General features: G+C 71.9%; 51 protein-coding genes (1 of these 51 only partly in view). 15 read left to right on the top strand and 36 right to left on the bottom strand.

Annotated features, from left to right (window positions below; genetic code table 11):
* The 10 genes from gyrA to ACLBXP_RS09925 form a co-directional block, all read right to left on the bottom strand.
* On the bottom strand, positions 1–1,003 hold the start of the coding sequence (gyrA, locus tag ACLBXP_RS09970; RefSeq protein ID WP_447667485.1) for a DNA gyrase subunit A. 1,715 nt of this gene lie to the left of the window's left edge; the window shows 1,003 of its 2,718 coding nt (coding positions 1–1,003); it begins with the start codon at positions 1,001–1,003; its stop codon lies beyond the left edge, outside the window.
* A gap of 259 nt (positions 1,004–1,262) precedes the next feature.
* Entirely contained in the window at positions 1,263–1,574 is a 312-nt protein-coding gene (locus ACLBXP_RS09965; protein WP_447667484.1) for a hypothetical protein, read from the bottom strand.
* Entirely contained in the window at positions 1,571–3,841 is a 2,271-nt protein-coding gene (gene recD2 / locus ACLBXP_RS09960; protein WP_447667483.1) for an SF1B family DNA helicase RecD2, read from the bottom strand. Before recD2 ends, ACLBXP_RS09965 begins: the two co-directional genes overlap by 4 nt.
* A 38-nt stretch (positions 3,842–3,879) precedes the next feature.
* Complete coding sequence (locus ACLBXP_RS09955) at positions 3,880–4,569, bottom strand: trna delta -isopentenylpyrophosphate transferase (RefSeq protein WP_447667482.1); 690 nt, start codon at positions 4,567–4,569, stop codon at positions 3,880–3,882.
* Positions 4,570–4,737: 168 nt separating this feature from the next.
* A complete protein-coding gene (locus ACLBXP_RS09950; protein WP_447667481.1) occupies positions 4,738–4,974 on the bottom strand; it encodes a hypothetical protein in 237 nt (78 codons plus the stop codon).
* A gap of 1 nt (position 4,975) precedes the next feature.
* Positions 4,976–5,101, bottom strand: coding sequence for a hypothetical protein (locus ACLBXP_RS09945; RefSeq protein WP_447667480.1), 126 nt, complete (start codon positions 5,099–5,101; stop codon positions 4,976–4,978).
* A 115-nt stretch (positions 5,102–5,216) separates the two neighbouring features.
* Positions 5,217–5,495, bottom strand: a complete 279-nt coding sequence (locus ACLBXP_RS09940) for a hypothetical protein (RefSeq protein WP_447667479.1) — start codon at positions 5,493–5,495, stop codon at positions 5,217–5,219.
* Positions 5,496–5,844: 349 nt separating this feature from the next.
* On the bottom strand, positions 5,845–7,404 hold the full coding sequence (locus tag ACLBXP_RS09935) for a winged helix-turn-helix domain-containing tetratricopeptide repeat protein (protein ID WP_447667478.1): 1,560 nt from the start codon (positions 7,402–7,404) through the stop codon (positions 5,845–5,847).
* A gap of 206 nt (positions 7,405–7,610) precedes the next feature.
* Entirely contained in the window at positions 7,611–8,144 is a 534-nt protein-coding gene (gene ssb / locus ACLBXP_RS09930) for a single-stranded DNA-binding protein (RefSeq protein ID WP_447667477.1), read from the bottom strand.
* Between the two features lie 202 nt (positions 8,145–8,346).
* Entirely contained in the window at positions 8,347–9,363 is a 1,017-nt protein-coding gene (locus ACLBXP_RS09925) for an NADP-dependent oxidoreductase (protein WP_447667476.1), read from the bottom strand.
* Between the two features lie 127 nt (positions 9,364–9,490).
* On the opposite strand from ACLBXP_RS09925, the gene ACLBXP_RS09920 reads away from it, so the two are divergent.
* A complete protein-coding gene (locus ACLBXP_RS09920) occupies positions 9,491–9,922 on the top strand; it encodes a DUF4174 domain-containing protein (RefSeq protein ID WP_447667475.1) in 432 nt (143 codons plus the stop codon).
* Positions 9,923–9,974: 52 nt separating this feature from the next.
* Here the strand turns inward: ACLBXP_RS09920 and ACLBXP_RS09915 are convergent, their stop codons facing one another.
* A complete protein-coding gene (locus tag ACLBXP_RS09915; RefSeq protein ID WP_447667474.1) occupies positions 9,975–10,481 on the bottom strand; it encodes a hypothetical protein in 507 nt (168 codons plus the stop codon).
* 214 nt (positions 10,482–10,695) lie between these two features.
* On the opposite strand from ACLBXP_RS09915, the gene ACLBXP_RS09910 reads away from it, so the two are divergent.
* On the top strand, positions 10,696–11,454 hold the full coding sequence (locus ACLBXP_RS09910) for a phosphodiester glycosidase family protein (RefSeq protein WP_447667473.1): 759 nt from the start codon (positions 10,696–10,698) through the stop codon (positions 11,452–11,454).
* A gap of 6 nt (positions 11,455–11,460) precedes the next feature.
* Here the strand turns inward: ACLBXP_RS09910 and ACLBXP_RS09905 are convergent, their stop codons facing one another.
* The 3 genes from ACLBXP_RS09905 to ACLBXP_RS09895 form a co-directional block, all read right to left on the bottom strand.
* A complete protein-coding gene (locus ACLBXP_RS09905; protein ID WP_447667472.1) occupies positions 11,461–12,579 on the bottom strand; it encodes an NADH:flavin oxidoreductase/NADH oxidase in 1,119 nt (372 codons plus the stop codon).
* A gap of 66 nt (positions 12,580–12,645) precedes the next feature.
* On the bottom strand, positions 12,646–14,592 hold the full coding sequence (locus ACLBXP_RS09900; protein ID WP_447667471.1) for a propionyl-CoA synthetase: 1,947 nt from the start codon (positions 14,590–14,592) through the stop codon (positions 12,646–12,648).
* 182 nt (positions 14,593–14,774) lie between these two features.
* Positions 14,775–14,957 (bottom strand): YdcH family protein, encoded by a 183-nt coding sequence (locus tag ACLBXP_RS09895; RefSeq protein ID WP_447667470.1) that lies wholly within the window; start codon positions 14,955–14,957, stop codon positions 14,775–14,777.
* Positions 14,958–15,115: 158 nt separating this feature from the next.
* Between ACLBXP_RS09895 and ACLBXP_RS09890 the strand changes: the two genes are divergently transcribed.
* The 4 genes from ACLBXP_RS09890 (at position 15,116) to ACLBXP_RS09875 (ending at position 18,193) form a co-directional block, all read left to right on the top strand.
* Positions 15,116–15,334, top strand: coding sequence for a YdcH family protein (locus ACLBXP_RS09890; protein WP_447667469.1), 219 nt, complete (start codon positions 15,116–15,118; stop codon positions 15,332–15,334).
* A 119-nt stretch (positions 15,335–15,453) separates the two neighbouring features.
* On the top strand, positions 15,454–15,957 hold the full coding sequence (purE, locus tag ACLBXP_RS09885) for a 5-(carboxyamino)imidazole ribonucleotide mutase (protein WP_447667468.1): 504 nt from the start codon (positions 15,454–15,456) through the stop codon (positions 15,955–15,957).
* Complete coding sequence (locus ACLBXP_RS09880) at positions 15,954–17,048, top strand: 5-(carboxyamino)imidazole ribonucleotide synthase (RefSeq protein ID WP_447667467.1); 1,095 nt, start codon at positions 15,954–15,956, stop codon at positions 17,046–17,048. The genes purE and ACLBXP_RS09880 overlap by 4 nt, the downstream gene beginning before the upstream one ends.
* A gap of 272 nt (positions 17,049–17,320) precedes the next feature.
* A complete protein-coding gene (locus tag ACLBXP_RS09875; protein ID WP_447667466.1) occupies positions 17,321–18,193 on the top strand; it encodes a tetratricopeptide repeat protein in 873 nt (290 codons plus the stop codon).
* A gap of 49 nt (positions 18,194–18,242) precedes the next feature.
* Here ACLBXP_RS09875 and glpX read toward each other — a convergent pair whose 3' ends face one another.
* The 3 genes from glpX to ACLBXP_RS09860 all read right to left on the bottom strand — a co-directional run bounded on the left by glpX (position 18,243) and on the right by ACLBXP_RS09860 (position 21,550).
* Positions 18,243–19,241: a class II fructose-bisphosphatase gene (gene glpX / locus ACLBXP_RS09870; RefSeq protein WP_447667465.1), complete on the bottom strand. Its 999-nt coding sequence runs from the start codon at positions 19,239–19,241 to the stop codon at positions 18,243–18,245.
* A gap of 136 nt (positions 19,242–19,377) precedes the next feature.
* Positions 19,378–20,700 (bottom strand): homoserine dehydrogenase, encoded by a 1,323-nt coding sequence (locus ACLBXP_RS09865; RefSeq protein ID WP_447667464.1) that lies wholly within the window; start codon positions 20,698–20,700, stop codon positions 19,378–19,380.
* Between the two features lie 151 nt (positions 20,701–20,851).
* Positions 20,852–21,550 carry a ceramidase domain-containing protein gene (locus ACLBXP_RS09860; protein ID WP_447667463.1) on the bottom strand — a complete coding sequence of 233 codons (699 nt, stop codon included), beginning with the start codon at positions 21,548–21,550 and terminating at the stop codon, positions 20,852–20,854.
* Between the two features lie 79 nt (positions 21,551–21,629).
* On the opposite strand from ACLBXP_RS09860, the gene xth reads away from it, so the two are divergent.
* Positions 21,630–22,424, top strand: a complete 795-nt coding sequence (gene xth / locus ACLBXP_RS09855) for an exodeoxyribonuclease III (protein WP_447667727.1) — start codon at positions 21,630–21,632, stop codon at positions 22,422–22,424.
* 36 nt (positions 22,425–22,460) lie between these two features.
* Here xth and ACLBXP_RS09850 read toward each other — a convergent pair whose 3' ends face one another.
* The 6 genes from ACLBXP_RS09850 to ACLBXP_RS09825 form a co-directional block, all read right to left on the bottom strand.
* Positions 22,461–23,363 (bottom strand): tetratricopeptide repeat protein, encoded by a 903-nt coding sequence (locus tag ACLBXP_RS09850; RefSeq protein WP_447667462.1) that lies wholly within the window; start codon positions 23,361–23,363, stop codon positions 22,461–22,463.
* Complete coding sequence (gene ilvD / locus ACLBXP_RS09845; RefSeq protein WP_447667461.1) at positions 23,350–25,080, bottom strand: dihydroxy-acid dehydratase; 1,731 nt, start codon at positions 25,078–25,080, stop codon at positions 23,350–23,352. Before ilvD ends, ACLBXP_RS09850 begins: the two co-directional genes overlap by 14 nt.
* Before the next feature lie 279 nt (positions 25,081–25,359).
* Positions 25,360–26,217 carry an ethanolamine ammonia-lyase subunit EutC gene (gene eutC / locus ACLBXP_RS09840; protein ID WP_447667460.1) on the bottom strand — a complete coding sequence of 286 codons (858 nt, stop codon included), beginning with the start codon at positions 26,215–26,217 and terminating at the stop codon, positions 25,360–25,362.
* Positions 26,214–27,596 carry an ethanolamine ammonia-lyase subunit EutB gene (locus tag ACLBXP_RS09835; RefSeq protein WP_447667459.1) on the bottom strand — a complete coding sequence of 461 codons (1,383 nt, stop codon included), beginning with the start codon at positions 27,594–27,596 and terminating at the stop codon, positions 26,214–26,216. The genes eutC and ACLBXP_RS09835 overlap by 4 nt, the downstream gene beginning before the upstream one ends.
* Positions 27,597–27,690: 94 nt before the next feature.
* Positions 27,691–28,551, bottom strand: a complete 861-nt coding sequence (locus tag ACLBXP_RS09830; RefSeq protein ID WP_447667458.1) for a transglutaminase-like domain-containing protein — start codon at positions 28,549–28,551, stop codon at positions 27,691–27,693.
* A 211-nt stretch (positions 28,552–28,762) separates the two neighbouring features.
* Positions 28,763–29,623: an outer membrane protein gene (locus tag ACLBXP_RS09825; RefSeq protein ID WP_447667457.1), complete on the bottom strand. Its 861-nt coding sequence runs from the start codon at positions 29,621–29,623 to the stop codon at positions 28,763–28,765.
* Between the two features lie 398 nt (positions 29,624–30,021).
* Here ACLBXP_RS09825 and ACLBXP_RS09820 point away from each other — a divergent pair, with 398 nt between their 5' ends.
* The 3 genes from ACLBXP_RS09820 to ACLBXP_RS09810 all read left to right on the top strand — a co-directional run bounded on the left by ACLBXP_RS09820 (position 30,022) and on the right by ACLBXP_RS09810 (position 33,235).
* Positions 30,022–30,300 carry a hypothetical protein gene (locus ACLBXP_RS09820; RefSeq protein ID WP_447667456.1) on the top strand — a complete coding sequence of 93 codons (279 nt, stop codon included), beginning with the start codon at positions 30,022–30,024 and terminating at the stop codon, positions 30,298–30,300.
* A gap of 202 nt (positions 30,301–30,502) precedes the next feature.
* Entirely contained in the window at positions 30,503–32,056 is a 1,554-nt protein-coding gene (locus ACLBXP_RS09815; protein ID WP_447667455.1) for a DEAD/DEAH box helicase, read from the top strand.
* 117 nt (positions 32,057–32,173) lie between these two features.
* A complete protein-coding gene (locus tag ACLBXP_RS09810; protein ID WP_447667454.1) occupies positions 32,174–33,235 on the top strand; it encodes a diguanylate cyclase in 1,062 nt (353 codons plus the stop codon).
* Positions 33,236–33,289: 54 nt separating this feature from the next.
* Here ACLBXP_RS09810 and sufA read toward each other — a convergent pair whose 3' ends face one another.
* On the bottom strand, positions 33,290–33,667 hold the full coding sequence (gene sufA, locus ACLBXP_RS09805) for a Fe-S cluster assembly scaffold SufA (protein ID WP_447667453.1): 378 nt from the start codon (positions 33,665–33,667) through the stop codon (positions 33,290–33,292).
* A gap of 147 nt (positions 33,668–33,814) precedes the next feature.
* On the opposite strand from sufA, the gene ACLBXP_RS09800 reads away from it, so the two are divergent.
* Complete coding sequence (locus tag ACLBXP_RS09800; RefSeq protein ID WP_447667452.1) at positions 33,815–34,411, top strand: Uma2 family endonuclease; 597 nt, start codon at positions 33,815–33,817, stop codon at positions 34,409–34,411.
* Between the two features lie 7 nt (positions 34,412–34,418).
* On the opposite strand, the gene ACLBXP_RS09795 is transcribed toward ACLBXP_RS09800, so the two are convergent.
* The 7 genes from ACLBXP_RS09795 to ACLBXP_RS09765 all read right to left on the bottom strand — a co-directional run bounded on the left by ACLBXP_RS09795 (position 34,419) and on the right by ACLBXP_RS09765 (position 41,554).
* Positions 34,419–34,799, bottom strand: a complete 381-nt coding sequence (locus tag ACLBXP_RS09795) for an SUF system Fe-S cluster assembly protein (RefSeq protein WP_447667451.1) — start codon at positions 34,797–34,799, stop codon at positions 34,419–34,421.
* Positions 34,800–34,810: 11 nt separating this feature from the next.
* On the bottom strand, positions 34,811–36,067 hold the full coding sequence (locus ACLBXP_RS09790) for a cysteine desulfurase (RefSeq protein ID WP_447667450.1): 1,257 nt from the start codon (positions 36,065–36,067) through the stop codon (positions 34,811–34,813).
* Positions 36,064–36,516, bottom strand: coding sequence for an endonuclease domain-containing protein (locus ACLBXP_RS09785; protein WP_447667449.1), 453 nt, complete (start codon positions 36,514–36,516; stop codon positions 36,064–36,066). Before ACLBXP_RS09785 ends, ACLBXP_RS09790 begins: the two co-directional genes overlap by 4 nt.
* Positions 36,517–36,682: 166 nt before the next feature.
* Positions 36,683–38,005: a SufB/SufD family protein gene (locus tag ACLBXP_RS09780; protein WP_447667448.1), complete on the bottom strand. Its 1,323-nt coding sequence runs from the start codon at positions 38,003–38,005 to the stop codon at positions 36,683–36,685.
* Between the two features lies 1 nt (position 38,006).
* On the bottom strand, positions 38,007–38,759 hold the full coding sequence (gene sufC, locus ACLBXP_RS09775; RefSeq protein ID WP_447667447.1) for a Fe-S cluster assembly ATPase SufC: 753 nt from the start codon (positions 38,757–38,759) through the stop codon (positions 38,007–38,009).
* Between the two features lie 83 nt (positions 38,760–38,842).
* Positions 38,843–40,312, bottom strand: coding sequence for a Fe-S cluster assembly protein SufB (sufB, locus tag ACLBXP_RS09770; protein WP_447667446.1), 1,470 nt, complete (start codon positions 40,310–40,312; stop codon positions 38,843–38,845).
* Between the two features lie 72 nt (positions 40,313–40,384).
* The gene (locus ACLBXP_RS09765; RefSeq protein ID WP_447667445.1) at positions 40,385–41,554 is read right to left on the bottom strand and encodes a cysteine desulfurase family protein; all 1,170 of its coding nucleotides are present in this window, start codon (positions 41,552–41,554) and stop codon (positions 40,385–40,387) included.
* A 275-nt stretch (positions 41,555–41,829) separates the two neighbouring features.
* Here ACLBXP_RS09765 and ACLBXP_RS09760 point away from each other — a divergent pair, with 275 nt between their 5' ends.
* Positions 41,830–42,486, top strand: coding sequence for an alpha/beta hydrolase (locus ACLBXP_RS09760; RefSeq protein ID WP_447667444.1), 657 nt, complete (start codon positions 41,830–41,832; stop codon positions 42,484–42,486).
* Between the two features lie 94 nt (positions 42,487–42,580).
* On the opposite strand, the gene ACLBXP_RS09755 is transcribed toward ACLBXP_RS09760, so the two are convergent.
* Together ACLBXP_RS09755 and ACLBXP_RS09750 are read right to left on the bottom strand one after the other, a co-directional pair.
* Complete coding sequence (locus ACLBXP_RS09755) at positions 42,581–46,648, bottom strand: Pls/PosA family non-ribosomal peptide synthetase (protein ID WP_447667443.1); 4,068 nt, start codon at positions 46,646–46,648, stop codon at positions 42,581–42,583.
* Between the two features lie 181 nt (positions 46,649–46,829).
* Positions 46,830–47,417, bottom strand: coding sequence for a histidine phosphatase family protein (locus tag ACLBXP_RS09750; protein ID WP_447667442.1), 588 nt, complete (start codon positions 47,415–47,417; stop codon positions 46,830–46,832).
* A gap of 156 nt (positions 47,418–47,573) precedes the next feature.
* On the opposite strand from ACLBXP_RS09750, the gene ACLBXP_RS09745 reads away from it, so the two are divergent.
* Complete coding sequence (locus ACLBXP_RS09745) at positions 47,574–48,572, top strand: polyphosphate kinase 2 family protein (protein WP_447667441.1); 999 nt, start codon at positions 47,574–47,576, stop codon at positions 48,570–48,572.
* 10 nt (positions 48,573–48,582) lie between these two features.
* Here the strand turns inward: ACLBXP_RS09745 and fabI are convergent, their stop codons facing one another.
* From fabI to ACLBXP_RS09730, 3 genes are all read right to left on the bottom strand, one after another.
* Positions 48,583–49,443 (bottom strand): enoyl-ACP reductase FabI, encoded by an 861-nt coding sequence (gene fabI / locus ACLBXP_RS09740; RefSeq protein ID WP_447667440.1) that lies wholly within the window; start codon positions 49,441–49,443, stop codon positions 48,583–48,585.
* Between the two features lie 123 nt (positions 49,444–49,566).
* Positions 49,567–50,520, bottom strand: coding sequence for a DnaJ C-terminal domain-containing protein (locus ACLBXP_RS09735; RefSeq protein WP_447667439.1), 954 nt, complete (start codon positions 50,518–50,520; stop codon positions 49,567–49,569).
* A gap of 757 nt (positions 50,521–51,277) precedes the next feature.
* Positions 51,278–51,661: a winged helix-turn-helix transcriptional regulator gene (locus tag ACLBXP_RS09730; protein WP_447667438.1), complete on the bottom strand. Its 384-nt coding sequence runs from the start codon at positions 51,659–51,661 to the stop codon at positions 51,278–51,280.
* Positions 51,662–51,862: 201 nt separating this feature from the next.
* Here ACLBXP_RS09730 and ACLBXP_RS09725 point away from each other — a divergent pair, with 201 nt between their 5' ends.
* Complete coding sequence (locus tag ACLBXP_RS09725) at positions 51,863–53,374, top strand: aldehyde dehydrogenase family protein (protein WP_447667437.1); 1,512 nt, start codon at positions 51,863–51,865, stop codon at positions 53,372–53,374.
* Between the two features lie 72 nt (positions 53,375–53,446).
* A complete protein-coding gene (gene acuI / locus ACLBXP_RS09720) occupies positions 53,447–54,424 on the top strand; it encodes an acrylyl-CoA reductase (NADPH) (RefSeq protein WP_447667436.1) in 978 nt (325 codons plus the stop codon).
* The last annotated feature ends 176 nt before the right edge of the window (positions 54,425–54,600 follow it).

The following is a 54,600-nucleotide window of genomic DNA, read 5'->3' as shown; positions in this document are numbered from 1 at the left end:
GCAGCGGCGTGTAGCGGTAGAGCTGGTTCAGCACCACGTCCGCCATGGCGTCGCGCTTCAGCTCGACCACGATGCGCATGCCGTCGCGGTCGGATTCGTCGCGCAGGTCGGAGATGCCCTCGACGCGCTTGTCCTTCACGAGCTCGGCGATCTTCTCGACGAGCGTCGCCTTGTTCACCTGATACGGGATCTCGGTGAAGATCAGCGCCTCGCGTTCCTTGCGCAGCTCCTCCACGTGGGACTTCGCCCGCATGATGATGGAACCGCGGCCCGTGGCGTAGGCCTGCCGGGTGCCGGCCCGCCCGATGATGAGGCCGCCGGTGGGGAAGTCGGGGCCCGGCACGATCTCGTTCAACGCCTCGATGGTGAGGCCGGGATCGTCGAGGAGGGCGATGCAGGCGTCGATCAGCTCGCCGAGATTGTGCGGCGGGATGTTCGTCGCCATGCCGACCGCGATGCCGCCGGCGCCGTTGACGAGGAGGTTCGGGAAGCGGGCCGGCAGGACGGTCGGCTCCTCGCGCGACTCGTCGTAGTTCGGCTGGAAGTCGACGGTGTTCTTGTCGATGTCGGACAGCAGCGCCGTGGCGGGCTTGGCGAGGCGCGATTCGGTGTAGCGCATGGCGGCCGGCGGATCGCCGTCCACCGAGCCGAAATTGCCCTGCCCGTCGATGAGCATCAGGCGCATCGAGAAGTCCTGGGCCATGCGCACCAGGGCGTCGTAGATCGATTGGTCGCCGTGCGGGTGGTAGAGGCCGATCACGTCGCCGACGATGCGGGCCGACTTGACGTACTTGCGCTCCGGCAGGTGGCCGGACTCGAAGGCCGAGTAGAGGATGCGCCGGTGCACGGGCTTGAGGCCGTCGCGCGCGTCCGGCAGCGCGCGGCTCACGATCACGCTCATCGCGTAGTCGAGGTAGGAGCGGCGCATCTCGTCGGTGATGGAGACGGGCTTGATGTCCGTGGCGGGCGGGGGCGGCGCGCCGGAATCGGTGTTGTCTGCCAAGGTCTTCTTCCGTCTCGGCGGGGGGAGCCCACCTGGTCTGGGGCGAAGCCGTCCGGGAAGCCGCCTGGGAGCGGCGCCGGAGGTTCGGGAATACGAATGAAATCAGATGGTTAAATAATCATCAGCACGGGCCCGCGCAAGGCGCCGCGCGGCATCATCCGCACCGGTCTACGGGCGGACCGGTGCCCCCGTTCCGGCCTCTTCCCCTCGCCCCGGGGGCCGGCCGCCGCGCCCCGGCCCGACCGGCGTCGGCCTCCCCTCAGGCCGCGAGCTTCTCCGGGGTCGCGGCGCGGCGCAGCGCCCGCTTCCGGGGGGCCGCAGCGGCCGGTCGGCCGATGCCGAGGAACGTCTCGACCTCCGCGAGGCTCGCGAAGGGCATGAATTCCGGGCGCAGGGGCGCCGGCAGGCCCGCGAAGCCAAGGCCCGGGAACGTGTCGGGGTGGGGGTAGAGCTGGAACGGCGCGCCCTCCCCCTCCGGCGGGAACAGGATGGCGACCTTGACGCCGTCGCGCCGCACGAGGCGGGTCGTGGTGTAGCCGAAGGATTCGATGGTGAAGGAGCGATCGTTCATCGCGTCGGGTCCTCGTCGGTGCGGGTTTCGGTGCGGGTTTCGGTGGTGATGAGGCGCAGGTCGTGCGCGGCGGCGCCGATCCAGTCCTTGAGCTTGGTGTGGCGGGCCCGCGCGCGGGTGCCGCGGAGCGCCGCCGCGAGGGCGCGGCGCTCGCCGATCAGCACCACCAGGCGGCGGCCGCGGGTGACGCCCGTGTAGAGCAGGTTGCGGGCGAGCATCGTCCAGGCCTGGAGCGTCACCGGGAGCACCACGGCCGGGTACTCGGAGCCCTGGCTCTTGTGGATCGTGGTGGCGAAGGCGGGGTTGAGGGTGTCGAGCTCGGCGAACGGGTAGGCGACCGCCCGCCCCTCGAAGTCGACCGTGAGGATCCCGGCCTCGGCGTCGATGCCGACCACCCGGCCGAGGTCGCCGTTGAAGACCTCCCGGTCGTAGTCGTTCCGGGTCTCCATCACGCGGTCGCCGACCGCGAAGCGCCAGCCGAAGCGCTCGACCGCGGCGGGCGGGTTCGGGTTCAGCACGCGCTGAAGCTCTTGGTTGAGGTTGCGGCTGCCGAGGCTGCCCCGCACCATCGGCGTCAGCACCTGCACCTCGTTCGCCGGGTCGAGGCCGAAGCGGGCGGGGATGCGCCGCGTCACCACCTCGACGAGGGTCTCCAGCGCCGCCTCGGCGTGGTCCACCTCGATCAGGAAGAAGTCGCTCTCAGCGCCCCGCGGGGGCGCCTCGGGCATCCGGCCCCCGTTGATGCGGTGGGCATTGACCACGATCCGGCTCTCGGCGGCCTGGCGGAAGACCTCGGTGAGGCGGGCCACCGGAAGGCGCCCGGAGGCGATCAGGTCGGCCAGCACCTGGCCGGGGCCGACCGAGGGAAGCTGGTCGACGTCGCCGACGAGGAGGAGCGCCGCCGGCTCGGGCACCGCCTTGAGGAGCGCGTTCATCAGGGGCACGTCGACCATGGAGGTCTCGTCGATGACGAGCAGGTCGCACGCGAGCGGGTTGTCGAGCCCGCGCGAAAAGCCGCCGTTGCGCGGGTCGACCTCCAACAGCCGGTGGATCGTCTTCGCCTCGATGCCGGTCTGGTCCGACATCCGCTTGGCGGCCCGGCCGGTCGGGGCGGCGAGGAGCACCCGCGCGCCCTTGGCGACGAGGATGCGCAGGATGGAATCGAGGGTCGAGGTCTTGCCGACGCCGGGGCCGCCGGTGACGATCGACAGCTTCTGCGAGAGCACGAGGCGCACCGCCTCCCGCTGCGAGGGGGAGAGGGTCTTGCCCGTCTGCGCCTCGACCCAGGGCCCCGCCCGGTCGAGGTCGATCGCCCCCCAGGGCGGAGCCCCGGCGGCGCGGGCCACGAGGCGCTCGGCGATGGACCGCTCGGCCCCGTGCAGGCCCTTGAGGAACAGGCAGGGACGGCCGTCGAGCTCGTCCGCCACCACCTCCTCGGCCGCCCGCACTGCGAAGGCGGCGGCGGCCTCGACGAGCGCCGGCTCCACCTCGAGAAGGCGGCTCGCCAGCCGGATGAGGTCGTCGACCGGCAGACCGCAATGGCCCTCGTCCATGGCGGTCTGCAGCGCGTAGGCGATGCCGGCGGCGAGCCGCTTCGGGGCCTCGGGGGCGAGCCCGAGCCGCATCGCGATGGCGTCGGCCGTGCGGAAGCCGATGCCGCGGATGTCGCGGGCCAGGCGATAGGGGTCCTCCCGCATCACCGCGATGGCCTCGTGCCCGTAGGTCTTGAAGATCCGCACCGCCCGGGCCGTGCCGACGCCGTTCGCGTGCAGGAACACCATGATCTCGCGCACCGCCCGCTGCTCGGCCCAGCCGCGCAGGATCTGCTCGGCGCGCTTGCGCCCGACGCCCGTGACCTCCCTGAGGCGGTGCGGCTCGGCCTCGATGACCGCGAAGGTGTCCTCGCCGAAGGCCGCCACGATCGCCTTCGCCATCGCGGGGCCGATGCCGCGCATCTGGCCCGAGGCGAGGTAGCGCTCGATGCCCTCGATGCCGGTGGGCGGCGTCGCCCGGAGGGTGTCGGCCCGGAACTGCAGGCCGTGCGAGCGGTCGGAGACCCAGCGCCCCTGCGCGGCGATCCACTCGCCCGCCCCGATCGCCGGGGCGTGCCCGACCAGGGTGACGAGGTCGCGCCGGCCGCGCACCTGCACCTTGAGGACGCAGAAGCCGGTATCCGGGCTGTGGAACGTGACGCGCTCGACGGTGCCCGTGAGCGCTTCCGCCGGCGTGCCGTTCTGCAGGTCTTCGGGACGCACCATCCGGTTCATGGGACGCGACGCTCACGCGGTCCTGTCAAGCGGGCGGGTCAGGCGGCCGAGCGCCGGCCGGAGCCGCGCTCCTTGCGGCCCGGCCAGCCGAGCGCGACGAGGCGGGCCTTGGCGTAGTCCCGCACCTCGTCCCGGGTGCCCGCCGGAAAGCGCGCGAGGATGCCCTGCGTCTCCCCGTCGAGCATCAGGTCGGTGACGGCGTTGATGGTCTCGGCCTCGTCGATGCGGCGCTTGAGGTCGCCCTCGGCCTCCGTCACCTCGTCGAAGGGCTCGGCCGCCTCGAAGGCGTCGTCCACGGCGCGGATCGGCAGCGCGTGGCCCTGGCGGAACTCGTCGGCCTCCTCCTCCGAGTAGACGAGCCCGTGCAGCTCGATCAGCTTGAGGATGACCCTGTCCTTACCCCGCTTCTCGGCCATGGCGTAGACGTAGGCCGCCTGCTTGCCGGACACCCGGTAGTTGACGTTGATCAGCGCCTCGCCGAGCGACCATTCCACCCGCTCCGTCCCGGCCTTGCCGTCCGGCAGGCGTCCGGTGACGAGGATGACCGCCTCGTCCCGCTCGGCCCGGATGATGGTCGGCGGGTCGAACGCGATGCCGGCCTGCGCGGCGATGCGCTCCAGCGTCTTGTGATAGATCACGGCCGTGCCCTGGACGCGCCAGACGTTGCCCCCGAAGGGCTCGCCGTAGCGCACCAGGATGTCGGCGATCTGCTTGTCGGCCGTCCGCATGGATCTGGCTCCCGACGCACCGCCGCAGCGGAAGAACCCGCCCCACGGCCACGTTTGTTCGCGATTTGTTCCTGTGGATATGTAGCCGTTTCGGGCTTGCGTGCCAAGGCTTGCCGGTCATCTGCGGCGCGAACGCGTTCGCGCCGTTTCGTCGCTGACCGGGCGCAGTCAGGCGGCCGTCGCACGATCGATCGACCCGTGGCGGTATCCGCGGATCCAGGTCGGGGAGAGCAGGTCGCCCTCCTCCGTGACGACCCAGGCCTCATCGTCGGGCCCGTAGTCGGCGGCGCGGCGGATGGCATCCGCCAGGGTCGCGAAGCGGGCTCGGGCGGCGAGCCTCGGCCCCGTCGCGGTGACGTGCCAGACCTGCAGCGCGGCGGGCCTCAGGAGGGCTTCGGTCTCCATCTCAGGCCTCCTCGGATGCGAGAGCTTCGGGTGTTGGGGTTCCGGATATGGGGGCCCGCTGCGCGAGCAGGCGGTCGAGGGCGCGCAGGACCGCGCACTTCGCCCGGCGTTCGTTCGAGCGCTTCACGGCAGCCTCCTTCGGCGGGTTCGGGGATTGTCCCCGGCGGCCCGGGAGGGGCCGCCGCATCGGGCGGGGCGGATGCGGGGGCCTCGTCCCGCATCCGGCCGAGCTTTCGGTCGCCTCAGTGCCCGGGCGCCGAGACGCGGGCACCCCAGACGTTGAGGGTGCGGTCGGCGGGCTGCGCGACGGGCCCGGACACGACCTCGGAGGAGGACCGGGATGCCGGGGCCCGGCCGAGGACCGCGTAGCGCGCGGGGGCCTGGATCGTCGCGGCGGCAGGCTCGCCGAACGTCCGCACCTGGAAGTCGTGGCCCCAGGCCGTGACGGTCCGGGTCTCGCCGGCGGTGGCGGCGGTGGCGAAGAGCGCGAGGGCGACGGTGGCGGTGATGCGAAGGGTCATGTCGGGTCTCCATTGGGATCGTGGGTTGCTTCGGGTGATGGCGAGTATCCCGATCTGCCGAACGACGTGTATCGATGTCGTTTCTGCTGCCGGTATGCTTGCCGGATGTGGAAGAGAGACTTGAGAGCTTGGGTTGTTTTGCTCGGTCTCTGTCGTCCTCATCTGTATTGACCCTACCCTCCTCCCCGCCCGGAATCCTGAAGGCGCGCCGAACCGTTCTGAAATGACGCTGAGGTTTTCTGAGAGGGCGGCTGATCGGCGCCGGCGGCCCGCGCGAGGACGCGCGACCCGGGGGGCGCGGGCCGCGTCGAACTCGGTCGTTGGCTCGGGGGCCGCCGAAGGCTGCGGATCAGGCCGCTCGGTCCGGAAGGCCCGCCGCCCGCAGATGGGACGCGAGCCGCTCGGTCATGGCCCGGTCCTGGCCGTAGGCCTGCGCGACCCGGGGCAGCCCGATGTGGAAGGCGGGGCTCTGCCGCAGCAGCTCGGCGGTGCGCAACTGTGCCTCGTCGCGGCGACCGAGGGCGATGGCCGCCGCCGCGCCCATGGCGTGGGCCATCGTGTAGCCCGGGTTGCGGTGGCTCGCCTCGGTGGTGAGCCTGACCGCCTCCTCGAAGCGGTCGAGGGCGTAGAGCGGGCCGGCGGCGATGCCCTGGAAGAAGGCCGGTGCGAGGGGGCTGAGGCCGATCGCGCGCTCGATGCTCGCGAGCGCGGCGTCGTAGGCGCCGACCGCCGTCCGGGCGAGGCTGAGGAAGGCGAGGCTCGTCGCGTCGCCGGGGCTCAGCGCAATGCACCGCTCGGCGGCGATCAGCGCCTCGCCGTGCCGTCCGGCGAGGAGCAGGGCGTAGCTGAGGGCGCGATGGCCGACCGGGATCGCGGGGTCGCGCTCGATGCCCGTCCGGATTCCCGCGATGGCCTCGGGCAGGCGATCCGGCCCGACCGTGCCGGAGATCGCCATGCCGGCATCCGTCGCGAGGCAGAAGCCGAGCGCGATCCGGGCGACCGGATAATCCGGGTCGCGCTCGACGGCGTTCTCCAGCTCGGTCCGGGCGGCGACGACGCCCGCGGGCGTGAGCTGCAGCATCTGCGCGACCGCCTGGAAGGTGAGCGCGTAGACGTCGAGGCTCGCCGGCGCCTGGCGCAGGCTCGCGGCCTGGGCGCTGCTCTGGAGGCCCGAGAACAGGGTTCCGGCGATGCGGGCGACGAGCTCGTCCTGCACCGCGAACACCTCCGCGGCCGCGAAGGCGTAGCGCTCCGCCCAGACTTCGCCGTCGCTCGGTCCCTCGACGAGACGGGCGGTGACGACCATGCGCTCGCCGGCCCGCCGGATGCTGCCCTCCAGCACGTAGCGGACACCGAGGAGCCGGGCGATGTCGGAGGCGGTGCCGCCGGCGGCCCGCGCCGCGAAGGCGCTCTGGCGGGCGATCACCGTCAGGCTGCGGTTGCGGGCGAGCTCGGTGATGACGTCCTCGGCGAAGCCCGCGCCGAGGGCGCCGTAGCCGCCGGGCCCCTCCGCGAACTCGTCGAAGGGCAGGACCGCGATGCTCGGCCAGAAGCGCGCGGGCGCACCGGCCGGCTCCGGGGACTCCGCCGGCGCGGCGGGGGCGGACTCGGGCAGGATCAGCCGGTAGCCGCGGCGCGGCACCGTCCGGATCAGGTCGCGGGCCTCCGCCCCGAGGACCCGCCGGATCTCCGAGATGCACTGGGTCAGCGAATCCTCGGTGACGATCACCCCGGGCCAGCAATCGGAGAGCAGCGCGTCCTTGTCGACGAGGTCGCCCGCCTCCTCGGCGAGCCGGCGCAGCACCGCGAAAGCCCGGGGGCGCAGGTCACGCCGCGTCCCGTCGCGCCCGGTGACCTGTTCGCGGCGAAGGTCGACCACGACGTCGGCGAGCGCGATGCTGTCGATCATGGCGATCCGCGTCGTCCGGCGCCCATCCCGGCCCTCCCCTCGCGGCGGAGGCGGGCTCCGCACGGGTGAGCGGAGGATACCCCACGCGGGCCGGGAGGCAATTCGCGGCTGCCCGCCGTGACCCGCCACGCGATGAAAGCCCCGGGACGTCTCTGCGACGTCCCGGGGCCTGGCCCGCAGCAATCCCGGTGATCGGCCTGCGCGGCCTAGAACGGGATGTCGTCGTCGAGGTCGTAGTTCGGACGGGATCCGCCACCGCCGCCACCGGCCGGGGCCCGGCGCTCGCTGCCCGAGGAGCGGCCGCCGCCACCACCGCCACCGAAGTCGCCGCCGCGGCTGATCTGGCCGCCGCCCTCGTCCTCCGAGGCGAACTCGCCGCCACCGCCGCCGCGCCCGTCGAGGATCGTCATCTCGCCGCGGAAGCGCTGAAGCACCACCTCGGTCGTGTACTTCTCGACGCCCGAGTTGTCGGTCCACTTGCGGGTCTGGAGCTGGCCCTCGATGTAGACCTTCGAGCCCTTGCGCAGGTACTGCTCGGCCACCCGGGCCAGGTTCTCATTGTAGATCACGACCGAGTGCCACTCGGTCTTCTCCTTGCGCTCGCCGGAGGCCTTGTCCTTCCAGGACTCCGAGGTGGCCAGCCGCAGGTTGACCACGGGGTCGCCGGAGGCGAGCCGCCGCGTCTCGGGGTCCCGCCCGAGGTTGCCGACGAGAATCACCTTGTTCACGCTGCCCGCCATGTCTCTCTCCTTGCCGTCGATCTCACAGGGCCGTTCCGAGCAAGCCGGCCGCCACCCATCCTTGGGCTCAGCGCGGACCCGCCGCAATCCGCGCGGTCGGCTTGTTCCCGCAAAACACATGGTTTGCGGACCGTTCTGTTCTACATTTGTTCGTCGCTGAGGACAAGCCCGGCGCGGGGCCGGACCGGCCGGCGTCCCCGCCTCAGGAGACCTTCACGACGAGCTTGCCGAAGTTGCGCCCGCGCAGCATGCCGATGAACGCCTCGGGCGCGTTCTCCAGGCCCTCCACCAGATCCTCGCGGTACTTCACCCGCCCGTCGCGCAGCCACTGCCCGACGTCGCGGGCGAAGGCCGGCGCCTGGTCGGCGAAGTCCCAGACGATGAAGCCCTGGATGCGCAGGCGCTTCGTCAGCACCATCCGCATCAGGGCCGGCGAGCGGTCCGGCCCGTCCGGAAGCGCCGTGGCGTTGTAGGCCGAGACGAGCCCGCAGACGGGCATGCGGGCGAAGTCGTTGAGGAGCGGCAGCACCGCCTCGAAGACGGGGCCGCCGACATTCTCGAAATACACGTCGATGCCCTTCGGGCAGGCCTCCGCCAGGGCCTCCCGCAGGTTCTCGCCGCGGTGGTCGACCGCGGCGTCGAAGCCGAGCTCCTCGGTGAGATAGGCGCACTTCTCCGAGCCCCCCGCGATGCCGACCGCACGGGCCCCTTTCAGCCGCGCGATCTGCCCGACGAGCGAGCCCACCGGACCGGCGGCGGCCGCTACCACCACGGTCTCGCCCGGCTTCGGGTCGCCGATGGTGAGGAGGCCCGTATAGGCCGTCATGCCGGGCATCCCCAGGATGCCGAGCGCCGTGCTCGGGGGCGCCGCCCCGGGGTCGACCTTGCGCAGGCCGGTCCCGTCCGAGACGAGGTAGTCCTGCCAGCCGCCCTGGGCGAGCACGAGATCTCCCTCCCGGAACTTCGGATTGTCCGAGGACACGACCTCGCTCACCGTCTGGCCGACCATGACGTCGCCGATCGCCACGGGCTCGGCGTAGGACTTCGCCGCACTCATCCGGCCGCGCATGTAGGGGTCGAGGGAGAGGTAGCGGGTGCGCAGGAGGAGCTCGCCCTCCCCGGCACTCGGCACGCGGTTCTCCTCCAGCCGGAAATGGGCCGGGGTCGGCTCGCCGTGCGGGCGCGAGGCCAGGACGATGCGGCGGTTCATGGCGGCCATGGCTGGGCTCCGGAAACGCGAGGGGGCTGCCCACCGAGATGGGGCGCCCGCGCCCCGGGGCAAACCGTTTCGCGCGCCGCGCGTTGAGCCCGCAGCCGGCGCGTCGCGCGTCGAGGAGACCGGACCGATGGGCCGTCACGGATACCGCGCGGCGGCACTTGCCGCCCTGTCGCTTGCCGCGATCCTCGGCCTCGCCGCGACCGCGCGCGCCGCGAGCCCGCGGGACCGCCTGGAGGGCTATCGCTGGAAGGCGCGGGTGCTGGTTCTGTCCGCGCCGGAGGCGGGCGACCCGCGCCTCGGCGCGCAGCGGGAGGCCCTGGCGTCCGCGCGGGCCGGAACCGCGGAGCGTGCGCTCGTGGTGATCGAGGCCGTGGGGCCCGGGGCGGAGGCGGTGGCGCTGCGCCGGCACCTCGGCCTGCCGGAGGACGCATTCCGGGCCGTGCTCGTCGGCAAGGACGGGGGCGCCAAGCTCAGCGCCGCCGAGCCGATTCCGCCGCAGAAGCTGTTTGCCACGATCGACGCCATGCCGATGCGCCGCGACGAGATGCGGGGCCGCTGACGCGCACGAAAAAGGGCCGCCTTCCGGCGGCCCCCTTCATACCATCGATGGCTCAGTAGCAGCGCTCGACCAGCACCCGGCGATAGCCGTAGGGGGTCCAGCGCACCCGCGGGACCGTGTAGCAGCCGCCGCCGTAGCCGTAATCGTAGCCGCCGTAGCCGACCGGGGCATAGCCATAGCCGTAGCCCGGGTAGCCGTAGCCACCGTAGCCGCCGTAGAGCCCGCCCGCAGCGAGGCCGAGGCCGACGCCGAGACCCAGGCCGCCGAGGCCGTAGCCGAAGCCGCGGCGATAGCCGTAGCCGCGATACCCGCCGAAGCCACCCCGGTAACCACCGAAGCCGCCGCGGTAGCCGCCGAAGCCGACGCCCCGGTAGCCGCCGAACCCGCCCCGGAAGCCGCCACCCCCGAAGCCGCCCCGGAAGCCGCCGCCGCCGAAGCCGCCGCCATGGAACCCACCGCCGTGGAATCCGCCGCCGCCGAAGCCGCGGGCGTCGGCCGCCGCGGGCAGCATTGCCAGCGCGCCGACCGACAGCGCCGAGGCAAGAAGAATACGCTTCATCACGTCCACTCCTGGAAGGGTCGTCGCCCCTGTCCGGCTGAAACGTGCAACCGTCCTCGACGGTTCAGGGCGCCGATGCCGCGGGGCGGGCACGTTCCCGTGTGCGGCCCCCGCCGGCCGGTCGATCGCTTGAACAGGACGCGGGTTTCGGGCGAAAACCTGTGCCAATCGCCCGCAAGAGCCTGTCACTCGCCAGTCACCCCCGGATCGCCCGATGATGCCACGCCTCGCCCTGCTCGCGCTCCTCGCCCTGACGGCGGAGGCGGCAGGCCCCGCCCGCGCGGCGCCGGCTTCTCCCCAGGCCGCCACCCCGTGCCGGTCGGCACAGGCCGAGGGCGAGACCTACACGGTGTGCATCGTCGACCTGAAGCAGCAGCACGTGCGCCTGTTCTGGCTCGGCCCGGACGGACTTCCCTACTCGTCCCTCTCGAACCTCGCCGAGAAGCAGGGTCCCTCCCTCGGCTTCGCGATGAATGCCGGCATGTACGACAAGGGCCAGGCGCCGGTGGGCCTCTACGTCGAGGAGGGCCGCGAGATGAAGGGCGTCTCGACCGCGAACGGTCCGGGAAACTTCCACCTGAAGCCGAACGGCATCTTCTACGTGAAGGGCGACCGGGCCGGCGTGCTCGAGACCGGGCGCTACCTGAAGGCGCGCGTGAAGCCCGACTTCGCCACCCAGTCCGGCCCGATGCTGGTGATCGACGGGCACATCCACCCGAAGATCTCGACGGACGGCCCGTCTCAGAAGATCCGCAACGGGGTCGGGGTGCGCGACGGCGGGCGCACCGCCGTCTTCGCGATCTCCGAGCGGCCCGTGAGCTTCGGCGCCTTCGCGCGCCTGTTCAAGGACGACCTCGGCTGCACGAACGCCCTCTTCCTCGACGGGAGCGTGTCGAGCCTCTACGCCCCCGCCCTCAAGCGCACGGACCTCAGCCGCCCGCTCGGGCCGCTGGTGGGGGCGGTGTCGCGCTGAAGCCCCTCAGCGCTGGCCGAAGCTGGCGTCCCGGAACAGGTCCTTGAGGGTGTGGGGCTGGGAGCGCCAGTACTGGTGCGGGGCCCGCACCTGGGCGCCGAGCTCGGCCGCCGCGTGCCAGGGCCAGCGGGGATCGTAGAGCATGGCGCGGGCGAGCGAGATCGCGTCGGCGCGGCCCTCTTCGAGGATCGCCTCGGCCTGGCGCGCCTCGGTGATCAGGCCGACCGCGATGGTGACGAGCCCGGTCTCCGCCCGGATGCGCTCGGCATGGGGCACCTGGTAGCCCGGCCCGAGCTTGATCGCCTGCTTGGGCGAGACGCCGCCGGTGGAAACGTGGATCGCCGGCGAGCCGCGCTGCTTCAGCGCCCGGGCGAGCTCCACGGTCTCGTCGAGGCTCCAGCCGTCCTCCACCCAGTCCGTCGCCGAGACGCGGAGCCAGACCGGCCGGCCCGACGGCACCACGTCGCGCACCGCCTCGTAGACTTCGAGGGGGAAGCGCATCCGGTTCTCCAGGCTGCCGCCGTAGGCGTCGGTGCGGCGGTTGGCCAGCGGCGAGAGGAACTGGTGCAGCAGGTAGCCGTGAGCGCCGTGCAGCTCCACCGCCTCGATGCCGAGGCGCACGGCGCGCCGCGCCGTCGCCACGAAGGCCTCGCGGATCCGCTTCAGGTCGGCGTCGTCGAGGGCGTGGGGCGGCACCTCGCCCTCCCCGTGCGCCAGCGCCGAGGGCGCCTCGGTGCGCCAGCCGTAGGGCGCCTCCGGCGGGATCTGCGCCCCGCCCCGCCAGGGCGCCTCGCTCGACGCCTTGCGCCCCGCATGAGCGATCTGGATGCAGACCGGGATCGGCGCGTACTCGCGGACCGCGCCGAGGACGCGCGCCAGCGCCCGCTCGGTGGCGTCGTCGTAGAGGCCGAGGTCCCAGGCGGTGATGCGCGCCTCCGGCGAGACGGCGGTGGCCTCCAGCGTCAGCAGCCCCGCGCCCGACATCGCGAGCTGGCCGAGATGCATCATGTGCCAGTCGGTGGCGGCGCCGTCCCGCGCCGAGTACTGGCACATGGGCGCGATCAGGATGCGGTTCTCAAGGGTGAGGGCATCGAGCGTCAGGGGCTCGAACAGGCGTGCGGTCATCGTGCGCGGGCTCCGGGACGCGGGTGGGCGCTATGTGGCGCAGGGTTCGCCGGCGCGCCAGGGGCGTTATCCCCGGGCATTCCCCCCGATGCCCCGGGCGCCGAGGCTCTCTCCGATCTCCTCCAGCACGCTGGGGTCGTCGATCGTCGCCGGCATGGTCCAGGGCTCGTGGTCGGCGATGCGCTTCATGGTGGCGCGCAGGATCTTGCCCGAGCGGGTCTTGGGCAGGCGCGGCACGGTCAGCGCCAGCTTGAAGGCCGCCACGGGGCCGATGCGCTCGCGCACCAGCGCCACGAGCTCCCGCTCGATCTCGGCGGGGTCGCGCTCCACCCGCGCCTTCAGCACCACGAACCCACAGGGCGCCTCGCCCTTCAGCGCGTCGCGGATGCCGATGACCGCGCACTCGGCGACGTCCGGGTGGGAGGCGAGCACCGCCTCCATGCCGCCGGCGGAGAGGCGGTGGCCCGCAACGTTGATGATGTCGTCGGTCCGCCCCAGGACGGTGACGTAGCCGTCCGCGTCGACGACGCCGGCGTCCGAGGTGTCGTAGTAGCCCGGGAAGGTCGTGAGGTAGCTCGCCCTGAAGCGCTCGTCCGAGCCCCAGAGGGTCGGCAGGCAGCCCGGCGGCAGCGGCAGCTTCAGGGCGATCGTGCCCATGGTGTCGCGCGGCAGCGGCTTGCCGCCCTCGTCGAGGACGTGGAGGTCGTAGCCCGGCATCGGCACGCAGGTGCTGCCGTGCTTGACCGGCAGGAGGCCGAGCCCGACCGGGTTGCCGGCGATCGGCCAGCCCGTCTCGGTCTGCCACCAGTGGTCGATGACCGGCCGGTCGAGCACCCGCTCGGCCCAGGCCACCGAATCGGGATCCGCCCGCTCGCCGGCGAGGAACAGGGTCCGAAAGGCGGAGAGGTCGTGCTCGGGCACCCGCTCGCCGCCCGGATCCTCCTTCTTGATCGCCCGCAGCGCCGTAGGCGCGGTGAACAGGCAGACGACGCCGTACTCGGCGATCACCCGCCAGAAGGCCCCGGGGTCCGGCGTGCCGACCGGCTTGCCCTCGTAGAGCACGGTGGTGCAGCCGTGCAGGAGCGGGCCGTAGACGATGTAGGAGTGGCCCACCACCCAGCCGATGTCGGATGCGCAGAAGTAGGTCTCGCCGGGCTGCACGCCGTAGAGGTTCGGCATCGACCAGGCGAGCGCCACGAGGTAGCCGCCGGTGTCGCGCACCACGCCCTTGGGCTTGCCGGTGGTGCCCGAGGTGTAGAGCACGTAGAGCGGGTCCGTGGCGGCGACGGGCACGCAATCCGCGCGCCGGCCTGCCGCCTTCGCGTCCGCGACGGCCTCGGCCCAGTCCCGGTCGCGCCCCGCCTCGAGCGAGGCGGCGCATTGCGGACGCTGCAGGATGAGGCAGGCGGCCGGCTTATGCGCCGAGGCCGCGAGCGCCGCGTCGAGGAGCGGCTTGTAGGCGACCGTCCGGTTCGGCTCGATGCCGCAGGAGGCGGCGAGCACCACCTTCGGCTGCGCGTCCTCGATCCGCACGGCGAGCTCGTTGGCCGCGAACCCGCCGAACACCACGGAGTGGATCGCCCCGAGGCGGGCGCAGGCGAGCATGCCGTACACCGCCTCAGGCACCATCGGCATGTAGAGCACCACGCGGTCGCCCGGCCCTACGCCCAGGTCGGCGAGCACCCCGGCGAGGGTCGCGACCTCGTCGCGCAACGCCGCGTAGGTGATCGCGCGCTTCGTGCCGGTGACGGGCGAATCGTAGAGGATCGCGGCTTGGTCGGCCCTGGCGCCGTCCGCGTGGCGGTCCACGGCGTTGTGGCAGGCGTTGAGGCGGGCGTCCGGGAACCAGCGGCCGTAGGCACCGGCCTCGGGGTCGAAGGCGCGCGTCGGCGCGCCGTCCCACTCGATGGCGCGGGCCGCCTCGAGCCAGAACGCCTCCGGGTCCGCGAGCGAGGCCGCGTGGACCTCCGCGTAGCGGCCGGGCAGCGATGCGGTTCGGGGTTGCGTGTTCATGGGGGCCTCGGAGCGTCCTCACCGGGCGGGCTTGCGGTGCCCGCCTCTTGGCCCTGCGGAGCAGGGGGAATCCCTCTGTAGCAGGCGCGCGCGCGAAGGCGATGGCCCCCGGAACGCAAAACCGCCACGCTGTCGGGGACGGCGCGGCGGCGGAACTTAGGGACTGTTGGGCTGGTGGCCGGTCAGTGGATCGTGTCGGCAGAGGCCTGGAGCCGGTTGATCTCGTCCTTGAGGTGGAGTTTCCGTCGCTTGAGCTCGGCGATCCTCAGATCGTCTTCCGCGGGCCTATGGATCGCTTCCTGAATCTCACGCTCGAGGGCTTCGTGCTTCCGGGTGAGCTGGCTCAGATGCGTCTGCAGCGACATGAGTCGATTCCTCCTGTCATCGTTCCGACGCACCGAATCTGGCACAGGATGAGCCGGCTGTCGAAGCGATTCCGGTGGCCAAGCTTGCTGAATGCTTGCCGGCGCCGGGGCGCTGGCGCATGGTCCCGCTCGACGCGGACCTCGGAACTCGATGCGGCATGACGGTTAGGTTGGTCGAGGATGGGCAGGCCGAGATCGTCGGCGAGCTGGCGCGGCTGCGCGAGGAGCACCGCGACCTGGACGGGGCGATCGACGCGCTGGAGCGCACCATCCTGGGCGACCAGCTCCAGATCCAGCGCCTGAAGAAGCGCAAGCTCACCCTGCGCGACCGCATCTCCTACCTCGAGGACCAGATCACCCCCGACATCATCGCCTGAGAGCGGTGGATCGGGGCCGGCCGTCGCCTTGCCGGGGCGGCGGCGCGCCTGTATGCGGCGATGACGGGCTCGGGCGCCCCTTCGGCCGTCCGGCCTCCCACGTTCACGGGTTGACCACGATGGCGGCAGCGCCCCCGGTCGCGATCATCATGGGGAGCCAGTCGGACTGGGCCACCATGCGCCACGCCGCCGAGACCCTCGACGCCCTCGGCGTCGCCCACGACTGCCGGATCGTCTCCGCCCACCGCACGCCGGACCGCCTGGTGGCCTTCGCCAAGGGGGCGCGGGCCGAGGGCTTTCGCGTGGTGATCGCCGGAGCGGGCGGGGCCGCCCACCTGCCCGGCATGGCCGCCGCCATGACGAGCCTGCCGGTGTTCGGCGTGCCCGTGGAGTCCAAGGCGCTGTCCGGCCAGGACAGCCTGCTGTCCATCGTGCAGATGCCGGCCGGGATCCCGGTGGGCACCCTGGCGATCGGCCGGGCCGGCGCCGTGAACGCGGCTCTCCTCGCCGCCGCCGTGCTGGCGCTGGGGGACGAGGGGCTGGCCCTGCGCCTCGATGCTTGGCGGGCCGCGCAGACCGAGGCCGTGGCGGAGCGCCCGGAGAGCGAGACCAGCACCCCGTGACCCGACAGATCGAACCCGGCTCCACCCTCGGCATCGTCGGCGGGGGGCAGCTCGGCCGCATGATCGCCCTGGCGGCGGCGAATTACGGGCTCCGGGTGCACGTCTACGCCCCGGATGCCGACAGCCCGGCCTTCGACGCCGCCGCCGTGGCGACCCGCGCGGCCTACGACGACGCGGAGGCGCTGGCGCGCTTCGCCGACAGCGTCGACGTGGTGACCTACGAGTTCGAGAACATCCCCCGCGAGACCGCAGAGGTCCTGTCCGCCCACGCGCCCCTCCACCCGAGCGCCCGGGCGCTGGCCATCACGCAGGACCGGCTCACCGAGAAGAGCTTCATCAACGAGCTCGGTATCCCGACCGCCCCGTTCCGCGTGGTCGATTCCGGCGACGACCTCGACCGGGCGCTCTCGGCCATCGGCCGGCCGGCTGTGCTGAAGACCCGCCGCTTCGGCTACGACGGCAAGGGCCAGCGGATGATCCGGGCGGACGGGCTGGTGGACCGCTCCTCGGTGATGGCCGAGTTCGGCGGCGCGCCCCTGATCCTCGAGGGCTTCGTGCCGTTCGAGCGGGAGGTCTCGGTGGTGGCCGCGCGCTCCGCCGACGGCTCCTTCGCGGCCTACGACCTCTGCGAGAACGAGCATCGCGACCACATCCTGGCGCTGACCCGCGTGCCGGCTCCCGGCCTCGCGCCGGAGACCGGGGCGGCCGCGGTCGAGATCGCGCGCCGCATCGCCGAGGCCCTCGACTACGTGGGCGTGCTCGCCGTCGAGATGTTCCTGGTGCGGGACGGGGCGGGCGAGCACCTCGTCGTCAACGAGATCGCGCCGCGGGTCCACAATTCCGGGCACTGGACCATCGAGGGGGCGCTGACCTCGCAGTTCGCCCAGCACGTCCGGGCCGTCTGCGGCTGGCCCCTGGGCTCGCCGGCCCGCACCGGCGGCATGGCCGTGGAGATGCGCAACCTGATCGGCGACGAGGCCGGAACCTGGCGCGCGCTGCTCGGCGAGCCCGGCGCGCACCTGCACCTCTACGGCAAGGGCGAGGCCCGGGCCGGACGCAAGATGGGGCACGTGACGCGGCTGATTCCCTGAGGCCCGGCGGCGCGCGAAACCTGGGTCCTGCGCGCCACACCCGGGGCCTCGCGAGCACCGCGCGCCGGCCCCCGCAACCGGCCCCTCCCCCCGGGCCATACCTTCGCCACATCCGCTCGCTTCAGCGGGAACGTCGCGCGGCCTTAAGCGGGCATTCACCGCAATCGGCGAACGTGCACGGGCTCATCGCGAGGGCTCGGCCGGGCGTGGGCGGCAGGTCGCGGATCGGAGGTGCGCGGAGGCTCGCGCGCCCGGCCGAGGAGAGTGGGGCAATGACGTCACTGCGCGTGCGGGGATCGAAGTTCGGGCTGGTCGGAGCGGCGGCGCTCGCGGCCGCGGCGCTGGCCGGCTGCGAAACCGTGGGCAGCGCCGCCGGACCGAAGCAGTTCGCGGTGCTTGAGACCGACACCACGGGCGCCACCACCGTGAACATCGCCTCGCTCACCGAGGTGATCCAGCGCAACCCGAACGACGCGTCGGCCTACAACACCCGCGGCGCGGCCTACGCGCGCTCGGGCCAGTTCGGCGACGCGATCGCCGATTTCGGCAAGGCGATCCAGCTCGATCCGAACTCGGCCTCCGCCTACAACAACCGGGCGCTCGCCTTCCGCCAGACCGGCCGCAACGACGCAGCGCTGCAGGACTTCTCGAAGGCGATCACCGCCGACCCGCGCTACGCGCCGGCCTATATCGGCCGCGCGAACGTGCTGCGCGCGCAGGGCGACCTCGACGGCGCCACCAACGACCTCAACCAGGCGATCCGCCTGACCCCGGAATCGGCCGAGGCGTATCACGCCCGCGGCCTCGTCCGGCAGAAGCAGGGGCAGAACCAGTCCGCCATCGCCGACTTCGACGCCGCGATCGACCGCAACCCCTTCGTGAGCGCACCCTACGCCGCCCGCGGCCAGAGCCTCATCGCCACGAACCAGTTCGACAAGGCGATCGAGGACTACAACGCGGCGCTCAACGTGAACAACAAGGACGCGACCTCCTGGGCCTATCGCGGCCTCGCCTACGAGAAGTCGAACCGCCGCAAGGAAGCGGCCGAGAGCTACCAGCGCGCCGCCCAGATCGACCCGCAGAACCCGATCGCCAAGCAGGGCCTCGGCCGCGTCCAGGGCGGCGTCGGCTCGCTGTTCAACTGAGGCGTTCGCGGCGGGCTCCCTCGGTGAGCCCGCGCCTCGGCTCGGCCGCTCAGTCCCGCTCCATGCGGCGATGCTCGGTGACGATGCGGCGGACGGTGCCGGTGGCGGAGCGGTAGATCACCGTTTCGGTCTCGATGCTTCCGGGCCTGAAGCGGACGCCGCGCAGGAGCGCCCCGTCGGTCACGCCGGTCGCCGCCACGATGACGTCGCCGCGGGCGAGATCCATCAGGTCGTAGATCCGGCCCGGGTCGCGGATGCCCATCCGTTCGGCCCGCGCGCGCTTGTCGGCGCTGTCGAGGATCAGCCGGCCCTGCATCTGGCCGCCGATGCAGCGCAACGCCCCGGCGGCGATCACGCCCTCGGGGGCGGCCCCGGTGCCGAGGTAGATGTCGACGCCGGTCTCCTCCGGGCGGGTGGTGAAGATGATGCCCGCGATGTCGCCGTCCGAGATCAGGCGCACGCCGGCCCCCGTCTCGCGCACCGCCGCGACCAGGGCGGCGTGGCGGGGCCGGTCGAGGATGATCGCGGTGATCTGCGCCGGCGCCACGCCCTTGGCGCGGGCGAGCGCCGCGATGTTGTCGGCCGGGCTCGCGTCGAGGTCGACGAGGCCGGGCGGGTAGCCGGGGCCGATGGCGATCTTCTGCATGTAGACGTCGGGGGCGGCGAGCAGCGAGCCGCGCTCGGCCATGGCCATCACCGCGATGGCGCCGGGCATGTCCTTGGCGCAGAGGGTGGTGCCTTCGAGCGGGTCCACCGCGAGGTCCACCGCGAGCCCGCCGCGCTCGCTCTCCCGGCCCAGGCGCTCGCCGATATAGAGCATCGGCGCCTCGTCGCGCTCGCCCTCGCCGATCACCACGGTGCCGTCGATCGGAAGGCCGTTCAGCTCCTCCCGCATGGCGTCGACCGCCGCCTGGTCGGCCGCCTTCTCGTTGCCCTGGCCGCGCAGCTCGGCGGCCGCGACGGCGGCCCGCTCCGTCACCCGTGCCAGTTCCAGGGTCAGCGTGCGGGCAGCCGCGCCCCACGCCGCCGAAGTGACCGCGTCAGCCATCGTTTCCTCAACCCTGCCGGCCCGCGTTCTGCGGCGGTGCCGTGTGGGAGCATCTTCGATGACGGTGAGGCCGCCGGAAATGCCCGATCCGCGTTTTTTCCGACGGAATCGCGCCAGATCCGCGTGATTCTGTCGGTCAGTCGCGCTCGATGCGGATCAATTGCGGCGATTCGGCGAGGAGTCCGTCCGCCGCGATGGCATCGAGGGCCGCGCGGATATTGCCCTCGGTGGCCGCGTAGGTGATCAGCACCAGCGGCACCGGCTGGCCCGAGCGGCCGTGCGGGTCCTGCGAGGCGGCACTCTCGGTGCGGCGCTGGAGGATGCTCTCCAGCGAGATCTCGCGCTCGGCCATGCGGGTGGCGACGCCGGCCGCGACGCCCGGCCGGTCGTGGACGGTGAGGCGGATGTAGTAGCCGCCCTCGTGCCGCTGCATCTCGACCCGCGAGGCGGGGCGCAGCGAGCCGTGCGGCCGCCCGAAGACCGGGCGCACCAGCCCCGCGGCGACGTCCGCCACGTCGGCGACCACCGCCGAGGCCGTGGCCTCGCCCCCGGCGCCGGGCCCGATCAGGGTCAGCTCGCCCACCGCGTCCGCGTCGACCGTGACGGCGTTGGTGACGCCCATGACCTGGGCGATGGGCGAGGATTTCGGCACCATGGTCGGGTGCACGCGCTGCTCGATGCCGCCGGCCGCGGCCTGCGCGACGCCGAGGAGCTTGATGCGGTAGCCGAGCTCGTCGGCCATCCGGAGATCGAGGGGCTGGACGCCGGAAATGCCCTCGACCGAGACGCCCTCGGCGTCGATCGCCGTGCCGAAGGCGAGGCTCGTCAGGATCGCGAGCTTGTGGGCGGTGTCGAAGCCCTCGACGTCGAAGGTCGGGTCGGCCTCGGCGTAGCCGAGCGCCTGCGCGTCCTTGAGGCAGGCCTCGAAGGTCAGGCCCTCCAGCTCCATCCGGGTCAGGATGTAGTTGCAGGTGCCGTTGAGGATTCCGTAGACGCGCGAAACCGTGTTGCCGGGTAGGCCCTCGCGGAGAGCCTTCACGACCGGGATGCCGCCGGCCGCCGAGGCCTCGTAGGCGAGCGCCACGCCGTTGGCCTCCGCGGCGGCGGCGAGCGCCGCCCCGTGGCGGGCGAGCAGCGCCTTGTTGGCGGTCACCACGTGCTTGCGGGCCGCGATGGCGGCCTCGACGGTGGCCTTGGCCGCGCCCTCCGCGCCGCCGATCAGCTCGACCACGCAATCGACCTCTGGCGCGCCCGCGAGGGCCACCGGGTCGTCGAACCAGGTGACGCCCGTGAGGTCGAGGCCGCGGTCGCGGTTGCGGTCGCGCGAGGAGACGGCGGTGACGCGGATCTCCCGGCCCGTGGCGGCGGAGAGCGCCTCCGCCCGGCGCGCGACCATCCGGACGACGGAGGCGCCGACGGTGCCGAGGCCGGCGACGCCGAGGCGGAGGCTCTGAGTCATGGCGCGTGTTCCGTGGGCCGGCGCCGGCGGCCATCCGGCCGACCTCCGCGCGGGCCGATACGTCGTGCCGCGGCCCAGCGCCGCGGCGGGATCTTCTGCAACGTTTCCCCCGGGCGTGCAAGGAAGCCGGGGAGCCCCGCCTTCCCGTCCTTCAGGCGCCCGGGGCGGGTGCGGCGCGCCGGGCGGTCCGCGCTTCGATCGCGAGCGCCACGAGGCCGTAGAGCACGGCCGCGTTGAGGACGTGCCAGACCCCGTGCGTGCCGGTCGGCAGGCTCCCGCAGGCCGCGCGGTCGAGCGTCCGGGCGGCGAGCGAGCCGAGGAACAGGCCGGCGATGCCGAGGAGCCGGCGGGCGGCCGCGCCGTCCCGGGGTGCGAGGCTCGCCGCGACGCCCCCGAGGGCGAGGAGCGCCGGCAGGTAATCGAGGGAGCCGTTGGTGGCCTCCCCGATCCCCGGGAACGACGCCTCGAGGGCCGGGACCAGCACGAAGCCGAAGGCCGCGAAGACGAGGGTCGCGCCGACCGCCGCGGCCGCGCCGAGGCCGAGGAAGCGGCGCATGGCGACGAGGAAGTAGGCGTGGATGAACAGCGCGATCGGGATCACGTCCGCCAGCATCGACCAGCGCACCGCCAGGGTATGGAACAGGAAGGAGCCGATTCCGACGACGCCCACGAGGAGGGCCAAGGCCCCGCCCGTCCGGTCTCCCGCCCGCACGGCGCGGTGCAGGGCGGCGGCCGAGGCCGCCAGGAAGGCGAGGTTCGTGCCCGCGTTCAGGGGCTCCGCCCAGAAGCTCCCGTCGAGCCGCTCGCAATAGGCCCGAACCGGCTCGAACCAGCCATCCGCCCCCGCCATCCCCGCCTCCTCCGCGCGGCCCGGCTTGTCAGCCCGGCGCGAAGGCCCGATGACGGTCCCCCCTGACAGCGGTAGCCCCATGCGGATCACCACCTGGAACGTGAATTCGGTCAAGCAGCGGACCGGGCACCTCCTCGCCTTCCTGGACGAGGCGAAGACCGACGTGGTCTGCCTGCAGGAGCTGAAGTGCCAAGATGCGGGCTTCCCCCGCGCCGAGGTCGAGGCGGCGGGCTACGCGGTCGAGACGCTGGGCCAGAAGGCCTATAACGGCGTCGCCCTGCTTGTGCGGGCGCCCCTCGGGCTCGGCGAGGTCCGCCGCGGCCTGCCCGGCGACGAGGCGGACGAGCAGGCCCGCTACATCGAGGGCCTGGTGAGCGGCGAGGGCGTGGCGCCCGTGCGGGTCGCCTCGATCTACCTGCCGAACGGCAATCCCGTCGACAGCCCGAAATACTCCTACAAGCTCGCCTTCCTGGATCGCCTGCGCCGCCACGCCCGCGCCCTCGTCGCGTCCGAGCAGGCCCTGGTGCTGGCCGGCGACTACAACGTGATCCCGGAGCCCGAGGACGCGGCCGACCCGGAGGCCTGGGCCGCCGACGCGCTGTTCCTGCCGCGCTCGCGCGCCGCCTTCCGGGCGCTCCTCGCCGAGGGCTTCACGGATGCGGTGCGGGCCTGCGACCCCCGACCCGGCCTCTACACCTTCTGGGACTACCAGGCCGGGGCCTGGCCGCGGAACTTCGGCATCCGCATCGACCACCTGCTGCTCTCGCCGCAGGCCGCCGACCGCCTGGTCTCGGCCTCCGTGCAGAAGCACTTGCGGGGCCTCGACAAGCCGTCCGACCACGTGCCGGTCACCGTGGAGCTCGCGGACGCCTGAGGCCCCGCCCGGCGCCCGCCGGACCGGCCCCTCCCCTCAGCGCCGGCGCTTGCCCGTCGCGCCCGTCATCTGGGCCTGCGCCTCGGCGCGGTCGTCCTCCGTGGCGCTCGCCCAGTTCTTCTCGTAGAGCGCGACGATCCAGTCGTCCTTGCGCCCCTGCGCGCCGTCGCGGGCGAGCGAGAGCCACATCAGGCCGCGGGCGCGCTGCACGGGCATGCCGCCGAGGCCGTTGACGAGGAGGTCGCCGAGGAGCGCCTGGGCCGGGTGGTGCCCCTTCTCCGCGGCGAGGTTGAACCAGCGCGCGGCCTGGCGCGGATCGGCCTCGACGCCGGTGCCATCGAGGTAGAGCCGGGCGAGGTTGTACTGCGCGTTGGGGTCCCCGAAGTAGGAGGCCGCGTAGTTGAACATATCGTAGGCGCGCTCGGGGTTCGGGCGCACGTAGGTGCCCTTGATCCCGTCGAGGAAGTAGCTGCCGAGCGCCGTGAAGGCGCTCGACACCACGCCCGAGTTCGGCGCGTCGGGGCCCTCGTCGGTGCCGGTGTCGGCGATCCGCGAGAAGAACTCGAAGGCCTTCAGGTCGTCGTGCGGCACGCCGTCCCCCTCGGCGTACATGCGGCCGAGCTTCCACAGGGCGAGCGCGTGGCCCTGGCCGGCGGCGTATTCGAGGGCGCGCGCCGCGCCCTCCTTGTCGCCGGCATTGTACTCGCGCACGCCGGTGCGCAGGGCGTCGCGCGCCGAGCGGTAGCCCTTCTCGGGCACGGGGGTCCGGGCCGAGGCGTCGAGGGCCCGCACGGCGGGCGCCGGCGCCAGGGTGAGGCCGAGCGCGAGCAGGCCCGCGAGCAGGGCGGCGGTGCCGGCGGGGCGCGACCGCAGGGACCGACCCGGATCGGCCCCGGCCGGCCGCGCGGGCCGGCAAAGGTCAGTCCTAGATGTCCGCATAGGTCTGCGTCTCCTGGGCGCCGCCCGGATGGGTGACGGCGCCGTTGACGGCGGGTCCGACGGTCTGCGCGTACTTCCAGAGGTAGCCGGAGGTCGCGGTGTTGCCCCGGGGCGTCCAGGCCTTGCGGCGCTCCGCGAGCTCGTCGTCCGAGAGCGCCACGGACAGGATGCCCTGGACGGCGTCGAGGGTGATGACGTCCCCGTCCCGAAGGAGGCCGATCGGGCCGCCGACGGCCGCCTCGGGGCCCACATGGCCGACGCAGAAGCCGCGGGTGGCGCCCGAGAAGCGCCCGTCCGTGATCAGCGCGACCTTGTCGCCCATGCCCTGGCCGTAGAGGGCCGCGGTCGTGGACAGCATCTCGCGCATGCCGGGGCCGCCCTTCGGGCCCTCGTAGCGGATCACCAGCACGTCGCCGGGCTGGTAGGCTCGGCCCTGCACCGCCGCGAAGCAGGCCTCCTCGTTGTCGAAGACGCGGGCCGGGCCGGTGAAGACCTGCTTGTCGGCCGGCATGCCGGCGACCTTCACGATGGCGCCCTCGGGCGCGAGGTTGCCCTTGAGGCCGACGACGCCGCCCGTGGGGGTGATCGGGGCGTCGGCGCGGCGCACCACGTCCTGGTCGGGGTTCCAGGCGACCTTCGCGAGGTTCTCCGCCATGGTGCGGCCGGTGACGGTGAGGCAGTCGCCGTGCATGAAGCCGTTGTCGAGGAGCGTCTTCATGAGGAGCGGGATGCCGCCGACCTCGAACAGGTCCTTGGCGACGTAGCGCCCGCCGGGCTTCAGGTCGGCGATGTAGGGCGTGCGCCGGAAGATCTCGGCCACGTCGAACAGCGAGAACGCGATCCCGCACTCGTGCGCGATGGCGGGCAGGTGCAGCGCCGCGTTGGTCGAGCCGCCCGACGCCGCCACCACGGTCGCGGCGTTCTCCAGGGACTTGCGGGTGACGATGTCGCGTGGGCGGATGTTGCGGGCGATCAGCTCCATGATCTTCTCGCCGGCCGCGGCGCAGAACTTGTCGCGGATCTCGTAGGGCGCGGGCGCGCCGGCCGAGTAGGGCAGCGCGAGGCCGATCGCCTCGGAGACGGTCGCCATGGTGTTGGCCGTGAACTGCGCGCCGCAGGCGCCGGCCGACGGGCAGGCCACCTGCTCCAGCTCGTCGAGGTCCTCCAGGCTCATGTCGCCGACCGCGTGGCGGCCCACCGCCTCGAACAGGTCCTGGACGGTGACGGGCTTGCCCCGGAAGGAGCCCGGCAGGATCGAGCCGCCGTAGATGAAGATCGAGGGCACGTTGAGGCGCACCATGGCCATCATCATGCCGGGCAGGGATTTGTCGCAGCCGGCAAGCCCCACGAGGGCGTCGTAGGAATGGCCCCGGATGGTCAGCTCGACCGAATCGGCGATGACCTCGCGGGAGGGCAGCGAGGCGCGCATGCCCCCGTGGCCCATGGCGATGCCGTCCGTGACCGTGATCGTGCAGAACTCGCGCGGGGTGCCGTTGGCGGCCGCGACGCCCTTCTTCACCGCCTGCGCCTGGCGCATCAGCGAGATGTTGCAGGGCGCGGCCTCGTTCCAGCACGAGGCGACCCCGACGAGGGGCTGGTGGATCTGCTCGCGCGTGAGGCCCATCGCGTAGAGGTAGGACCGGTGCGGCGCGCGCTCGGGCCCCTCGGTGACGTGCCGGCTCGGCAGTCTCGACTTATCGTTCGAACGCGCGTCCATCGTGCATCTCGCGCCCCCGGTCCCTGTACGCTGGCGTGCGTCCCGGGTGGCCGCGAGCCTCCGCGAAACACCGTGCGGAAGGCCCTGTACGGCGATCGGGAAGTCACGCGTGACCAGGCAGTAAATCGTTGGGGGAACTGTCGTTTACCGCCGAGCATGAGGTGGTCCCGGTTTATGGCGGGATCGCGGCGGATGAGGGCAGGGCTCGGGGCAAAACCGGGATGCTTTCGCGGTGTGGCGACCCCGCCACAGCCACGCTTGGGCGGCCCCCGAGATCCGTCAGGCGGGCTCGCCGGTTGCCGGCGACTGGCCCGCGGCCCCCGGTAGCCCGGCCCGGGCCTCGGGCCGCTCCGGCAGGCGGTCGCTCTCGTCCTTGAGCCCGACCCCGGTGAGGCCGCGGGCGAGGGCCTGGGTGAGGAGCCAGGCGAGGCGGGCAGCCGCCGCCGCATGGGGCAGGCCGGCGGCGCGGACGTTCGAGATGCAGTTGCGCTCCGCGTCCGAGCGTCCGGGGCGCGGCGCGTAGGTGAGGTAGATCCCCAGGCTGTCGGGCGAGGACAGGCCCGGCCGCTCGCCGATCACCACCGCCACCGCCCGCGCGCCCAGCGCCGCGCCGATGCCGTCCCCGAGGGCGACCCGGGCCTGCACCGCCACCGCGACGGGCGCCACGCGCCAGCCGGCCTCCGCGACGTGCGGCTGCAGCGCCGCCAGCAGGGGCGCGGCGCCCTCGTGGACGGCGCGGGCCGAGAGGCCGTCGGCGACGACCAGCGCCAGGTCCGGGGCGTCGTCGGGGGTATCGCCCCCCGCGCGGGCGGCGAGCGCCGCTAGGCTCTCCTCGGACAGGCGCCGCCCCCAGTCGGGCCGGCGCAGGTAGCTCGCCCGGTCCGGCGCCTTCGAGGCCACGGTCAGCGTCTCGAAGCCGAGATCCTCGATCGCGCGGGCCACCGCCTCCGCGTCCATCGGCGTGTGCACGGCGTCGCGCGCCTGGGCGTGGGCGAGGCCGAAGCGCAGGACCTCGCGGGTCGGCAGGCCGCTGCCGGCGCGGCCGAGGCCGATCCGGGCGGGCGTCAGCCGCGCGAGGCGGATCCAGGGATCCGGGGCGGCATCCGGCCGCTCGCCCGGGGCTCCGTCCCCGCTCATGCGGCGGCCTCCGGGGCGGCGGCGAGGAGACGGGTGGCCGGGCCGCCGGGCAGCAGGGCGCCCGCCGCGTCGGTGAGGCCCATCGCCTGGAGCCAGGCCTCGAACTCCGGCGCTCGCCGCAGGCCCAGCACCTCGCGTAGGTAGAGCTGGTCGTGGAAGGACGTCGACTGGTAGCTCAGCATCACGTCGTCGGCGCCCGGCACCCCCATCACGTAGGTGCAGCCCGCCGCGCCGAGCAGGGTCAGCAGGGTGTCCATGTCGTCCTGGTCGGCCTCGGCGTGGTTCGTGTAGCAGACGTCCACCCCGAGGGGCACGCCCATCAGCTTGCCGCAGAAATGGTCCTCGAGCCCCGCCCGGATGATCTCCTTGCCGTCGTAGAGGTATTCGGGCCCGATGAAGCCCACCACCGTGTTGACGAGGAGTGGCCGGAAGGCCCTGGCGACCGCGTAGGCGCGGGCCTCCAGGGTCTGCTGGTCGATGCCGTGATGGGCGTCCGCCGAGAGGGCCGAGCCCTGGCCCGTCTCGAAGTACATCACGTTGTCGCCGAGCGTCCCCCGGCCGAGGGCGAGCGCGGCCTCGTGCGCCTCGCGCAGGATCGCGAGGCTGACGCCGAAGCCGGCATTCGCCGCCTCCGTCCCGGCGACCGACTGGAACACGAGGTCCACCGGCACGCCGCGGTTCATGGCCTCCAGGGTCGTGGTGACGTGGGTGAGGACGCACCCCTGCGTCGGGATCTCGAAGCGCCGGATCAGCTCGTCGAGGAGGTGCAGGAGCCGTGTGAGGCCCGCCACCGAATCGGAGACCGGGTTGATGCCGATCACCGCGTCGCCGCAGCCGTAGGCGAGCCCGTCGAGGATCGAGGCGGTGATGCCGGCCGGGTCATCCGCCGGGTGGTTCGGCTGCAGGCGGACCGCCAGCGTGCCGGGCAACCCGATCGTGTTGCGGAAGCGGGTGACGACCCGCGCCTTGCGGGCCACCAGGATCAGGTCCTGGTTGCGCATGATCTTGCAGACCGCCGCGGCGATCTCCGGCGTCACGCCGGGGGCGATCCGCGCGAGGGTCTCCGACGAGGCGGTGAGCAGGAACTCGCGGAAGTCGCCCACCGTCAGGTGGGCGATCTCGGCGAAGGCCGCCCCGTCGTGGGAATCGAGGATCAGGCGGGTGACGTCGTCGGCCTCGTAGGGGATCAGCGGCCGGGCGAGGATGTCCCTGAGGGGCACCTCGGCGAGGCACCAGCGGGCGGCCGAGCCCTCCTCGGCGCTCTCCGCGGCGATGCCGGCGAGCCGGTCGCCGGAGCGGGGCGGCGTCGCCTTGGCCATCAGGGTGGCGAGGTCCGCGAAGGCCCATGTCCTCGGGCCGACGACGTGGCGATAGGCCATGGGCGCTTCCGGAACGGCGGGGGCTCCCGGCCCCCATGACAGGGGCTCCCGGCCCCCATGACGGGGCTGATGCCCCCCACACAGCCTCTCACATTTACATCGCGCCCGCATGGGGGGCGGGGATCTCCGTCGAGATCGCGTCGATGGTGCGCTGGGGCGGGCTGCCGAGCCCGTCCGAGCGCTGGATCCGGATCTGCTGGTTGACGGGCTGCATGTTGCCGTAGGGGGTCGAGAAGGCGATCTCGGCGGCGTCGCGGCCGACGCCGATGCGGATGAGCCCGTCGAGGTCGGCCTGGCGCGTCGCGTCGAACAGCCACCAGCGCCCGTCGAGGTAGGCCTCGAACACCGCGTGGAAGTCGCTCGGCACGAGGCCGTGGGCGTAGCAGCTCACGAAGCGGGCCGGGATGCCGAGCGCCCGGCAGAAGGCGGTGCCGAGATGCGCGAAATCGCGGCAGACGCCGGCGCGGCGCAGCAGGCTCTCGTCCGCCGTGGTCTCCCCGTCGCTGGTACCCGGCTGGTAGGTGAGGTGGTCGTGGATCCAGTTGCAGATCGCGTTGACCCGCTGGTGGCCCTTCGGGAGGTTTCCGAACTCGGCCTGGGCGAACGGGGTCAGCCGGTCCGAGGAGACGAAGCGGCTCGGCAGCAGGAAGGGCAGGATGTCGAGGGGGAGCTGCGCGATCGGCGTCTCGTTGACGGTCGCGGGATCCGCCCGGTGCACGGTGAGGTCGACCTCGGCATTGTATTCCAGCGCGAACTGCCCGGGCGCCACGTTCACCCCGAGGTAGCGGTTCAGCAGGTCCGGCGTGGTGTAGAGGTCGCGCTTGAGGTTCGGCGTGAGCACGAGGCTCTCGCTGAGGATCTCCAGACTCTTCAGGCGCGCCACCTCCAGGCTGAAGATGAAGGTCGTGTCCGAGAGGATGTTGTAGGACAGGCTGCAGCCGAGTGTGTACTTCACCGCGTGCTCCTTGGGGTCGTCGGTCCCGCAGCCTTGCAAGGCTCACGCCCGGCCCGGCGCGGGGCTCGGCCTTCGCCTCAACGCGGCGCGGGCCGACGCGTTGCGGGCCAGGCGAGCGGCCCCCGGAACGCGGAAAAGCCCGGCCTTGCGGCCGGGCTTTTCGAGAGGTCGCCCCGGCCCGGCGGACCGGAGGGGCAGACGGATCCGGGTCTCAGTACGAGCCGAACTTGTAGTTGATGCCGGCGCGAACGACGGCGAAGTCGTCGTCGCGGCGGCCGAGGGCGAAGTTCGCCAGGTTGTAGGTGGCGCCGGTCGCGGCGTTGGCGGCGATCAGGCCCTGGTTGCGGTTCGAGCGGTCGAGATTCACGTACAGACCTTCGACCTTCAGCGTCACCGCCGAGGAGCGGAAGAAGTTCAGGAAGGAATCGGTCGGCAGCGCGTACTCGATGCCGCCGCCGGCGGCCCAGCCGGTGCGGAAGTCGTCGTTGCGGGCAAGGCCGGCGTAGCGGTCGGAATCGCCGGAGCCGTAGGCGAAGCCGCCGGTGCCGTAGACCATGACGCGGTCGAAGGCGTAGCCGATGCGGCCGCGCACGGTGCCGAAGAAGTCGAGGCCGGTGGCGCCGCGGGGATCGATGAAGGTCAGGTTGCCGCTGGTCGGCAGGCCGCCGACGACGGCGTAGCGCGAGCGGCGGCCGCCGAAGTCGAGGTACTGGGCGTCGGCCTCGACGCCGATCACCACGCCCGAGCCCGGCGTGAACTGGTAGTTGTAGCCAACCTGGCCACCGCCCGTGAAGCCTTCGCGGTTGCTGTTCGAGAAGGCCACCGCTGCGCCGGCCGGGGCGACGAGCGTCGCGCCCTGGATGTTGGCGTTCGGGTTGAAGACGTTGTTGTTGCGGCTGTCATCCGAGCCGAAGGCGTAGCCGGCGTTGAAACCCGCGTAGAAGCCCGTCCACGTGAAGACCGGCACCGGCTGGAAGACCGGCGGCGGGGCGGCACGGCGCGGCAGGTCGGCCGCGGAGGCGGCGGCGCCCATGCCGGCGAGGAGGGTCGAGGCGAGGAGAATCTTCTTCATTGTTGTCCACTGGTCCTGGTTGGCGAAAGCCGGCGCGCTTCTAGGCCCTGGTCGGCCATCGGTCTGTCGCTTTCCTGCAACAAGCTCGGCTAGATGAGCCGTGATGCGTCAACGAACGATGAAGGTTAGGCAGAGATGAGGCCGGGCGCCGGAGCGATGTGCTCCGGCGCACATCGCGGGTTCGTGAAGCATCGACGGAACGATGGACCGGCCTACGCGACGCCTATGTTTACGAACATTGCTGGGGCCTGGCGCGCCGATCCGGAACGATGGTGCGCGAGCGCGTGGACGCCTGCGTTTTCATGCCGGTGCCGCCGGCAGGGATGCCTTAACCATGCTGCTGCATCCTGCCCGCGATCGTCCCGCGGCGCGGCTGCCGCGGTCAGGGAGCGGCGGCAGTGGCGGACGACCTCGACAGCGCGGAGCATCCGCTCCCAGGCATGCCCGAGACGGCCCGTACGGGCCTCCTCGCCTGGACGCTCGGCATCGCGCTGCCCGTGATCCTCATCGCCTGCACGGCGACCTACCACCTCGCCCGCATCGCGCCGAACCCCTTCGGCCCGGCTCTTCTAACCGCGCAGGGGCTGGCCGACCCGGAGACCACGGGCTCGATCGGCGACGGCGCCCGCGCCGTCCGCCTCGACCCCTGCGCCCTGCGGACCGGCCTGCGCCCCTGAGGCCGGCCGGCGCCGCCACCGGGCAGCGGATAAGCGGCTGGGTTGCGCACGCGCCGGATTGACAAGGCGCGCCAAGGCTCTAAGTGTCCCGGCACTCGCGTGCGCGGCGGGTTAGCAGACGAGTTGACCGCTCCGCCGGTGCCGCGACGATCTCCTCCGCGTCGGCCGGCCACTTCCCGCGCGCAACGGTTCTCGAGAGAATATGTCTTTTGCCGACCTCGGATTGAGCGACAAGGTCCTCCAGGCCGTAACGACGGCCGGCTACACGGAACCCACGCCGATTCAGGCGCAGGCCATCCCCCACGTCCTCGCCCGGCGCGACGTCCTCGGCATTGCGCAGACCGGCACCGGCAAGACCGCGGCCTTCACGCTGCCGATGCTCACCATGCTGGAGACGGGCCGGGCCCGCGCCCGCATGCCCCGCACGCTGATCCTCGAGCCCACCCGCGAGCTCGCCGCGCAGGTGGAGGAGAACTTCGAGCGCTACGGCACCAACCACAAGCTCAACGTCGCGCTCATCATCGGCGGCGTTTCCTTCGCGGACCAGGACGCCAAGCTGACGCGGGGCACCGACGTGCTCATCGCCACGCCGGGCCGCCTGCTCGACCATTTCGAGCGCGGCAAGCTGCTCCTCACTGGCGTCGAGCTCCTCGTCATCGACGAGGCGGACCGCATGCTCGACATGGGGTTCATCCCGGACATCGAGCGCATCGTGAAGATGGTGCCCTTCACCCGGCAGACCCTGTTCTTCTCGGCCACCATGCCGCCGGAGATCGAGCGGCTGGCCGACATGTTCCTGCACACCCCGCAGCGGGTCGAGGTGGCGCGCCCGGCCTCCACGGCGGAGACCATCGTGCAGCGCCTCGTCGCCACCGGCGGCGAGGGCCACGCCAAGCGCGACCGGCTGCGCCGCCTCATCCGCGGCGAGGCCGAGCTCCGGAACGGCATCATCTTCTGCAACCGCAAGCGCGACGTGGCGCAGCTGCAGAAGTCGCTCGCCAGCCACGGCTTCAGCGTCGCGGCGCTGCACGGGGACATGGACCAGCGCGCCCGCATGGCGGCGCTGGACAATTTCCGCAGCGGCGAGACGCCCCTGCTCGTGGCGAGCGACGTCGCCGCCCGCGGCCTGGACATCCCGGCCGTCAGCCACGTCTTCAATTTCGACGTGCCGCACCACCCGGAGGACTACGTCCACCGCATCGGCCGGACCGGGCGCGCAGGCCGCGAGGGACACGCCTTCACGCTGGTGAGCCGCGGCGACGACCGCTCGCTCCACGCCATCGAGGCCCTGATCGGCCAGCCGATCGCCTGGCTCGACGGCGATCTCGGCAGCCTCGGCGAGGACGAGCCCGAGGGCGAGACCCGCAGCCGCCACCGCGGGCGCACGCCCCGGGGCGCGGAGACGGGCCGCCGCACCCGCGGCAAGGCTTCCTCCGGTGAAGGGCGCGCTTCCGGCGAGGGGCGCAGCGCCAGTGAAGGGCGTACTTCCGGTGAGGGGCGCAGCGCCGGTGAAGGGCGCCCGGCCTCCGGCCGCCGGGCCGCCGCACCGAGCCGCAGCCGCGTCGAGGAGCCCGAGGCGGCGCCCGCGCCGGCTCCCCGCGCCGCGCCCGCCCCGCGCCCGGCGCCGGAGCGCCCGCGCGACGACCGCCGCGGACGCCGCCGCGGCGACGAGGACGAGGGCGCGACGCCCCAGGGCCTCGGCGACCACGTCCCCGCGTTCCTGCTCCGTCCGACGGGCGTGAAAAAGCGCAAGTAGGCCGCACCTTCGGCCCCGAAGCTTAACCCTCCATCCACCGCGGTCGTGCAGGATGGGGGCGACTAAAGTCCTGCCCGCCTGGGCCGGGGCTTGAGAGCTTCGGGAAACGGTAGGCGCATGAGCGACAGCAGCCAGGGTGACCGCGACCGCAGCTTCGCCCTGTCCCGGCGCGCGACGGAGCTGATGCGCGACTACGGCCCCTCCGCGGCGCCGCGCTCCTACACGGTCTGGTACACGTACGTCTCCGGCGAGCAGCCGCTGATGAACGACGCGATCAAGCGGCTCACCGCCCAGAACGGCAGCCTGTCGCCCGCCGACGTCGACGGGTTCTACGAGAGCTATATCGACGGTCGCCGCCTGTCGGCGGCGGCGGATGCCATGAGCGCCGGGCTCCTCACCGAGATCGCGGGCATCATGGAGACCCTCGATCTCTCGCTGGGCTCGACGGCGCAGTTCGGCGAATCCCTCCGGGCCCTGACGCAGGACCTCGCGAGCCCGGCCCTGACCCGCGTGCGCATCCGCGAGATCGTCACGGCCCTCGTCGCCACGACCCGCGAGGTGGCCGCCAACAACAGGACCCTCGAGGCCCGCATGCGCGAGAGCCGCGGCGAGATCGAGACGCTGCGCGAGACCCTGGAGGCGAGCCGGGTCGAGAGCCGGACCGACCCGCTCACCGGCCTCTCGAACCGCAAGGACTTCGAGGAGGCGCTGCACCGCATCGTCGAGACCTCGGCGCAGCGCGGCACGCCCTCGAGCCTGATCGTGCTCGACATCGACTTCTTCAAGCGCTTCAACGACCTCTACGGGCACCTCACCGGCGACCAGGTGCTGCGGCTCATCGGCATCGTCATGCGCGAGCACGTGCGGACCGGCGGCACGCTGGCCCGCTTCGGCGGCGAGGAGTTCGGCATCCTGCTGCCCGACACGGACCGTGAGGCGGCCTGCGCGCTCGCCGAGAAGGTGCGCGTCAGCGTGATGGGCCGGGAGCTCGTCAAGCGCTCGACCGGCGAGTCCCTTGGTAAGGTGACGGTCTCGCTCGGGATCGCGACCTACCGGCGGGGCGACACGCCGGTTTCGCTCCTGGAGCGGGCCGACCTCTGCATGTTCGCGGCCAAGCGCAAGGGGCGCAACCGCTGGGTGGACGACCACAGCGCCGGGGCCCTGTCCGAGGTCGCCTGAGCGGGCCGGATCATCACCCCGCCCTTCGGGCGGGGGGCCAAGGGAGGGGGCCGGTCAGGCCGGCGCGTGCAGCGCCTCGGGGTTCGCCGGGGTGATGGCCACCGACTCGCCGCAGCCGCAGGCCGAGGTCTGGTTGGGGTTGTTGAAGACGAACTGGGCCGAGAGCTTGTTCGTCTGGAAATCCATCTCGGTGCCGAGCAAGAACAGCACCGCCTTCGGGTCGATGAAGACCCGCACGCCGCGATCCTCGATCATGTCCTCGCCGGGCTTCTGCGCGTCGGCGTACTCCATCGTGTAGGACATGCCGGCGCAGCCGCCGTTCTTCACGCCGACCCGCAGGCCGGCGATCGGCCGCTCGGCATCCGCGATGATCGACTTGATACGCTCGGCCGCTGCATCGGTCAGCGACATCACCTTGAAACGCGTGGACATTCGTCTGGCTCTCCGGCGGCCGGGTTCAAGGCCCGGGCGGGTGAGGGTTTGCGGGACATCCGCAAGATAAGCATCCGCGGGGCGCCGGTCCACCGGCGCCGTCGCGGCCGCGTCGTGCTACGCTGCCTCCGCGACCCGGAGAGCACGATGGCCGAGCCCGCACCGCGGCGCATGACGGTGGAGGAATTCTTCACCTGGCAGGAGACGCAGGCCGGCCTCTACGAACTCGTCGACGGGTTGCCGGTGCCGCACGTCAAGATGATGACCGGGGTGAGCATGCAGCATGACCGCGTGGTCGTGAACGTCATCGCCGGCCTCGGGAACCAGCTTCGCGGAACAAGCTTCCGACCCACCACCGCCGCCGTCGCCACGCGCACGGCGATCCAGAACTTGCGCCGCCCGGACGTCACGGTCGAGTGCGGGGCACTGGTTCGCGATACCTACGAGAACCGCGCGCCGCGCCTCGTGGTCGAGGTGTTGTCGCCCTCGACCGCTTCGATCGATCGGATCCGCAAGCTGGACGAATACAGGCGCCACCCGAGCCTCGCCTACATCCTGCTCGTGGAGACCCGCTGGCCGGGGGTGACCCTGTACGAGCGCGGCGACGGTGGCTGGGACACCCGCAGCTTCGAGGGCCTCTCTGACGTGGTTCCCCTGCCGGCGATCGGCGCGGCCCTGAGCCTCGCCGACCTCTACGACGGCCTGACCTTCGAGGCGCCGCCGGACGCGCCGCACCCGCGCTGAGGCCGGCTCACCACATGTCGAGGGCGACGCGGGCCTCGTCGGACATCCGGCTCTGATCCCACGGGGGATCGAACACCATGGTCACGGAGCAGGACTGGACCCCCGGCACGGCCGCCACCGCGTTCTCGACCCAGCCCGGCATCTCGCCGGCCACGGGGCAGCCCGGGGCGGTCAGCGTCATGTCGATCGCGACCTTGCGGTCGTCGTCGATGTCGACCTTGTAGATCAGGCCGAGCTCGTAGATGTCGGCCGGGATCTCGGGGTCGTAGACGGACTTGAGGGCCGCCACGATGGAGTCGGTGAGCCGGTCGAGCTCCTCGGCCGGGATGGCGGAGGCTCCCTCCACCGCGGGGGCGTTGGCGCCGCCGGTGATCGTCGCGTCGGACATGTCTTCAACTCTCAGGCGAACAGCATCTCGGCCTTGGCGAGGGCCTCGGCCAGGGCATCCACTTCCGCACGGGTGTTATACAATCCGAACGAGGCGCGACAGGTGGAGGTGACGCCGAAGCGCGTCAGCAGCGGCATCGCGCAGTGGGTCCCGGCCCGCACCGCGACGCCCTGCCGGTCGATCACCGTGGCGATGTCGTGGGCGTGCGCGCCCTTCACCTCGAAGGCGATGACGCCGCCCTTGTCGCGCGCCTGCCCGATCAGCCGCAGGGCGTTCATGGCACCGAGGCGCTCCTGCGCGTAGGCGGTGAGGTCCGCCTCGTGCGCGGCGATGGCCTCGCGGCCGAGGCCCATCATGAATTCCAGCGCGGCGCCGAGGCCCACCGCCTCGACGATGGCGGGCGTCCCGGCCTCGAAGCGGTGCGGCGGGTCGTTGTAGGTGATCGCGTCCTCGCTGACGGTGCGGATCATCTCGCCGCCGCCCTGGTAGGGCGGCAGCCGATCGAGCCACTCCCGCTTGCCGTAGAGCACGCCGATGCCGGTCGGCCCGTACACCTTGTGCCCGGTGAAGATGTAGAAGTCGCAATCGAGCGCCCGCACGTCGATGGGCATGTGCACGGCGCTCTGCGCCCCGTCGAGCAGCACCGGCACGCCGTGGGCGTGGGCAATGCGCACGATTTCCTCGGCCGGCGTCACCGTGCCGAGGACGTTCGACATGTGGGTGATCGCCACCATTCGGGTGCGGGGCGAGAACAGCTTCTCGTATTCCTCGACGAGGAAGTTGCCGTCGTCGTCCACCGGCGCCCACTTGATGACGGCGCCCCTGCGCTCGCGCAGGAAGTGCCAGGGCACGATGTTGGAATGGTGCTCCATGATCGAGAGGATGATCTCGTCCCCCTCCCCGATCAGGCCCGCCCAGCCCATCGACGAGGCCACGAGGTTGTAGGCCTCCGTGGCGTTGCGGGTGAAGATGATCTCGTCCGTCGAAGCAGCGTTGAGGAACTGCCGCGTGGTCTCGCGGGCCTCCTCGAAGCCCTCCGTCGCCGCGTTCGCCATGAAGTGCAGGCCGCGATGCACGTTCGCGTAGCCCGTCTCCATGCAGCGGACCATCGCGTCGATCACCGCCCGCGGCTTCTGCGCGGAGGCCGCGTTGTCGAGGTAGACCAGCGGCTTGCCGTAGACCGTCTCGGACAGGATCGGGAATTCCTTCCGGATCGCCGCGACGTCGTAGGGGGCTTGGTAGGGGGCCTGGAGGACGGGTGCGTTCATCGAGCCATGCCGGTTGACGACCCTCCCCCCACTGCGGGGGAGGGTGCCTCGCGGAGCGAGGCGGGAGAGGGGAAACCCCGGTCCTCGATGGCTGCGGCGACGGCATCCATCACCCGACCGAGATCGGCGAACACGAGGTCGTTGGGAAAACGGAGGACCTGGAAGCCCTGCGCCGCGAGCCAGGCATCGCGGGCTGCATCGCGCGTCCGGCGCTCCTCCGAGAGGTGGGGCTCGCCGTCGAACTCGACGATGAGGCCTGCCGACGCACAGAGGAAATCGGCGATGTAGGGCGCGACGGGAACCTGGCGCTTGAACTTCACACCCAGGAGCCGGCCGGCCCGCACCTGCTCCCAGAACATGGCTTCGGCGCGGGTCGCGAGCCGGCGCTGCTCGCGAGCCGACGCGCGCAGGCGAGGCGGGACATCGTTCAGCTTCGCGGGTCTCTCCATCAAGCCAAATCCAGCCTCGGGCCTTCCGTCGCTCCCTTCGAGCGGGAGCAACCTGCACGGAGCGGGCCCGGAAAGGCGTGGTCCGTATCCGGACAGGCCGCTCCCCTCTCCCGCCTGCTCCGCAGGCACCCTCCCCCGCGGAGGGGGGAGGGTGTTCTCGCGTCCGTCACCCCCGCTGCGCCAGCCACGCCTCGATCCTGGCGACCAGCGCGGCGCGGGCGCCCTCGTGGCTCACCACCTCGACGGCCTCGCCCAGGAAGGCTTGGACGAGCAGGCTCTCGGCCTGCGGCCGCGGCAGGCCGCGGGCCATCAGGTAGAACAGCAGGTCCTCGTCCGGCGCGCCGCAGGTGGCCCCGTGGCCGCAGGCGACGTCGTCGGCGAAGATCTCCAGCTCGGGCTTGTTCATCATCTGCCCCTCGTCGGTGAGGAGCAGGCAGTCGGACTTCATCTTGCCGTCGGTCTTCTGGGCGGCCTGCCGGACGATGATCTTGCCCTGGAACACGCCGGTGGCGTCGCCGTCGATCACGGTCTTGAACTGCTCGCGGCCGACGCCGCCGACCGCCGCGTGGTCGGCGAGCAGCGTCGAGTCGGCGAGCTGCCCGTCGCCCAGCATCGTCGCGCCGTTGACGATCGCGTTCGTGTCCTCGCCGGCGACGTGCAGGAAGATCTGGTGGCGCGAGAGCACGCCGCCCGTGACCAGGTTGACGGTCTCCAGGCTCGCCCCGGTGTCGAGGCGCACGGACAGGCTGGACAGCGCGATCGCGGCGTTGCCCTCCGCGTTGATGCGGGTGTGCCGGAAGGTGGCGCCCGCCCCCACCACCACGTCGAGGGCGTCGTTGAGCTGGCAGGTGACCCCGTCCGGCCCCTCGTGGCTCTCGAAGAGGGTCACGTCGGCGCCCTCGCCCACCGTCACCAGCGCGCGGGTCGCCGTCGAGAAGGCCGCCTCGCCCGCGCCGACGAAGCGCAGGTGCAGGGGCGTCTCCGGCTTCGCGCCGGGCGCGACCGCGATCACCGCGCCGTCCGCCAGGAAGGCTGTGTTGAGCTGGTAGACCGGGTTCTCGCGGGCCTGGGCCACGGGGGCGAGCTGCCGCAGCGCCGGGTTCCCCTTGGCGAGGGCCTCGGTCATCGGCACCACCGTGACGCCCGCGGGGATGCGGTCGAGGTCCGACAGCGCCGGCACGAGGTGGCCGTTGACGAAGGTCAGGCGCGCCGCCTCGATCCCGGAGAAGCCGGTGGCCCCGGCGACGGCCGCCGCGGCGAGCTCGGCGGAGGGCGCCTCGGCCGGCGGCGCGGCCTCGGTCATCGCGGCGCGCAGGTCGGTGTACTTGAAGGCCTCGACGCGCCGGCTCGGCAGCCCGGTCGCCTCGAAGAACTTGAACGCTTCCTCGCGGCTGATCGTCTCCTCGGCGGCGAAGCTCCGGCGGGAGGCCTCGAACAGCTTCGACAGGCCGGCCTCGGCCGGCGAGCGCAGGTTGGTGATGTCCGCCATGTCAGGCCGCCTCGTTCGCGCGGTACTCGGCGTAGCCGGACGCCTCGAGCTCCAGCGCCAGCTCCTTGCCGCCCGACTTCACGATGCGGCCCTTCGACATGACGTGCACGGTGTCGGGCACGATGTGGTTGAGGAGCCGCTGGTAGTGGGTGATGACGAGGAAGGAGCGCCCCTCGGCACGGAGCGCATTCACGCCCTCGGAGACGATGCGCAGGGCGTCGATGTCGAGGCCCGAATCGGTCTCGTCGAGGACGCAGAACTGCGGCTGCAGCAGCGCCATCTGGAGGATCTCCATGCGCTTCTTCTCGCCGCCCGAGAAACCGACGTTGAGCGCGCGCTTGAGCATCTCCTTGTTGATCTCGAGCCGGTCGGCGGCCGCGTTGACCTGCCGGATGAAGTCGGGCGTCGACAGCTCCGCCTCGCCCCGCGCCTTGCGCTGCGCGTTGAGGCACGCCTTCAGGAACGTCATGGTGCCGACGCCCGGGATCTCCAGGGGGTACTGGAAGGCCAGGAAGATGCCGGCGGCCGCGCGCTCGTCGGCGCCCATCTCCAGGATGTTCTCGCCGTTGAGCAGGATCTCGCCCTCGAGGACCTCGTAGTCCTCCTTGCCGGCGATCACGTAGGAGAGCGTCGACTTGCCGGACCCGTTCGGGCCCATGATGGCGGCGACCTCGCCGTCCCTCACGGTGAGGTCGAGGCCGTTCAGGATGCGGTTGTCCTCGATCTGCACGACGAGGTTCTTGATCTCAAGCATAGTCAGTTCCGAAAGTCAGACATACGAACGAAGAGGGCGGCTCCGGGGCGGCGGGTTCCGCCGGCCCCGGACGGCGCGGGCCCTCAGCCCACCGAGCCTTCGAGGCTGATCGAGATCAGCTTCTGGGCCTCCACGGCGAACTCCATGGGCAGTTGCTGCAGTACGTCGCGGACGAAGCCGTTCACGATGAGGGCGGTCGCCTCCTCCTCGGAGAGGCCGCGCTGCAGGCAGTAGAACTTCTGGTCCTCGGAGATCTTCGAGGTGGTGGCCTCGTGCTCGAACACCGCGGACGCGTTCTTCGATTCGATGTAGGGCACGGTGTGCGCGCCGCACTGGTCGCCGATCAGGAGCGAGTCGCAGTTCGTGAAGTTGCGCGCGCCCTTGGCCTTCTTGTGGGCCGAGACGAGGCCCCGGTAGGTGTTCTGCGAGCGCCCGGCCGAGATGCCCTTGGAGATGATCCGGCTGGTGGTGTTACGCCCGAGGTGGATCATCTTGGTGCCGGAATCGACCTGCTGCATGCCGTTCGACACCGCGATCGAGTAGAACTCGCCGCGGGAATCGTCGCCGCGCAGGATGCAGGACGGGTACTTCCAGGTGATCGCCGAGCCGGTCTCGACCTGCGTCCACGAGATCTTCGAGCGGGCGCCGCGGCAATCGCCGCGCTTCGTCACGAAGTTGTAGATGCCGCCCTTGCCCTCGTTGTCGCCCGGGTACCAGTTCTGGACGGTCGAGTACTTGATCTCGGCGTCCTCGAGCGCGACGAGCTCGACCACGGCCGCGTGGAGCTGGTTGTCGTCGCGCTTCGGGGCGGTGCAGCCCTCGAGGTAGGAGACGTAGCTCCCCTTGTCGGCGATGATCAGCGTGCGCTCGAACTGGCCGGTGTCGCGCTCGTTGATGCGGAAGTAGGTCGACAGCTCCATCGGGCAGCGCACGCCCGGCGGGATGTAGACGAACGACCCGTCCGAGAAGACGGCCGAGTTCAGCGTCGCAAAGAAGTTGTCCGTCACCGGCACGACCGAGCCGAGGTACTTCCGCACCAACTCGGGGTGCTCGCGCACGGCCTCGGAGATCGGCATGAAGATCACGCCGGCCTTCTCCAGCTCCTTCTTGAAGGTGGTGGCCACCGAGACCGAGTCGAACACCGCATCCACCGCGACCCGGCGCTCGGGGGCGATGCCCTCCAGCATCTCGACCTCGCGGAGCGGGATGCCGAGCTTCTCGTAGGTCTTGAGGATCTCGGGGTCGATCTCGTCGAGCGACTGCGCGGCCGGGCGCTTGGGGGCCGCGTAGTAGTAGATGTCGTTGTAGTCGACCTTGTCGTAGGAGACGCGCGCCCAGTCGGGCTCCTTCATCGTCTGCCAGCGCTTGTAGGCGTCGAGGCGCCAGTCCAGCATCCAGGCCGGCTCGTTCTTCTTGGCCGAGATGAAGCGCACCACGTCCTCGGAGATGCCCTTCTCGGACTTCTCCATCTCGATCGTGGTCTCGAACCCGTACTTGTACTGGTCGACATCGATGGCGCGAACGCGATCGACGGTATCCTGCACTGCAGGCATCAGGCTTCTCCTACCGTCACCGGCGTCAAGGGCCGGGGGTTTTCTCGCGAGATGGCGTGCGGCGGCGGCCCCTCAGGCCGCCTCCCCTCGCCGCTTATATAGGGACGAAACCACGCGTTCGAAGGCGTCGAGGAAGCGGGCCCCGTCGCTTTCGAGCGTGTTCCAGCCCATGCTCACGCGCAGCGCCCCCGCGGCCAGCGCAGGGCTCACGCCCATCGCCGCCAGCACGGGGGAGCGCGCGACCTTTCCGGAGGCGCAGGCCGAGCCCGACGACACCGAGACGCCCGCGAGGTCGAGGGCAATCAGGGCCGTCGGGGCATCGAGCCCGGGCACCGCGAAGCTCAGGGTGTTCGGCAGCCGCTCGGCGCCCGCGCCGAACACCACCGCGTCGGGCGCTCGCGCCACCACCGCCGCCGCGAGCCCGTCCCGCAGCCGCCCGAGGCGCCCGGCTTCCGCCGGGAGGTTCGCGCCCGCGATCGCGGCGGCCTCGCCGAGGCCGACGATGCCGGGCAGGTTCTCGGTGCCGCAGCGCAGGCGCCGCTCCTGCCCGCCGCCCCGCACGAAGGCGGCCTCCAGGCTCACGCCCGGCCCGAGGACGAGGGCGCCGACGCCCTTCGGCGCCGCGAACTTGTGGCCCGACAGCGTCAGGGCATCGAGGCCGAGGGCCGCCATGTCGAGGGGGATCTTGCCCACCGCCTGCACCGCGTCGCTGTGGACGAGGGTGCGGCCGTGGCCGCGCGCCAGGGCGACGATCTCGGCGAGCGGCTGCACGACGCCGGTCTCGTTGTTGGCCGCGTGCACGGAGAGGAGCAGGCTCTCGCCGGCCAGCGCGCCCAGGCGCTCGCGCAGCGCGTCGAGATCGACGACGCCGTCCGGGCGCACGGGCAGCACCTCGACGGCCTCGGCCGGGAATCGGTGGCCCGCCGACACGCAGGGGTGCTCGGTCGCGCCAATCAGCAGGCGGGTCGGGGCGGGCTGTCCGGCGCGGACCAGGGCGCCCGAGAGCACCGTGTTCGCGGCCTCCGTGCCGCCGCTCGTGAACACCACCCGCTCACCGGGCGCGCCCACGAGGCGACCGACCTGCTCGCGCGCCCGCTCCACCGCCGCGCGGGCGGCGCGCCCCTCGGCATGGACCGAGGAGGGGTTGCCGGGCAGCGCCAGCGCGCGCGCGACCGCTGCCACGACCTCCGGACGGACCGGGGCGGTGGCGTTGTGGTCGAGGTAGGCGCGGGGCTCGCTCATCAACTCTCCTGCGGCAGAACCGGTGGGTGGCGCTTATCCTTGCGTTCGCCCCCCGTCGTCATGCTAAGGGCCGCGCCTGAGACGCGTTCGACCCGCCGGCGACGAGGCCGTAGCCGATCCGGATCGACCGCGTTGCTGTTTAGAACTGTTCTAATCGCCTAGAACCATTCTAAGAGCGCTTGTAAGAACGCCGGGGCCCGAGTCAAGGCGCGGCATCCGCATCCGTGCGGACCGGCATGGCGGCCGTCCCGCCGCGACAGGAGTTCCAGAGCCCCATGCCCGAGGTCATCTTCACCGGTCCGGCCGGTCGTCTCGAAGGGCGCTACCAGGCCCCCAAGAAGAAGGGCGCGCCGATCGCGATCGTGCTGCACCCGCACCCCCAGTTCGGGGGAACGATGAACAACCAGATTGTGTACAATCTATTCTACACCTTCGCCAACCGCGGCTTCGCGGCCCTGCGCTTCAACTTCCGCGGCGTCGGCCGCAGCCAGGGCGCGTTCGACCACGGCTCGGGCGAGCTGTCGGACGCGGCCGCCGCCCTCGACTGGGTGCAGTCGGTCAACCCCGAGGCGAAGTCCTGCTGGATCGCGGGCGTGTCGTTCGGCTCGTGGATCGGCATGCAGCTGCTGATGCGCCGCCCCGAGATCGAGGGCTTCATCTCGATCGCCGCGATGGCGAACCGCTACGACTTCACGTTCCTCGCCCCCTGCCCGTCCTCCGGCCTGTTCGTGCACGGCTCCGAGGACCGCGTCGCGCCGGCCCGCGAGGTGATGCCGGTGATCGAGAAGGTGAAGACCCAGAAGGGCGTCATCATCGAGCACCAGATGGTCGAGGGCGCGAACCACTTCTTCGACGGCAAGGTGGACGAGCTCACCCAGACGGTGGAGACCTACCTCGACAAGCGCCTCGGCAGCCGGGACGAGGCCGCCTGAACTCGCGAAACCGCAATGGGCTCCCTCTCCCGGGTCGGGAGAGGTCTGCTTTCGCAGAAAGCGGGGTGAGGGATCTCGGACTTTCCCGGCGTGCTCAGGCCGGCTTCTGGGGCGCGTGCACCACCGGGACCGCCGGCGCGCCCTCCCACTCGGTGTGGGCGGGAATCGATTCGCCCTTCATCACGATCGTGAGCGGCCGGAGCCGCGCGTAGTCGCCGACCCGGGTGTCGTACAGCACCGTCGCGAAGGCGCCGACCGAGACACCGCGGCCGATCTCGACGCGGCCGACCTTCATGATGCGGTCCTCGTAGAGGTGGGTCTGCAGCGCCGCGGTGCGGTTGATGACGGCGAAGTCGCCGATCGTCACGCAGTCGAACTCGGTGATGTCGGTGGTGAGCATGCAGACGCCCTGCCCCACCCGCACGCCGAGGAGGCGCAGCATCCAGGGCAGGAACGGGGTGCCCTGCAGGTGCTCCAGGAGCACCTTTCCGGCGAGCCCCCAGTAGGCCACCGCGATGGCCTCGGTGCGCATCGCCCACCACGACCACATCGGACGCATGCCGGGCTGGTAGGCGCCCATCAGGAGCCATTTCAGCCCGATCACCGCCGAGGTCTGGATCAGCGCGATCACGACGCTCGCGAGGACGAAGCTGACGCCGAGGCCGACCCAGTCGCGGGCGAGGATCGCGGGGTAGAAGTAGAAGTCGATGGCCGTGATCGCCAGGGTGATGAACAGCATCGGCGAGAAGGAGGTCGAGAACGCCTCGAACACGCCGCGGCGCAGCTTCGGCCCGAGGCCCGGCTCGTAGGTCTGTGCGGTCGATCCGAGATCGACCTTCTGCCGCACCGGGAGCTTGATCGGCGGCGAGCCGAACCAGGTCTCGCCCGGCGCCATCATCGCGTTGGCGGGCGGCTTCGACTTGATGCCGACGAGGACGTCGTCGGGGATGTCGGCACCGGGGGGAACCACGGCGTCGTTGCCGACGAAGACCCGGGCGCCGGTGCGGGCCTCCCGCAGGTGCATCCAGCCGCGGCGGATCTCCTCCTCGCCGAAGACCACCTCATCGGCGATGAAGTTGCGCGCGCCGATATCCGCGAGGTCGTGCCGGCTGCCGAGGTTCGTCGAGATCTCGGCGCCCTGCCCCATCCGGGCACCCATCAGCCGGTACCAGGCCCGCATGTAGACGGTGGCGAACAGCGAGGAGAGCGTCTCCAGGGTCACCTCGGCGGCGAGCGCCACGAGCCACTTGCGCAGGTAGAGGCCCGACCAGATCGAGACCGTGCCGGAGCGGGCCCGCGGCAGCGCGAGCCAGCGGATCCCGGCGATCAGCCCCACCGTGCCGGCGGTCATCAGCATGGCGGTGGGCCAGGTCAGGAGCGGCAGGTAGAAGTGGTAGTCGACGTCGGTGATCTCGCCGAGAGAATCGCTGATCTGGTCGAAGATGAAGAAGGCCGGGAAGATCGGCAGCAGCCCGATCGCCGGAATCGCGGCGAGCAGCACGAGGTAGATCGCCAGGAAGCCGGCCCGCCTACGGGGCGAGGCGGTGGCGGGCTCCGGCAATCCCGCGACGTCGGCGGTGCCGACCCGCCGGCCCGGGGAGCCGTCCCAGGCCTCCGCGGCGCCGATGCGGGTTCCGGTCGGCACGGTGGTGAGGTCGGCGATCTCGGCATGGTCGCCGATCACCGTGTCGTGGCTCAGCACGCAGGAGGTGCCGATCGCGACGTCGCGGCCGATCTCCACCGTGCCGATCACCAGCTCGTTGCCGACCACCTCGGCGTTCGCCACCACGAGGCGGCCGCCGAGGGAAGCCCCGTCGCCGATCGTCAGGAGATCGGCGGCGCCGACCTCGATGTCCGAGATGAGCGTGTCGCGGCCGACCCTGGCGCCGAGGAGGCGCAGGTAGATCGCGATCGCGGGCGAGCCCTGCAGCCACTTGACGTGGACGAGGGGCGCGAGGCGCTGCGCCAGCCACCAGCGGTAATAGTAGACGCCCCAGAGCGGGTAGCGCCCCGGACGGGTCCGCCCGAGGATCAGCCACTTCGCCGCCACGGCGATGCAGGCGGTGGCGGCGTTGATCGCCACGTAGACGAGGAGCAGGACGGCGAGCTCGCCGAAGAAGCCCATCCCGCCGCCGGTGAGCAGCAGGTAGGTCACGAAGATTCCGAGCCACTGCACCGTCGAGAGGGCGATCACGAAGGGCAGCGCGAGGCCCTGCGCCAGCCCGCACAGGGCGCGCCGCAGGAGCGGGGGCGGGGCGAAGCCGAGGTCGCGCACCGCGGCCTCCGCGCCGGCGCCGCCGGTGCGGGCGATCAGGGCCTCGGCCATCGCCCGCAGGGTGCGGTGGGTGTAGACGTCCGGCAGGGTGATGGCGGCGAGCGCCGGGGTCTCGCGCACCGCCGAGACGAAGCGGGCGGCGATGAGCGAGTGGCCGCCGAGGTCGGTGAAGAAGTCGCCCTCCAGCGCCAGGGGCTGCGGCCCGAAGACCTGATGGGCGGCGGCGAGCAGCGCCGCCTCGGTCTCGTTGGCGGGAGGCTCCTGCTCGCCGTCCGCCGCCACGATGGTGAGAGGCGCGGCGCGCAGGGCCTTGCGGTCGACCTTGCCGGAGGTGAGCCGCGGCAGGGTCGCGACGCGCTCGAAATGGCCCGGCACCATGTAGGGCGGCATCTCGGCCGAGAGCGCCTTGCGCAGGGCCGCGGCATCGAGCTCGGCGCCCCGGTCCGGCACCAGGAAGGCGACGAGGCGGTCGACGCCCTCGTCCTGGCGGAGCACCACCGCCGCCTGCCCGATGCCGGGCCTGCCCGCGATGCGGGCCTCGATCTCGCCGAGCTCCACCCGGAAGCCGCGGATCTTCACCTGGTCGTCGATGCGCCCGTGGAAGACGATGCGGTCGGCCGCGTCGAGGGAGACCGCGTCGCCCGAGCGGTAGAGGATCGGGTCCGAGCCGTCGGAGGCGAAGGGGTTGGGGATGAACTTCTCGGCCGTGAGCTCCGGCCGCTGCAGGTAGCCCCGGGCGACGCCGGGGCCGCCGATGAGGAGTTCCCCGGGCTCGCCGCGTCCGAGGAGCCGCAGGTCCTCGCCCGCCACGTAGACGGTGTAGTTCGGGATCGGCCCCCCGATGGTGACGGGCTCGCCCGGCCGCATCTCGGCGGCGGTCGCCACCACGGTCGCCTCGGTGGGCCCGTAGGTGTTGAACAGCGCCCGGCCCGGGGTCGCCCAGCGCGCGACCAGGGGCTCGGGCAGCGCCTCGCCGCCGAGGAGCACGAGGCGCACGCTCGGCAGGTCCGCCGAGAGCATGGCGAGGAGCGTCGGCACGGTGTCGATCACCGTGCAGCCGGCCTGCGTGAGGATGCCGGGCAGGGCCTCGACGTCGCCCATCATGGCCGGCGAGGCCACGAACAGGGTCGCGCCGACGAGGTAGGGGATCCAGATCTCCTCCATCGAGAGATCGAAGGCGACGGAGGCGCCCTGGAACACCACGTCCTCCGCGCGCATGCCGTAGAGGGCGTTCCCGGAGCGCAGGAAGTGGCAGATGTTGGCGTGGCTGATGACGATGCCCTTCGGCACGCCGGTCGAGCCCGAGGTGTAGATCAGGTAGGCCGGGTGCTCCGGCGTCAGGCCCCGCCCGCGGGGGTCCGGCACCGGCGCGTCCGAGGGGGTGGCGGCGAGCAGCGCCTCGACGGTCAGCGCCGGGGCGGCGTCCGGCGCGCCGGCGCGCAGGGCCTCCGAGACCAGCAGCGCCCGGGCCTCGGCATCCTGCAGGCAGACGGCGACGCGGTCGGCCGGCGCCTCGGCGTCGAAGGGCAGCCAGGCGGCGCCCGCCATCGTGATGCCGATCTGGGCGACGAGGAGGTCGGGGCTGCGGGCCATCCAGAGGCCGACCACGTCGCCCGGCCCGATGCCGCGATGGGCGAGGCCCGCCGCGATGGCGCCGGCCCGCTCCGCCACCTCCGCATAGGTGAGGTGCGGGTGCAGGCCGCCCGGCCCCTTGCGGGCGCCGTCGATCAGCGCCGGGTGGTCGGGGCGCGCGTCGGCGCTCGCCAGGAAGATCTCGGCCAGGACCTCGTCGCGGATCAGCTCCGGCTGCACCGCCCCGCGCAGGACGGCCGGCCCCGCGGGGCGCTCCTCCGCCCGCGGCCGGGTCATCTCGGCGAGACTGCTCATCGGGTGCTCCGCTGCCGGCCGGTCCCGGGCCGGGTTTCCATCCACCGGCCGCTCCATGTCCGGGGATCGTGCCGTTATCGAGGCGGGTCGCGCCCCGGCCGCGGCCATCCGCCCCGGACTGGCACGCGGCGCTTGAACCGGCCTTGAACGGCGCCGGTTCCCGGCGCCCCCGCGGCCTGGCTCACGCCCAGTACCAGTCGCTCCCCTCCAGCACCAGGACGGCGCCCTGGCGGATCCCGATCCGCGGCGCGGCCGCGGGCTGCAGGTGGCCGCGGGCCACCAGGATCGCGCGGGCGACGCCCCCGTGGGCCACCACCACCGTGCAGGGGCCGAACTCCGCCACGGCGGGAGCGACGCGCTCGGTGAGCATGGCGTAGCTCTCGGCGCCCGCCCCGGGGGGCCGGTAGGACCAGCGGTTGCGGTCGCGCGCGGCCGCCCCCGCCGGGTCGCGCCTTCGGATCTCCGCCCAGGTCAGGCCCTCCCAGGCCCCGAAGGAGATCTCCTTCAGGCGCGGGTCGAGGCCGAAATCCTCCCGCGGCAGGTCGAGGCTCGCGCGCACGATCTCCATGGTGCGCCGGGTGCGGGTGAGCGGGCTCGCCACGAAGGCGGCCGCGGCGAGCCGGTCGCCGGCGACCCGCCGCAGGCGCTCGGCGGCCTCCGCCGCCTGCGCCTCGCCGAGGGCGTTCAGGGGGGTGTCGCGCTGGCCCTGCAGGCGGCCCTCGGCGTTCCAGTCCGTCTGGCCGTGGCGAATGAAGAAGATCGTCGACACGCGCTCAGGCCCGGCCCCACGGCTGCGCGGAACGGCTCAGCCTGGCGCTCGTTGTCGGTGTCAACGCGGTTCTCCCCATATCCGCTGCGCGACGCGTGCCGGCGCTCCCGCCCTCCGACCGGAGGGCACGCCCGGCTCCACGGCGAGACAGGTGGCATGCCGAAGAAACACCGCAAGCGATCCCAAGGCCAGCGCGCCGCCGGCCCCGATGTGACAAAAGAGCCCGACAGCCACCGCCACGCCGCCCGCGATCGTCCCCCGTCCGCGACGCTCTGGGCGCGGGCCGCCGAGGAGATCGCCGAGACCGCGCCGGCCTTCGCGGGCGGCCACGCCCCGCCTCGCATCCCGGCCGCCCAGGGCATCGTCACGATCGAGCCCGGCGAGCCCTGCAGCCTCGCGGCGATCGACCCCGACGCCGACGGCGGCCTCGACAAGGCGGAGGCCAAGCAGGCGCTCGACGTGGAGCGGGGCCGCATCCGCGCCCTGCAGGAGCGGCTCTACGCCGAGCGGACCCGGAGCCTCCTCGTCGTCCTCCAGGCGATCGACACCGGCGGCAAGGACGGCACCATCCGGGCGGTCCTCGAAGGGGTGAACCCGCAGGGCTGCTCGGTCGCCTCGTTCAAGGTTCCGTCGAGCGAGGAGCGCGACCACGACTTCCTGTGGCGCTACCACAAGCGGGCGCCGGCCCGCGGGATGATCGGCGTGTTCAACCGCAGCCACTACGAGGACGTGCTCGTGGTGCGCGTGAAGGACATCGTGCCGGAGCCGGTCTGGCGCGCCCGCTACGGGCTGATCAACGACTTCGAGCGCCTGCTCACGGCCTCCGGCACGGTGGTGCTGAAGTTCTTCCTGCACATCTCGAAGGCCGAGCAGAAGGAGCGGCTGGAGGCCCGGATCGCCGACCCGGAGAAGCACTGGAAGTTCGATCCGGCCGACCTCGTCGAGCGCAGGAGCTGGGACGCCTACCAGGCCGCCTTCGAGGACGCGCTCGGCCGCTGCTCGACCCCGCAGGCGCCGTGGCACGTGGTGCCGGCGAACCGCAAGTGGTTCCGCAACCTGGTGATCGCCCGCACCATCGCCGACACGCTGGAGGCGATGGACCCGCAATTCCCGCAAGCCCCCGAGGGCATCGCCGGCATGCGCGTGCCGGACTGAGCTATCGGGCTCAGTCCTTGTCGAGGCTGAGGTCCGGCGCCTCGGGGTTCTTCATGCCGACGACGTGGTAGCCCGCGTCGACGTGCAGGATCTCGCCCGTCATGCCCCGGGACATGTCGGAGATCAGGTAGGCCGCCGTCTCGCCGACCTCGTCGATGGTGACGGTCCGGCGCAAGGGGGCGTTGTACTCGTTCCACTTCAGTATGTAGCGGAAATCGCCGATGCCCGAGGCCGCGAGCGTCTTGATCGGGCCCGCCGAGATCGCGTTGACGCGGATCTTCGAGGGGCCGAGATCGGCCGCGAGGTAGCGCACCGAGGCCTCAAGCGCCGCCTTGGCGACGCCCATGACGTTGTAGTGGGGCATCCACTTCTCGGCGCCGTAATAGGTCAGCGTCAGCAGCGAGCCGCCGTTGCGCATCAGCTTCTCGGCGCGCTGCGCCACGGCCGTGAACGAGTAGCAGGAGATGAGCAGCGACTTCGTGAAGTTGCCCTCGCTCGTCTCGATGTAGCGCCCGGTCAGCTCGTCCTTGTCCGAGAAGGCGATGCAGTGGATCACGAAGTCGATGCCGTCCGGAAAAACGCCGGCGGCGGCCGCGAACACCGCGTCGATCGAGGCCGGGTCGGTGACGTCGCAATGGCCGACCACGTGGGCGTCGAGCTCGCGCGCCAGCGGCTCGACCCGCTTCTTGAGGGCATCGCCCTGGTAGGTGAAGGCGAGCTCCGCGCCGTGGGCCCGGGCGCTCTTGGCGATGCCCCAGGCGATCGAGCGGTTGTTGGCGACCCCGAGCACGATCCCGCGCTTGCCGGCGAGCAGCCCGGTCCCGGTGGCGCGTGCGCCGACATGGTCCTGAGCCGGGGAGATATCCGCCATGTGTCACCTGAGCCTGAGCCGGCGCCCCCGGGTCGCGGCGGGGCCGGCGCTTCGTCAGAGGCTCTTAGCGGAGGCGGGCGGGGGACGGAAGTCCGCGCGCGGCGGGCATCCGCCTCGCGCCCCCTACTCGGCCTTGGCCTTGCGGCGTTCCTGGGCGTAGGCGGTCAGCGCCGCGTCCTCGCCCGCCGGCAGGGTGACGGCGGTGGTGGCCAGGAGGTCGCCCCGGCTGCCGTCCTTCCTGGGCAGGCCCTTGCCGCGCAGCCGGAAGGTGCGGCCGGAGCCCGTCATCGGCGGCATCCGCATCTCGACGGCCCCGGTCAGGGTCGGCACCCGGATGGCGCCGCCGAGCACCGCGTCCTCCAGGGGCACTTCGACGGTGGCGCGCAGGTCCGCGCCCTCCACCTTGAAGCGCGGGTGGGGCAGCACGCGGATCGTCAGGAGCGCGTCGCCGGGCTCGCCGCGCGGCCCGGCGGAGCCGCCGAGGCCGCGCAGCCGGATGGTCTGGCCGTCCACGACGCCCTTCGGCACGACCACGTCGACCTCGCGGCCGCCGGGCAGCGACAGCCTCAGCTTCTCCTCGGAGCCGACCTGCTCCAGGGTGACGCTCAGCTCCGCCGCGACGTCCTCGCCGCGGGCGGGCCCCCGCTGCGGGCCGGCGCCCGCGCCGGGCCCCGCCCCGGCCGACCGGAAGGCCTCGCCGAACAGGTGGGAGAAGATGTCCTCCCCGAAGCCCCCCGCGTTGCCGCCGGGCGCCCCGGCGCGGCCGCGGGCCATGCCCTCGAAGTCGAAGCCGCCCCCGCCGCCGCCGCGCCCGCCCCCGAACCCGGAGAAGCCCTCGAACCCGCTCGCGCGCGGACGCCCGTCGGCGTCGATCTCGCCGCGGTCGAACTGGCGCCGCTTGTCCGGGTCGCCGAGGATCTCGTAGGCCGAGTTCGCCTCCGCGAAGCGGTCCTTCGCCTTGGCGTCGTCCTTGTTGCGGTCGGGGTGGTGGGTCTTGGCCAGCCGGCGATAGGCCTTCTTGATGTCGGCCTCGCTCGCGCCCTTCGGCACGCCCAGCACGTCGTAGGGATTGCGCATCGGTCTCTTGCAGCTCGTGCCGCCCGGGTCGCGGGCTGGTCGGGATGAGGATCTCACCCCTGATATGTGGGCGTGTTGCTTCTATGCAACGCTCCGGCCGGCAAAACTCTGCGCGTCGGCGTTCCGCGTCAAGCTGGCGCCCCGCGGCCCGGGGCTGCGAGGTCGCGCCGATGCCGCGCCACCACCGCCCCCAATTCCCACCACCCTCATTCCGGGGCCGCGCAGCGGAGCCCGGAATCCAGACCCGCCGAGGCGACAGGACGAGGCGGCGTCGGCGGCTCTGGATCCCGGGCCCGCCTTCGGCGTCCCGGGATGACGGGGGTTGGTGTCACAGGCGCGCCGAGAGAACCGCCTCACCGGCCGGATGAACCGCGTCGTCAGTCTGGGGCGCCGCAGGCGAACCCGGAATCGAGACCCTTCGACGGCGCGAGGTCCGGCAAGCGTGGCGGCCCTGGATCCCGGCCTTCGCTGCGTGGCCCCGAGATGACGGCGAGGAGGGGCCAATTGGAGCGATTGCCCGCACAGGGCTAGGCGCCGGCCCGCACAGCGGTACGCCGCGGTGAAGGCGCGATCGGCCCAACGGTGCGGATGGCTGGTATGGGTGGTTTCCCGCCGGTCCGCTTTCAGAAACGAGGTCCGAAGAAGCAGACGTTCGCCTGGCACTCGCCACCGGACGTGCATCAACGCTCAGAGAAAGTCATCCTTCGATCAGCCTACCGCATTACCCTAAGCGCGTTTTCGCCGGCGGCCCCGACGGTTAATCAATCCCCTGCAAGCGCCATGTCTGGTTCAAAGTCGTGTAGTTTTCCTCTGCCCAGACACATAGGCCTGCGAGCGGTTTTGCAAGGCTTAGCCCAAGCGGCGTCAGCGAATACTCGACCATGGGTGGCACGACCGGGTATACCTTGCGTTTGACTAGCTTATCCTTTTCGAGCCCACGCAGCACCTGCGTCAGCATCTTGGGAGAGATCTTTCCGACCTGATGCTGAAGCTCAGTGTAACGCTTTGTGCCTTGGCTTAACGCGTACAGCACCAGCAACGTCCACTTATTGCCGACGCGGGCGACGACCTGATGCGCCGGGCACTCGATGTTGAAGACGTTGATCTCGCGCACGCGCTCCAGCGCCGAATCGGGTTCCATCGTTGCTCTCCAGAAGCGGCTGCCTTGCCGCCAGATTTTTTGAGGCGTAAACCGTTGTTCTATCAGATTTCTTACCGATAGGTAATAGCTACACTTTTCGGTGCATTCTTCCAAACGGGTAGCGGCAGAGGTACCTCAAGCCATGCCCGAAGGTCGACCCGGTCCGGTCGCCCAGGCAGCGGTTCGAAAGAGGATCTCGCCATGAACATGCACACGCCAACGCTTACGCCCAAGCTCGCGCCGGCCGTCGCGGCATACCTCGACGGCGCCCCCAAGCTCCTCATCGACGGCAAGCTGGTGTCGGCCAAGGCCGGCGGCCTGATCGACGTTCGCGACCCCGCGACGGCCCAGGTCGTGGCCCGAGTGCCCGAGGCGCGGGCTGAGGACATCGACGACGCCGTGCGTGCGGCGCGCAGGGCGTTCGACCACGGTCCGTGGAGCCGGATGACCGCGGCGGACCGCGGAAGGCTGGTCCATCGCCTGGGCGAGATCATCGAGCGCCACGCGGAGGAGTTCGCGCAGCTGGAGTCCCTCGACAACGGCAAGCCGATTGCTGAGGCCCGAGCCGCTGACATCCCGGTCGCCTACAACACCTTCTACTACATGGCCGGCTGGGCGACGAAGATCGCCGGCTCGACCCTGTCGCCGTCGGTACCAGGCGAGGTGTTCTCCTACACCCTGCGCGAGCCCGTCGGCGTGGTCGGCCAGATCATCCCGTGGAACTTCCCCCTGATGATGGCGGCCTGGAAGCTGGCGCCGGCGCTCGCGGCCGGCTGCACCGTGGTGCTGAAGGCCGCCGAGGACACGCCGCTCTCGGCCCTGCGCCTCGCCCAGCTCATCGTCGAGGAGGCCGACTTCCCGCCCGGCGTGATCAACATCGTCACCGGTTACGGCGAGGGCGCCGGCGCGCCGCTCGCCGCCCACCCGCTCGTCGACAAGATCGCGTTCACGGGCTCGACCGAGGTCGGCAAGCTGATCGTCAAGGCGGCAGCTGGGAACCTGAAGCGGGTGACACTGGAACTGGGTGGCAAGGCGCCGACCATCGTGTTCCCCGATGCCGACCTCGACCGCGCCATCCCGGGCGTCACGCTGGGCAGCTTCTTCGCCCAGGGCCAAGTCTGCGTCGCCGCCACGCGGATCTACGCCCACAAGAGCGTCTTCGACAAGCTGATGCAGGGCGTGTCCGACGCCGCCGCCAAGATCAAGGTCGGGCCGGGCCTCGACCCGACGACGCAGATGGGCCCGCTCGTCAGCGCCGAGCAGCTGCAGCGCGTGACGGGCTACGTGCAGTCCGGGCGGGACGAGGGCGGCCGAGTGCTGACCGGAGGCGAGGGGCTGCCGGGCAGCGAGGGCTACTTCCTCAAGCCGACCATCTTCACGAACGCCAACCCGGACATGCGGATCGTGCGCGAGGAAATCTTCGGCCCCGTCGTCGTGGCCCAGGCGTTCGACGACAGCGAGCTCGAAGCGCTGGCCGCCGAGGCCAACAACACCGAGTACGGGCTCGCCGCCAGCGTCTGGACGCAGAACGCGAGCGTGGCCCACAAGATGGCCAGGCGCATCAAGGCCGGCACGGTCTGGCTCAACTGCCACCACGTGTTCGACCCGGTCCTGCCGTTCGGCGGCTACAAGCAGTCGGGCTGGGGCCGCGAGAACGGGGCCCAGGCGCTGGAGAACTACCTGGAGACCAAGGCGGTGACGATGGCGCTCTGAGGCGCGCCTCCGACGAAACCGGCGGGCCGCCACGACGTGGCCCGCCCGGATCGCACGACCGGGAGAGGTGGAATGAAGGCGCTCGTCATCGACAAGTCGGGAGACCGAAGGACCGTCGCGCTGCGCGACTTCCCGGTCGGGGAGCTCATGGAGGGCGACGTCACGGTCCGGGTCTCGCACTCGACCGTGAACTACAAGGACGGCTTGGCCATCACGGACAAGGCGCCGGTGGTGCGTCGCTTCCCCATGATCCCGGGCGTCGACCTCGCCGGGACCGTGGAGAGCTCGTCCCACCCGGACTTTAAGGCCGGGGATGCGGTTGTCCTCAACGGCTGGGGCACAGGCGAGACCCATCTCGGCGCCTACGCCGAGCTGTCCCGGGTCAAGGGCGATTGGCTCATCCCGCTCCCCAAAAGTCTCTCCCCGGCCGATGCCATGGCCATCGGGACGGCTGGGTATACGGCGATGCTCTGCGTCATGGCGTTGGAACGCCATGGGCTGACCCCTGAGGATGGTCCCGTCCTGGTGACGGGTGCGGCGGGCGGCGTCGGCTCGATCGCGGTCACCCTGCTGGCCGGCCTCGGCTGGCAAGTCGTGGCGTCGACCGGCCGGCTGCAGGAAGCGGAGTTCCTGAAGGGCCTGGGAGCTGCCGAGATCATCGACCGCACGGAGCTCACGGGTCCCGGGAAGCCGCTCGGCAAGGAGCGGTGGGCTGCTGCCGTGGACTCGGTCGGGTCGACGACCCTGGCTAACGTTCTCGCGACGACCCGGTACGGCGGCGCCGTCGCGGCGTGTGGCCTCGCTGGGGGGATGGACCTGCCGGCAAGCGTCGCATCCTTCATCCTTCGCGGCGTTTCGCTCTTCGGCATTGACTCCGTGATGGCACCGAAGGCGAAGCGTGTGGAGGCCTGGCAGCGTCTCGCAAAGGACCTCGACCGAACGAAACTGAAGGGGCTGACCCGGACCGTCGACTTAATCGACGTCATTCCGGTTGCCCATGATATCGTCACCGGGCAAGTGCGCGGGCGCGTTGTCGTGAGGATCGCCTGACGGCTGCTTTCGGGCAGGAAGCAGGCCAACGTGAACGACTGAATTGGGTCGATTTCGTTGAAAAACTCGTTGGCGGCCGAGATCGGAGAGGGGCGGGATGAGCCCTCGCCCTAGGGCTGGGTGTCGCCAGCCAGTCAGGCCGGGCTCGGCTGCGGGATCGGAAGGAGCTTTGCGAG

This window comes from Methylobacterium sp. A54F (genome assembly GCF_053346035.1).
Note: the sequence above shows the minus strand (reverse complement) of the source record. Positions and strands in the feature narration are given on the sequence as shown.

Excerpts from the sequence above, each read along its gene's own strand:
- ACLBXP_RS09965 (WP_447667484.1), bottom strand. The coding sequence starts at position 1,574 with ATGAACGATCGCTCCTTCACCATCGAATCCTTCGGCTACACCACGACC.
- recD2 (WP_447667483.1), bottom strand. The coding sequence starts at position 3,841 with ATGAACCGGATGGTGCGTCCCGAAGACCTGCAGAACGGCACGCCGGCG.
- ACLBXP_RS09955 (WP_447667482.1), bottom strand. The coding sequence starts at position 4,569 with ATGCGGACGGCCGACAAGCAGATCGCCGACATCCTGGTGCGCTACGGC.
- ACLBXP_RS09950 (WP_447667481.1), bottom strand. The coding sequence starts at position 4,974 with ATGGAGACCGAAGCCCTCCTGAGGCCCGCCGCGCTGCAGGTCTGGCAC.
- ACLBXP_RS09940 (WP_447667479.1), bottom strand. The coding sequence starts at position 5,495 with ATGACCCTTCGCATCACCGCCACCGTCGCCCTCGCGCTCTTCGCCACC.
- ACLBXP_RS09935 (WP_447667478.1), bottom strand. The coding sequence starts at position 7,404 with ATGATCGACAGCATCGCGCTCGCCGACGTCGTGGTCGACCTTCGCCGC.
- ssb (WP_447667477.1), bottom strand. The coding sequence starts at position 8,144 with ATGGCGGGCAGCGTGAACAAGGTGATTCTCGTCGGCAACCTCGGGCGG.
- ACLBXP_RS09925 (WP_447667476.1), bottom strand. The coding sequence starts at position 9,363 with ATGGCCGCCATGAACCGCCGCATCGTCCTGGCCTCGCGCCCGCACGGC.
- ACLBXP_RS09920 (WP_447667475.1), top strand. The coding sequence starts at position 9,491 with ATGGGCCGTCACGGATACCGCGCGGCGGCACTTGCCGCCCTGTCGCTT.
- ACLBXP_RS09915 (WP_447667474.1), bottom strand. The coding sequence starts at position 10,481 with ATGAAGCGTATTCTTCTTGCCTCGGCGCTGTCGGTCGGCGCGCTGGCA.
- ACLBXP_RS09910 (WP_447667473.1), top strand. The coding sequence starts at position 10,696 with ATGATGCCACGCCTCGCCCTGCTCGCGCTCCTCGCCCTGACGGCGGAG.
- ACLBXP_RS09905 (WP_447667472.1), bottom strand. The coding sequence starts at position 12,579 with ATGACCGCACGCCTGTTCGAGCCCCTGACGCTCGATGCCCTCACCCTT.
- ACLBXP_RS09900 (WP_447667471.1), bottom strand. The coding sequence starts at position 14,592 with ATGAACACGCAACCCCGAACCGCATCGCTGCCCGGCCGCTACGCGGAG.
- ACLBXP_RS09895 (WP_447667470.1), bottom strand. The coding sequence starts at position 14,957 with ATGTCGCTGCAGACGCATCTGAGCCAGCTCACCCGGAAGCACGAAGCC.
- ACLBXP_RS09890 (WP_447667469.1), top strand. The coding sequence starts at position 15,116 with ATGACGGTTAGGTTGGTCGAGGATGGGCAGGCCGAGATCGTCGGCGAG.
- purE (WP_447667468.1), top strand. The coding sequence starts at position 15,454 with ATGGCGGCAGCGCCCCCGGTCGCGATCATCATGGGGAGCCAGTCGGAC.
- ACLBXP_RS09875 (WP_447667466.1), top strand. The coding sequence starts at position 17,321 with ATGACGTCACTGCGCGTGCGGGGATCGAAGTTCGGGCTGGTCGGAGCG.
- glpX (WP_447667465.1), bottom strand. The coding sequence starts at position 19,241 with ATGGCTGACGCGGTCACTTCGGCGGCGTGGGGCGCGGCTGCCCGCACG.
- ACLBXP_RS09865 (WP_447667464.1), bottom strand. The coding sequence starts at position 20,700 with ATGACTCAGAGCCTCCGCCTCGGCGTCGCCGGCCTCGGCACCGTCGGC.
- ACLBXP_RS09860 (WP_447667463.1), bottom strand. The coding sequence starts at position 21,550 with ATGGCGGGGGCGGATGGCTGGTTCGAGCCGGTTCGGGCCTATTGCGAG.
- xth (WP_447667727.1), top strand. The coding sequence starts at position 21,630 with ATGCGGATCACCACCTGGAACGTGAATTCGGTCAAGCAGCGGACCGGG.
- ACLBXP_RS09850 (WP_447667462.1), bottom strand. The coding sequence starts at position 23,363 with ATGCGGACATCTAGGACTGACCTTTGCCGGCCCGCGCGGCCGGCCGGG.
- ilvD (WP_447667461.1), bottom strand. The coding sequence starts at position 25,080 with ATGGACGCGCGTTCGAACGATAAGTCGAGACTGCCGAGCCGGCACGTC.
- eutC (WP_447667460.1), bottom strand. The coding sequence starts at position 26,217 with ATGAGCGGGGACGGAGCCCCGGGCGAGCGGCCGGATGCCGCCCCGGAT.
- ACLBXP_RS09835 (WP_447667459.1), bottom strand. The coding sequence starts at position 27,596 with ATGGCCTATCGCCACGTCGTCGGCCCGAGGACATGGGCCTTCGCGGAC.
- ACLBXP_RS09825 (WP_447667457.1), bottom strand. The coding sequence starts at position 29,623 with ATGAAGAAGATTCTCCTCGCCTCGACCCTCCTCGCCGGCATGGGCGCC.
- ACLBXP_RS09815 (WP_447667455.1), top strand. The coding sequence starts at position 30,503 with ATGTCTTTTGCCGACCTCGGATTGAGCGACAAGGTCCTCCAGGCCGTA.
- ACLBXP_RS09810 (WP_447667454.1), top strand. The coding sequence starts at position 32,174 with ATGAGCGACAGCAGCCAGGGTGACCGCGACCGCAGCTTCGCCCTGTCC.
- sufA (WP_447667453.1), bottom strand. The coding sequence starts at position 33,667 with ATGTCCACGCGTTTCAAGGTGATGTCGCTGACCGATGCAGCGGCCGAG.
- ACLBXP_RS09800 (WP_447667452.1), top strand. The coding sequence starts at position 33,815 with ATGGCCGAGCCCGCACCGCGGCGCATGACGGTGGAGGAATTCTTCACC.
- ACLBXP_RS09795 (WP_447667451.1), bottom strand. The coding sequence starts at position 34,799 with ATGTCCGACGCGACGATCACCGGCGGCGCCAACGCCCCCGCGGTGGAG.
- ACLBXP_RS09790 (WP_447667450.1), bottom strand. The coding sequence starts at position 36,067 with ATGAACGCACCCGTCCTCCAGGCCCCCTACCAAGCCCCCTACGACGTC.
- ACLBXP_RS09785 (WP_447667449.1), bottom strand. The coding sequence starts at position 36,516 with ATGGAGAGACCCGCGAAGCTGAACGATGTCCCGCCTCGCCTGCGCGCG.
- ACLBXP_RS09780 (WP_447667448.1), bottom strand. The coding sequence starts at position 38,005 with ATGGCGGACATCACCAACCTGCGCTCGCCGGCCGAGGCCGGCCTGTCG.
- sufC (WP_447667447.1), bottom strand. The coding sequence starts at position 38,759 with ATGCTTGAGATCAAGAACCTCGTCGTGCAGATCGAGGACAACCGCATC.
- sufB (WP_447667446.1), bottom strand. The coding sequence starts at position 40,312 with ATGCCTGCAGTGCAGGATACCGTCGATCGCGTTCGCGCCATCGATGTC.
- ACLBXP_RS09765 (WP_447667445.1), bottom strand. The coding sequence starts at position 41,554 with ATGAGCGAGCCCCGCGCCTACCTCGACCACAACGCCACCGCCCCGGTC.
- ACLBXP_RS09760 (WP_447667444.1), top strand. The coding sequence starts at position 41,830 with ATGCCCGAGGTCATCTTCACCGGTCCGGCCGGTCGTCTCGAAGGGCGC.
- ACLBXP_RS09755 (WP_447667443.1), bottom strand. The coding sequence starts at position 46,648 with ATGAGCAGTCTCGCCGAGATGACCCGGCCGCGGGCGGAGGAGCGCCCC.
- ACLBXP_RS09745 (WP_447667441.1), top strand. The coding sequence starts at position 47,574 with ATGCCGAAGAAACACCGCAAGCGATCCCAAGGCCAGCGCGCCGCCGGC.
- fabI (WP_447667440.1), bottom strand. The coding sequence starts at position 49,443 with ATGGCGGATATCTCCCCGGCTCAGGACCATGTCGGCGCACGCGCCACC.
- ACLBXP_RS09735 (WP_447667439.1), bottom strand. The coding sequence starts at position 50,520 with ATGCGCAATCCCTACGACGTGCTGGGCGTGCCGAAGGGCGCGAGCGAG.
- ACLBXP_RS09730 (WP_447667438.1), bottom strand. The coding sequence starts at position 51,661 with ATGGAACCCGATTCGGCGCTGGAGCGCGTGCGCGAGATCAACGTCTTC.
- ACLBXP_RS09725 (WP_447667437.1), top strand. The coding sequence starts at position 51,863 with ATGAACATGCACACGCCAACGCTTACGCCCAAGCTCGCGCCGGCCGTC.
- acuI (WP_447667436.1), top strand. The coding sequence starts at position 53,447 with ATGAAGGCGCTCGTCATCGACAAGTCGGGAGACCGAAGGACCGTCGCG.